Source organism: Rhizobium sp. AN6A (assembly GCF_900215635.1).
GTDB classification, from domain to species: domain Bacteria; phylum Pseudomonadota; class Alphaproteobacteria; order Rhizobiales; family Rhizobiaceae; genus Agrobacterium; species Agrobacterium tumefaciens.
Window position 1 is genome coordinate 1,853,146 of the sequence record NZ_OCNC01000003.1, and the last position, 41,758, is coordinate 1,894,903.

Annotated in this window: 35 protein-coding genes and 1 pseudogene (1 of these 36 cut by a window edge); 13 read left to right on the forward strand and 23 right to left on the reverse strand. The window is 57.6% G+C overall.

Translation table 11 applies throughout. From position 1 onward, the window contains the following. The 4 genes from CRO62_RS12385 to CRO62_RS12400 form a co-directional block, all read right to left on the reverse strand. Positions 1-551, reverse strand: partial view of a DUF4910 domain-containing protein gene (locus tag CRO62_RS12385; RefSeq protein ID WP_097100342.1) — the 5' portion only. 793 nt of this gene lie to the left of the window's left edge; only the first 551 of its 1,344 coding nucleotides appear in the window; it begins with the start codon at positions 549-551; its stop codon lies beyond the left edge, outside the window. Between the two features lie 13 nt (positions 552-564). Beyond that, positions 565-1,635 (reverse strand): NAD-dependent epimerase/dehydratase family protein, encoded by a 1,071-nt coding sequence (locus CRO62_RS12390; protein WP_097100343.1) that lies wholly within the window; start codon positions 1,633-1,635, stop codon positions 565-567. A gap of 117 nt (positions 1,636-1,752) precedes the next feature. Beyond that, the gene (locus CRO62_RS12395) at positions 1,753-3,156 is read right to left on the reverse strand and encodes a glutamate-1-semialdehyde 2,1-aminomutase (RefSeq protein ID WP_097100344.1); all 1,404 of its coding nucleotides are present in this window, start codon (positions 3,154-3,156) and stop codon (positions 1,753-1,755) included. Positions 3,157-3,370: 214 nt separating this feature from the next. Further along, a complete protein-coding gene (locus CRO62_RS12400) occupies positions 3,371-4,099 on the reverse strand; it encodes a LuxR C-terminal-related transcriptional regulator (protein WP_003517620.1) in 729 nt (242 codons plus the stop codon). Positions 4,100-4,885: 786 nt separating this feature from the next. Between CRO62_RS12400 and CRO62_RS12405 the strand changes: the two genes are divergently transcribed. Further along, entirely contained in the window at positions 4,886-9,169 is a 4,284-nt protein-coding gene (locus CRO62_RS12405; RefSeq protein WP_097100345.1) for a CheR family methyltransferase, read from the forward strand. A 33-nt stretch (positions 9,170-9,202) separates the two neighbouring features. Here the strand turns inward: CRO62_RS12405 and CRO62_RS12410 are convergent, their stop codons facing one another. The 4 genes and pseudogenes from CRO62_RS12410 to CRO62_RS12420 form a co-directional block, all read right to left on the reverse strand. Further along, positions 9,203-10,162, reverse strand: a complete 960-nt coding sequence (locus tag CRO62_RS12410; RefSeq protein WP_097100346.1) for a glycosyltransferase family 2 protein — start codon at positions 10,160-10,162, stop codon at positions 9,203-9,205. Beyond that, a complete protein-coding gene (locus CRO62_RS12415) occupies positions 10,159-11,187 on the reverse strand; it encodes an oligosaccharide flippase family protein (protein ID WP_323455488.1) in 1,029 nt (342 codons plus the stop codon). The genes CRO62_RS12410 and CRO62_RS12415 overlap by 4 nt, the downstream gene beginning before the upstream one ends. A gap of 28 nt (positions 11,188-11,215) precedes the next feature. Further along, positions 11,216-11,671: pseudogene (locus CRO62_RS27645) on the reverse strand (oligosaccharide flippase family protein); the annotation flags it as partial. A gap of 222 nt (positions 11,672-11,893) precedes the next feature. Continuing rightward, positions 11,894-13,126, reverse strand: a complete 1,233-nt coding sequence (locus CRO62_RS12420) for a polysaccharide pyruvyl transferase family protein (RefSeq protein WP_097100347.1) — start codon at positions 13,124-13,126, stop codon at positions 11,894-11,896. A gap of 270 nt (positions 13,127-13,396) precedes the next feature. On the opposite strand from CRO62_RS12420, the gene CRO62_RS12425 reads away from it, so the two are divergent. The 6 genes from CRO62_RS12425 (at position 13,397) to CRO62_RS12450 (ending at position 19,914) form a co-directional block, all read left to right on the forward strand. Further along, on the forward strand, positions 13,397-14,596 hold the full coding sequence (locus CRO62_RS12425) for a glycosyltransferase family 4 protein (RefSeq protein ID WP_097100348.1): 1,200 nt from the start codon (positions 13,397-13,399) through the stop codon (positions 14,594-14,596). 63 nt (positions 14,597-14,659) lie between these two features. Continuing rightward, a complete protein-coding gene (locus CRO62_RS12430; RefSeq protein WP_323455489.1) occupies positions 14,660-15,919 on the forward strand; it encodes a DUF4038 domain-containing protein in 1,260 nt (419 codons plus the stop codon). 254 nt (positions 15,920-16,173) lie between these two features. Further along, positions 16,174-17,319 carry an MraY family glycosyltransferase gene (locus CRO62_RS12435; RefSeq protein WP_097100349.1) on the forward strand — a complete coding sequence of 382 codons (1,146 nt, stop codon included), beginning with the start codon at positions 16,174-16,176 and terminating at the stop codon, positions 17,317-17,319. Positions 17,320-17,461: 142 nt separating this feature from the next. Beyond that, positions 17,462-18,028, forward strand: a complete 567-nt coding sequence (locus tag CRO62_RS12440; RefSeq protein WP_323455490.1) for a YdcF family protein — start codon at positions 17,462-17,464, stop codon at positions 18,026-18,028. Beyond that, the gene (locus CRO62_RS12445; RefSeq protein ID WP_179784505.1) at positions 18,025-19,302 is read left to right on the forward strand and encodes a hypothetical protein; all 1,278 of its coding nucleotides are present in this window, start codon (positions 18,025-18,027) and stop codon (positions 19,300-19,302) included. The genes CRO62_RS12440 and CRO62_RS12445 overlap by 4 nt, the downstream gene beginning before the upstream one ends. A gap of 3 nt (positions 19,303-19,305) precedes the next feature. Beyond that, positions 19,306-19,914 (forward strand): acetyltransferase, encoded by a 609-nt coding sequence (locus CRO62_RS12450; RefSeq protein ID WP_003517601.1) that lies wholly within the window; start codon positions 19,306-19,308, stop codon positions 19,912-19,914. Here CRO62_RS12450 and CRO62_RS12455 read toward each other — a convergent pair. Genes CRO62_RS12455 through CRO62_RS12465 form a run of 3 tightly spaced genes read right to left on the reverse strand, consistent with a single transcriptional unit; the run spans position 19,878 to position 23,583 of the window. Beyond that, positions 19,878-21,053, reverse strand: coding sequence for a glycosyltransferase (locus CRO62_RS12455; RefSeq protein ID WP_097100351.1), 1,176 nt, complete (start codon positions 21,051-21,053; stop codon positions 19,878-19,880). The two genes, CRO62_RS12450 and CRO62_RS12455, sit on opposite strands and share 37 nt — an antisense overlap. Beyond that, on the reverse strand, positions 21,050-22,333 hold the full coding sequence (locus tag CRO62_RS12460; RefSeq protein WP_097100352.1) for a glycosyltransferase family 4 protein: 1,284 nt from the start codon (positions 22,331-22,333) through the stop codon (positions 21,050-21,052). Before CRO62_RS12460 ends, CRO62_RS12455 begins: the two co-directional genes overlap by 4 nt. After that, on the reverse strand, positions 22,330-23,583 hold the full coding sequence (locus CRO62_RS12465) for a glycosyltransferase family 4 protein (RefSeq protein WP_097100353.1): 1,254 nt from the start codon (positions 23,581-23,583) through the stop codon (positions 22,330-22,332). The genes CRO62_RS12460 and CRO62_RS12465 overlap by 4 nt, the downstream gene beginning before the upstream one ends. A gap of 192 nt (positions 23,584-23,775) precedes the next feature. Between CRO62_RS12465 and CRO62_RS27650 the strand changes: the two genes are divergently transcribed. The 3 genes from CRO62_RS27650 (at position 23,776) to CRO62_RS12475 (ending at position 25,072) form a co-directional block, all read left to right on the forward strand. Further along, the gene (locus CRO62_RS27650) at positions 23,776-23,907 is read left to right on the forward strand and encodes a hypothetical protein (protein ID WP_323455491.1); all 132 of its coding nucleotides are present in this window, start codon (positions 23,776-23,778) and stop codon (positions 23,905-23,907) included. A 315-nt stretch (positions 23,908-24,222) separates the two neighbouring features. Next, on the forward strand, positions 24,223-24,699 hold the full coding sequence (locus CRO62_RS12470; RefSeq protein ID WP_097100491.1) for an Hsp20 family protein: 477 nt from the start codon (positions 24,223-24,225) through the stop codon (positions 24,697-24,699). Positions 24,700-24,772: 73 nt separating this feature from the next. Further along, a complete protein-coding gene (locus CRO62_RS12475) occupies positions 24,773-25,072 on the forward strand; it encodes a DUF982 domain-containing protein (protein ID WP_097100354.1) in 300 nt (99 codons plus the stop codon). A gap of 156 nt (positions 25,073-25,228) precedes the next feature. Here the strand turns inward: CRO62_RS12475 and CRO62_RS12480 are convergent, their stop codons facing one another. Next, positions 25,229-25,747: an Lrp/AsnC family transcriptional regulator gene (locus CRO62_RS12480; protein ID WP_097100355.1), complete on the reverse strand. Its 519-nt coding sequence runs from the start codon at positions 25,745-25,747 to the stop codon at positions 25,229-25,231. A 160-nt stretch (positions 25,748-25,907) separates the two neighbouring features. Between CRO62_RS12480 and CRO62_RS12485 the strand changes: the two genes are divergently transcribed. Together CRO62_RS12485 and CRO62_RS12490 are read left to right on the forward strand one after the other, a co-directional pair. Beyond that, positions 25,908-26,474 carry a hypothetical protein gene (locus tag CRO62_RS12485; protein ID WP_025596087.1) on the forward strand — a complete coding sequence of 189 codons (567 nt, stop codon included), beginning with the start codon at positions 25,908-25,910 and terminating at the stop codon, positions 26,472-26,474. Then, positions 26,461-26,868 carry a PPC domain-containing DNA-binding protein gene (locus CRO62_RS12490; RefSeq protein ID WP_179784506.1) on the forward strand — a complete coding sequence of 136 codons (408 nt, stop codon included), beginning with the start codon at positions 26,461-26,463 and terminating at the stop codon, positions 26,866-26,868. The genes CRO62_RS12485 and CRO62_RS12490 overlap by 14 nt, the downstream gene beginning before the upstream one ends. Before the next feature lie 38 nt (positions 26,869-26,906). Here CRO62_RS12490 and CRO62_RS12495 read toward each other — a convergent pair whose 3' ends face one another. From CRO62_RS12495 to CRO62_RS12530, 8 genes are all read right to left on the reverse strand, one after another. Beyond that, on the reverse strand, positions 26,907-27,800 hold the full coding sequence (locus CRO62_RS12495; protein ID WP_097100357.1) for a DUF296 domain-containing protein: 894 nt from the start codon (positions 27,798-27,800) through the stop codon (positions 26,907-26,909). Continuing rightward, complete coding sequence (locus CRO62_RS12500) at positions 27,797-28,576, reverse strand: SDR family NAD(P)-dependent oxidoreductase (protein WP_097100358.1); 780 nt, start codon at positions 28,574-28,576, stop codon at positions 27,797-27,799. Before CRO62_RS12500 ends, CRO62_RS12495 begins: the two co-directional genes overlap by 4 nt. A gap of 39 nt (positions 28,577-28,615) precedes the next feature. Beyond that, complete coding sequence (locus tag CRO62_RS12505) at positions 28,616-30,256, reverse strand: acyl-CoA synthetase (protein ID WP_097100359.1); 1,641 nt, start codon at positions 30,254-30,256, stop codon at positions 28,616-28,618. Next, on the reverse strand, positions 30,253-31,422 hold the full coding sequence (locus CRO62_RS12510; RefSeq protein ID WP_097100360.1) for an acetyl-CoA acetyltransferase: 1,170 nt from the start codon (positions 31,420-31,422) through the stop codon (positions 30,253-30,255). The genes CRO62_RS12505 and CRO62_RS12510 overlap by 4 nt, the downstream gene beginning before the upstream one ends. Next, on the reverse strand, positions 31,419-32,279 hold the full coding sequence (locus CRO62_RS12515) for an IclR family transcriptional regulator (RefSeq protein ID WP_097100361.1): 861 nt from the start codon (positions 32,277-32,279) through the stop codon (positions 31,419-31,421). The genes CRO62_RS12510 and CRO62_RS12515 overlap by 4 nt, the downstream gene beginning before the upstream one ends. A 1-nt stretch (position 32,280) precedes the next feature. Then, positions 32,281-33,084: an SDR family NAD(P)-dependent oxidoreductase gene (locus tag CRO62_RS12520; RefSeq protein ID WP_179784507.1), complete on the reverse strand. Its 804-nt coding sequence runs from the start codon at positions 33,082-33,084 to the stop codon at positions 32,281-32,283. A 76-nt stretch (positions 33,085-33,160) separates the two neighbouring features. Then, a complete protein-coding gene (locus CRO62_RS12525; RefSeq protein ID WP_003517515.1) occupies positions 33,161-34,171 on the reverse strand; it encodes a TRAP transporter substrate-binding protein in 1,011 nt (336 codons plus the stop codon). Positions 34,172-34,236: 65 nt separating this feature from the next. Beyond that, entirely contained in the window at positions 34,237-36,114 is a 1,878-nt protein-coding gene (locus tag CRO62_RS12530; RefSeq protein WP_097100363.1) for a TRAP transporter large permease subunit, read from the reverse strand. A gap of 628 nt (positions 36,115-36,742) precedes the next feature. On the opposite strand from CRO62_RS12530, the gene CRO62_RS12535 reads away from it, so the two are divergent. Then, positions 36,743-37,831 (forward strand): hypothetical protein, encoded by a 1,089-nt coding sequence (locus CRO62_RS12535; protein ID WP_097100364.1) that lies wholly within the window; start codon positions 36,743-36,745, stop codon positions 37,829-37,831. Between the two features lie 416 nt (positions 37,832-38,247). On the opposite strand, the gene CRO62_RS12540 is transcribed toward CRO62_RS12535, so the two are convergent. From CRO62_RS12540 to CRO62_RS27045, 3 genes are all read right to left on the reverse strand, one after another. Next, positions 38,248-39,456 carry an MFS transporter gene (locus CRO62_RS12540; protein ID WP_097100365.1) on the reverse strand — a complete coding sequence of 403 codons (1,209 nt, stop codon included), beginning with the start codon at positions 39,454-39,456 and terminating at the stop codon, positions 38,248-38,250. Between the two features lie 431 nt (positions 39,457-39,887). Next, positions 39,888-41,183: a hypothetical protein gene (locus CRO62_RS12550; RefSeq protein WP_143539386.1), complete on the reverse strand. Its 1,296-nt coding sequence runs from the start codon at positions 41,181-41,183 to the stop codon at positions 39,888-39,890. Positions 41,184-41,241: 58 nt separating this feature from the next. Beyond that, on the reverse strand, positions 41,242-41,758 hold a 517-nt coding region (locus CRO62_RS27045), incomplete at its 5' end, for a hypothetical protein (protein WP_210201856.1).

The window sequence follows — 41,758 nt, forward strand, 5'->3', positions numbered from 1 at the left end:
GTGCTTTGTCCGATATGCAGATATTCGCCGTAATACAGATTGCCTGACGCCTTTTCGGTGTCGATGACGACTTCATAGTCGCCTTCCTCTAGCTTGAGGAATTCATGATGCGACATGCAAAAGCCCCAGGCATCCGTGTAATAGGCTGTTTTGTAAGGAATGAGATCGGGTTGTGCCGGCAAGGTGTAGATATGCGCTTGCAGTTCGGCCAGCGGCATCATGCGACGTTGAGGGATGCTGTAGCTCATGAGATGCAGGTTCGACATTCGAAAATCGATCACCTTGCGTCCCGCCGCGTTCTTCACATAGGCGTCCCGGACGTTCCATTCCTGGGGCACCGTCCAGTCGAAAACCCGCGTCCCGCTTGGGACGGCGCGCTGCTCGATATCGATATAGTCTTTAAGGATATCGATGGTGTCGCGCACGCCTTTGCCGGTGATGCTGCGGCAGATCGGAAAGAGGCGGGAAGCCAGATCATGAATAGTCTGGCCGATACCTGCCTCTCTCCATGCATTGCCTGTCAGCTTTGCACCAGGCTCGATCTTGCCCATCCGGGCCTCCTGTTTAAACCGATGCCGCGATATCGGCGTTCTGGCGCGGCGCGGTCATGGGGCGGCGCAGGTTGATGTCGATATCCTTGTCGCCGATCAGCTTCTGGAGTTGGCCGATCCGCTGATAGTGCGGTCCCTCGAATTCGGCCATTGTCAGGCCGGCGCTCTTGTAGGCCCGGTAGAGTTGCTCGGCACCTGCGGCCGCCGTCCATGTCGGTTTGAACGCCGGAAGCGCACGGGCGATCTTGCCAAAGTCGACGCGGTAGGAACGGGTATCGGGGCTTGCATCGCTCGCATATTGCAGCCGGCATCCGGGCACCGTGAGAGCGACGATTTCGGCAATCTCCCGGATCTGATAGTTGTGCGCATCCTGTCCGACGTTGAAAGCCTGATTGTGTATGGCATCGGTCGGCGCTTCGAGCGCAGCCAGAAAGGCGCGCGAAATATCCTCGATGTGAACGATTGGGCGCCATGGCGATCCGTCGGATTTCAGGAGGATCAGTCCTTCCGTCACCGCCCAAGCGGTCAGGTTGTTGAGTACGATATCGAAACGCAGCATGGGCGAAAGGCCATATGCTGTTGCCGGACGCATATAGACCGGTGAGAAGCCGGGGCTCGCGAGGCTTGCAATCTCCCGCTCCGCCAAGACCTTCGACGTGCCGTAGGCCGATACCGGTTTCAGCTCGGCCGTCTCGTTGACCAGTCCTTCGCCAGCGGCGCCGTAGTTGCTGCACGACGAGGCGAAGATGAAACGCTTGACGCCTGCCTGCTTTGCGGCTCGCGCTGCCCGAACGCTGCCGCGGTAATTGATCTCATAGGTAATTTCCGGATTGAGATTGCTCAGCGGATCGTTGGACAGCGCCGCAAGATGAATGACAGCGTCGAAACCTTCCATATCCGAAGGCTGGATATCGCGGATGTCCTTGCATACGCCGGGGACCTGCGGCAAAGGTCCGCCTGGAACATAAGCGCAGCGATGGTAGAATTCAGTGTCATAACCGTGTACTTCGTGACCCGCCTTGCGCAGGATGGGTACCATGACGGAGCCGATGTATCCGCGATGCCCGGTGACTAGAACGTGCATGAAATTTCCCCTCAAAATCTATTTTCGATCGCAACGAGCGTATCTTTTCAGGCTAGATCGATGCACCGCGCAAAGCGGCTGTATCGATAATGCGAACGGTCTAGGTGCCCCGGCCGGTTAAGGCTTTCGGATGCTTTCCGATAATTCGGGCATGTCGGCCATGACCAACCCATGGCTGGCCTGATGCTGCGCGTTGCCGTTGAAACGCCGGAAGACGACATCGGATGGGCGTCCTGTCAGGAATTTGTCGACGCCGTATTCCAGCGCTTTACGGTAGACGACGAGCGCTCCATCGATGGCGTCGAGCGTTTTGGCTATATCCTCGTCCTCATGCGTGTAGCTTACAACGAGAGACGGTGCGAGAAGGCCGCGACGGATGGTTTCCTGCAGAAACAGCGAGCGAAAAGCCTGAGACGGCTTTCCGGTCTGGTCCAGCGTGAAGTAGCTGAGGCAGGCAGAATGGCCCTGGATGCCGAAGTAGGAATCGAGCCCGTGCGCAATTGCGATCTGGCTGATGGCGGCGCGCAGCGAATTTCCCTGTCGGACCAGATGTGGGACCACGGGTTCCTGCGTGTAAACCTTCATGGTTGCGATGGCCGCCGCCATCGCATGCGTTTCCGCGCCATGCGTCGTCGAAAGCAGGAAGACGCGGGGGGCATCGATTTGATCGATACCGCCTCGTTCCATGAACTCACGCTTGCCGGCAAGTGCGGAAATCGAAAAGCCATTGCCCAGCGCTTTGCCGAAACAGGATAGATCGGGGACGATATCGTATGTCTTCTGCGCTCCACCAGCATCCCAGCGGAAGCCGGTGATCATTTCGTCGAGAATAAAAAGCGCGCCGTTTTCGTGGCAAAGATTCTGGAGTTTGTGAAGAAACTGGTCCCGAGGCGGATCACCGCGCGACGGCTCCAGAATGAAGGCGGCTATGCGGCCTGGAAAGCGGTCAAACAGACTGCGCGCACTCGCCAGATCATTATAGCTGAAGCCAAGGACCAGATTCTGGATCGCCTGAGGAATGCCCGCATTCATCTCCGTTGTTCCGATGAACCAGTCGTCGGTGGAGAAAAAGGGGTGGTCGCTGCAGCGCGCGATCAGGTCACGGCCGGTAACAGCCCGTGCAAGTCGTATCGCGGCGGATGTCGCATCGGAACCGTTCTTGCAGAATTTGACCATTTCGGCCGTCTGGATCGTATCGAGAAAGGTCGATGCGCAATCCACCTCGATCTTTGACGGGCGCGTGAAATTGCAGCCGCGGTATAGTTCCGCACGCGCCGCCTCTACGATGTCGGCATAGGCATGGCCAAGGCCGACAGCCCTGTTGCCCATGCCGTACTCGATATATTCATTTCCATCGACATCCCAGACATGACAGCCATATCCCCTTTCAATGAAGCCGGGAGACAGGACAGGGTACTGGTCGTCACCCTTTGCATAGGTATGTGCGCCGCCCGGTATGATGTTGCGGGAGCGCAGGCGCAGTCGATCCGAGTTTTCGAAATTTTCGACGAAAGTTTGCATAGCGAAATCCCGGGTCCATATGTCCAATGACCAGAGATTACCGTATCCGGCTCGGTGGCCGTTACCCCGTCTTTATGCTTGGAATGCTAGCCGAAAGGCTTAGAGGAGATGTACAACCTTCTTGTCATAATCGCTCCGATGCGTTTGCATCGTGCGGGGCCCGACACCCGCAGGCAATTATGAATTTACAACAGGTTCACTGCACGACACATGACTAGTTTTTGAAGAGATCGGATATTTTAAAGATCACTTCCGTTCTGTTTTTGGCGTCGACTTTCTTCATGATATTGCGAATATGTACCTTTACGGTGCTTTCACGAAGATTGAGTTCATAAGCGATGATCTTGTTTGGCTTGCCTTGCGTCAAGGCGTTGATGACATCGACCTCACGTTGGGTGAACATGGCCGTGCGCTGACGTTCCTTGTCTTCCGCAACCACGAGCAACTGCCTGAGATCGCTCAGATTTTCAGCTGATACGAAAGCGCCGCCCGCCAATGCAAGTGAGATGGCGCCCACGCACACCGCCAGTCCTATCGACGAGGAGATGTATCCACGAACTCCCGCGTCGAACGCCCTCATGACCTGACGCAGATCGCGGTTTTCCGCAAGAATGACGACCGGCAGATAAGGGAAGTCGGCAATGAATTCCCGCAACTCATGAAGGGATACGTCATCGCAAAAATCGCTGCGACCGACGTTGACCAGGATGCCGCTATGCTGGCCGTTTGGAGCATGTCTCCAGTCGTCGAGTGATGAAAACAACTCGACTTCCATATCAAGGCCGTATGCGATCAGGCTCTGAGCCAGACACTCACGGTCGAGCGCGCGGTCGTCGATGATCGCCAGCTTTCTAACCGAAGTTTCCATAGGTTTCGAATGCGCAACCACATGGAAATTTGATGAGAATTGGCTATGTCCGTTGTTGGGAACTGATGTCAGCATGTTATGTCCTATCCGCGCTAAAGAGTGCTTTGCGGATCTGTCTGGCTTGGCAGAGACGCAACCGAAGAGTTTCTTTCTAAGATTCGGCACAACGGACGTTTGAGGTAATGCAACCCGGAACGCCGTCATCAATCAGAACTTCGGAAGCGACTCTATTGCGGTCTGGATTTTTCGGAATTTAAAATCGGCCAGAAATCAACAGACGTGGCACTACCCGAATTTCGACTCCAGCATCCTACAATGGAGTATCGCAACTGGAAAAGGTTCGGAAATTACTCACTTTTGATTGAGATTTCGATGTGGCGTTCAATCTGGCATGATGTGGGCAGACAACCAGACACGCCAGAACTGTTGAAATATAATTCTTTCAGGCCATCATCATGTTTTGCGTGACACCACTAACTATAATGGATGAATTATAATCGCGGCCGGATTGATTTATCATCCTCCATTCGTGCTTTTGTTTGCGATGTCAGCAACTTATGCGTGTTAATCGCATTTTGAAATTGCACCTCACGACAATCGGACGCGCTGCACCCCGCATGTGACGGGGCTTGGTGACTATGTATCCCTGACGAATGATCTCAAGGCCTTGATGGCTGCTTTCAAGACTTGTTGACCCACAACGCCTGACGCTTCGTAAGGGTCGATCTCTATTTGGAATGCGCGTCAATTTTAACGAGAGTGAATATGGCGGAACGCGGCGCGGATAGTAACAAGGTTCCTTCTACTTTCGAGGTAGACACCGGTCCGATGTCCGGATCACAGGAAGCAAGTCCTGTTAGGATGTTCCCGATTGTCGGCGTTGGAGCTTCATCGGGAGGACTGAATGCGTTCAGAGCCCTGCTCAAAGCGTTGCCTGAAAAAACCGGCTGTGCGTTTCTTCTCGTTCAGCATCTTGACCGGTCGCATGAAAGCATGCTCGCAGAACTTCTGGCGAGCGAAACGAATATGGTCGTAACGGAGGCTGTCAACCTTGCCTTGATAGAGCCCGAGCACGTCTACGTCATTCCACCAAAATTCCTGATGTCGGTTGACGGAGGAAGGATATATCTGTCGCCCCGGCGGGAACTGCATGAGGCACCTCTGCCGTTTGATTTTCTCCTGGGTTCTATGGCCAAGGAATTTGGACCGTGGGCGATAGCAGCTGTCCTGTCCGGCACGGGGTCAGATGGCTCATCCGGCGTCCAGCAGATCAGGGATTTCAAGGGACTTGTTCTGGTCCAGGAGCCTCAAGAGGCACAGTTTGGCGGCATGCCCGAAAGTGTTATTTCGCTGGGCATTGGCGCTACGGTTTTACCGGTCGAAAAGATGCCTGCGGCCATCGCCAAACATATTGCGCTGTTGTCGCGGCTTCGAGCCGATCACTCGATGGTGCGCCAAATGCCCCAGCTGGGCCGGATCATCGAGATATTGAGGGTTTCCACAGCGAATGATTTTTCGGCCTATAAACATGGAACGCTGCAGCGCCGTGTCGAAAAACGCATTGCGGTTCTCGGTATCGAGATCGAGGAGATTGACCGATATCTTGAGATGCTCGAAAACAGCGAAGAAGAGCGGCAAAATCTCGTCAGGGATCTTCTGATCAACGTCACCAGCTTCTTCCGCGACGGGAAGGTGTTCGACTTTCTACGCGATACCATTATTCCGGATATTCTCCACGCAAAAGCGGCTCACGGGGCAGTGCGGGTCTGGGTCGCTGGATGCAGCACGGGGGAAGAAGCATATTCTCTGGCTATTCTCTTCCTCGAGCTCATTCAGTCCATGGGCCTTCGTCTCCAGTTTCAGATGTTTGCCTCGGACGCCGATGGCGAGGCGGTCGCAATTGCCAGAGACGGACATTATTCACATGAGGCGACCAAATCGCTGCCGACGGACTTGCTGGAAAAATATTTCGTAAGGGATGACAACGGATACACCGTGACGGCGCAACTGCGTGGGGCGGTGGTATTCACCGTGCAGAATGTCCTGAGCGACCCACCGTTCTCACGGATCGATCTGATTTCATGCCGCAACTTGTTGATTTACCTTGAAGCGGACGCCCAAGCCAAGGTTTTGTCGCTTTTCAGGTTCGCCTTGCGGGAGAACGGCATTTTACTGGTCGGAAAATCCGAAACCGTTGGCGGAATGGATGACCGTTTCAAGCTGATTTCGGAAACCGAACGGGTATATCGGCGTATCGGGCCGCCGGTTTTCGGTGATCTTAATTTCGGCGTGGCTCCGGGTGGAAATGTCAGAATTCCCTCTTCGCTAGGAAAGGTGACTTCAGCTTCGAGGCACAGTGCGCTTGCCGACGCGGTTGCCCAGGTTCTGCTGGGTAGCTACGTGCCCGCCGCGATCCTCGTCAATCGAAAGTATGAATATCTTTACTCCATCGGCCCGACAGCAAGGTTCCTGCGGATCGCTTCAGGCCCGGCATCGCATGATCTGTTCGCCATGACACCGAAGGCGATCCATAATAAGATCAGGTCTGCGATCCACCGTGCGACCCGGGATCAGAAGCCATTCGTAGCCAAGAATGCAAAACTCGACAGCAACGGCGCGCATATCGAGTTCAGCATTCACGTCGAACCGCTGTTCAGTCAGGGTGAAGAGCTGTTCCTCATATGTTTCGTGGAAGATGCTGCGCAGGCCAACAGGGTTGTCCGATCGCAGAAATCATCGACGACAGATGCGTCGCCCATTACCGAGCTGGAATTCGAACTGGAGGAGACACGGGCGGAATTGCAGGGCGCCATACGCAATCTGGAAATTGCCAGCGAAGAACAGAAGCAGATCACCGCCGAAGCACTGTCTCTGAATGAAGAGTATCAGTCGACGAATGAGGAACTCGTTACTTCGAAAGAGGAGCTGCAATCCCTCAATGAAGAGCTGACAGCCCTCAACAATCAATTGCACGAAGCACTGGAGCGTCAGCGTGCAGTTTCCAACGATCTGCAAAACGTCTTGTACAGCACCGATGTCCCGACGCTCTTTCTGGACGCCAGTCTTCGTATACGGTTTTTCACACCAGCCACCCGGTCAGTATTCAAGATTATATCGTCCGATGTCGGCCGCCCCCTCTCGGACCTTAGCGGCTTTGACGGCGACATTACGCTTCAAGCCGATGCGATGGCGACCCTCCAGGACGGCAATACGATCGACAGGGAGATAGGAGGACCTGACGGCCGCTGGTATGTCCGCCGCGTCAAACCCTATCGCGGCGAGAGCGGGACCGTCGACGGGGTCGTTATCACATTCATCGATATGAGCGCCCAGAAACAGGTTGCGGAAAGCAGGGAGGCTGCAAAGAAATCCGCCGAGCGGGCGACTGAGGCAAAGTCGCAGTTCCTGTCTGCGGCAAGCCACGATCTGCGTCAGCCGCTGCAAACCTTGAAGCTGTTGCAGGGGCTTTTGGAAAAGAGCGTGGGCGAAGGCCAGGCGCGCACTTTCGTTCAGAGGATGGAGGAGACGCTGTCGTCGATGTTGGGAATACTCAACTCCGTTCTCGACATCAACCAGATCGAAGCGGGTATGGTGGAACCTCAGATCGTGAGCTTTGCAATAGGCGATCTTCTGGGAAGGCTCTTCAAGGAATTTTACTACCCCGCTCAGGCCGCCGGGCTGCAACTCCATGTCGTGCCGTCCAGCCTTGCCGTTCGCACCGATCCGCGTCTGTTCGAGCAGATCGTTCGCAACCTTCTGTCCAATGCGCTGAAATATACGACGAGCGGCAAAATTCTGGTCGGTTGTCGCCGGCGCGGTACGAAGGTTCGCTTCGAAGTGTGGGACACTGGCATCGGCATTCCCGAAAACCATATCGAGGATGTTTTTCAGGAATACCTCCAGCTCGATGCGCCTGCTGGAACGGAAGACCGTGGTTTGGGGCTGGGATTGTCGATCGTCAAGCGGCTCAGCGAGCTTCTCGAACTAAGGGTAGTAGTGCAGTCACGACTGCATAAAGGTTCGGCATTCATGATCGAGATCGATCACGCACCGGCAGGTGAGCCGCTTGTACCACTTCCTGCGCCAGTGGATGACCATTCGAACCAAGCGGCTGCCCTTTCGTGGGCGTCGGTTCTGATCATAGAAGACGAAAACGGCATGCGTGATCTGCTCAAGATGGGACTTGAGCAGACTGGATATGTGGTGGCTGCGACCTCTACGGCTGCTGAGGCACTCGCGATTGTTCGAGGATTGCAGTTCACGCCCGACGTCATTCTCGCAGACTACAATCTCCCTACCGGCGGGAATGGCATAGCTGCGATTGGAGATATCCGGCAAGCACTCCGCCGAAATGTTCCGGCGCTCATTCTCACAGGCGATATTTCAAGCAAGGCCCTGAGGGCTTTTGCACAGCACGAAATTCCGTATCTGCACAAGCCGGCGAAACTCAAGGACGTCGTGCAGGTCGTCGAGACCCTGGTTGTTCGCCAAACCGACGAGAGGGTAGTGCACATAAGCGAACCCGAATACATGAGGCCGATGACGGGTCGGCTCATCGAAGTCATCGACGACCAACAGGACATCAGGGACAATTTGCGCGCTCTTTTCGAAGGAGAAGGCTGGACGGTTGCAACCTATGTATCGGCAGAAGAGTATCTTGCAGATTACCAGCCGGAAAGATCAGGTTGTCTGCTTGTCGATGCGTATCTGCCGGGCATGGTCGGCATGGAGTTGCTGCGTTTGCTGAAAGAAAAACATCATCGGTTTCCGGTGATTGTGATCACGGGTCGCAGCGATGTCCGTATGGCAATCAATGCGATGCGATATGGAGCGGCCGATTTCATCGAGAAGCCGTTTTCTTACCAGGAAATATATCGGAGCGTGCAATCGGCCCTCGAGCGATCGCGTGATGCAAACGAGCGCGAAGAGCGGCGTGAAACGGCTCGTGCCACGCTGGCAACGCTTACTCGCAAGCAACGCCAGATCCTTGACCGGATTGTTCAGGGGCAGGCCAACAAGGTTATTGCAGCCGATTTGAAGCTTAGTCAGCGCACTGTCGAGAACCATCGCGCATCAATCATGCGCCGAACGAAATCCGCTTCGTTGCCGGCGCTGTTGCGGCTTGTCCTGAATGCCGAAGAATAGGCCGTCATCATCGAAAATTTGGCCGGTCGATCACTATCGGCGGGCGATAGCTGCGCGAATGCGATGCAACGCATCAGGTCGGCGCACAAGATAACTCACCGGTGGCAGAAACGCTGAAGCGGGTCTCAGGCGGAAAGCCTGTGCGAGAAGGGCACCCGCGCCGGGCCGGCGCCGGACCAGATTGGAAAGCGCGCACCAATAGGCGCGGTCGCTCAGGCTCGCGCGACCGCGCCTTAGCAGTGTTTGGGCATCGGCAAGCAAAGCCCCTTCATTGCCAAAGAAGCTTTCGAGCGCGGCTTCGATTTCGGTATTCCAGGCAAGCACGTTATCAAGGATGGCGGATTGGTTCGCACCGTGGATACGGGTGAAATTCTGCACGGTATCAAGTTCGACGATATCGCCCAGTACCGCGAGCCGCATCCACATCTCGACATCGTCGGTATGGCGCAGTGCTGGCCGATAATGACCGGCATGTTGTTGAATGTGCGTCCTGGTAACGGCGAGTGGGCCCGGCACCGGGCTGCGTCCCGTCGCGCAGATTCTGGCGATGAAGTCCATGCCGCGATGAAGGTGCATGCCATCGGCATCGCTGCGAAATCCTGATGGTATATCGGCATCGTCACGGAAGAAGGCGGTGCGGCCGAACACCATATTCGCGCCGGGGTGATTGTCGAGCGCCTCCATTGCGCGCGCGAGTGCTCCAGGCGACAGGACATCGTCGGCGCAGATGATGGCGAAATAGTCCGCCCGAGCCCAATCGATGCCTTCGTTGAAAGACGCGTGACCGCCGAGGTTCCTTGGGCGCAGGCTCGTTTCGATACGGGGATTTGCTGCCGCGAGAGACCGGGCGATCGCGACACTGTCGTCTGTGGAAGCGTTGTCTATGATGAGGATACGCATGTCCGGGATGTTCTGGCCAAGGACGCTTTCTACGCATCCCTCCAGAAAGCGACCGTAATTGTAGTTGGGGATGACGATATCGATGGTGCTCATGGTTCCACCGCTGCGGGAACGACGGTGTCGGGAATGGAAGCCGATGCAGGAGGTTTTCCGACCCTGCGCAGACGCCCGGCAAAAGCATCGAGCGTCGAACGTATTTCGCTGACGAGTGGATGACGCAGAAGAAACAGGCAAACGGCCCAGCCTGTCACCGAAAGGAGGACGGCGCCGCCAGCCTGGGCGAGGGAGTAATCGAAGCGGAATCCCATCCAGGCAGATATGGCGAGCGGCCCCACAATCGCGGCAAGGGTCACGGCGGCACTCGGCCCGATGGCTGCGAACAGTTCGGGTAATTTGAAGTGCGCATGGCGTCTGACGAGATAGAAGGCGACGAGCATCTGGAAGGGCAGCGTGACGAACTGGCTCAGCGCTACCGCGGTGAGGCCAAAGAAGCTGGCAGAGCAGAGCACAATTGCCGAGACGCTGCGGCAGACGAAATTGCCCAGGAAAGCCTCGCGGTTGGCGTTGAGAGCGATCAGCAGCGGCGTTGTCAAAACCATGGGAAACCAGAAGATCGACGCAAGCGCGAGAATCCGGGTGATCGGAACGGCGGCGAGCCACTGGTCTCCAAGTGCAAGGCGCACGATGGGATCGGCGAGAATGGCCACCATGATCAGCGACGGCCAATACAGCACGGTGATGTAACTGAGGGCGCGCAGGTAGGACCTGCGGACGTCTCCACCTTCGCGAACTTCGGCGGCGAGCGCCGGGAAGGCGAAGGAAAAGATTGCCGAGAGGAAAATGCGATCGGGAATGGAGCAAACGGTATTGGCGCGATTGTAGATCGCGACCGCTGTCGGTGTCATGGCAAAGCCGAGCACCAGTTGCGGCAGGGACTCGTATAATTTGTCAACGATGGTTGCAGCGCCCCTGTAACGGCCGAATTCGGCCATGCGGCGCCACGACTTGAGCGAAAGGCGTGCTGTACGCTGGGCCGGATCGGCATAGGCTGCAAGGGCGCTGGCAACGCTGTTGCCGACGAGCAGGCCCGAGCGCGAAGCTGACGAAGCCCCATCCATTGCTGGCAGCGAAGATCGTCACGGCAGCCATAGCCACGAGGCCGATGGTTCGGACGCGTGCGATGGTGCCGAATGCCAGCCGGCGACGCAGCATGGAAAATGCCGGCATGCCCAGGCTTTCGGCCATGACGGCGGCAATTGCGAGGATAAGATAATGCTGGAGACCGGGCTGGTGGTAGAAAATCGCCAGATAGGGTCCGCATAGATAGAGAACGATCCCGAGAATGCCGCTGACGAGGAGCAAGAGTGTAAGCGACGTGTTGATGTCATCGCGTTCAACGACATCGAGCTGAATGAGGAAATCGGAAGAAACGAATTCGCGAAAGGCGAATATCACCGATGTCACCCCGTAGCCGATGACGGCAAAGCCAACTTCCGCCGGCGACAATAGTCTCGATACGATCGCGATCAGAGCGAGATTGATCGCAATTCCGAGGTGCTGTTCCAGCATGGCCATGAAAAAGGCGCGGCGGACTTTGTGCATCGAGGGCTCCGACAGCGTCGCCGATAATCGACGGTAGCGTCAAATCTAGAGTGGGGACTTGGATCTTGGAAATCTGACCGTTGGGATGGCAGCCGGATCCGTAGGTGTAGGCCGTTTGGAGAATGTCCGTTGAAGGGCGTGCGACATTGTGCGGACTACTCCCGTCGAGTGGTGAAGAGCCTCGGTATTACGTCGAAAGCATTAGGCTGCGGGACACCTTTGCTAAGGCGTAACGCTCTGCGGCGTTGCGACGGCATCAGTTGAGAGAAATTCCCGGCCGAGTAGCGCCTCTTGCTCGGAAAGCTGGCGCTTGAAGCGATCATTGGCGTGGTCGATCCGCTGTCTTACCGCCCCGGCTCCAGCGAGTATCTCCTTCACCAGCTCGATAACTTCCTCGACTTCGAACGTGTCGATGTGTCGGGCAAATTTTTCCTGGTCGAAATCGTTCATCAGATCATCGAACTTTCTGGCATAACCTATTGATATCGTCGGATTTCCTAGTTTCAGGGAGCAGACAACTCCATGATATCTCGACACCACCGCAAGGTCGATTACTGCCATCTGCTGCATGATATCGCGCAGCGTTGCGGCCGAGCTGATGTCGATCTGCGCCAACTCGTCCTCGGAGAGCATGTCCGTCAGCAGAAACATCAGATCCGCGCAGGCGACCCTGTCCGTAATGTCTCCCATCAGAAGGGTGATGCGATGGCCTTCACCGATCAACCAGCTCACGAGCCGTGAGAGCTTGTGGATGTAGGTCTTGTAAATCCTGGCGGCCTCGGGGTCGTTGTGACGCCAGCCGCGATAGTCCATGACGCCGACGCCTATTCTCATTACGCCGTCGGCGGACCTCTGCCGGTGGGGCACAGGAGCAGGAAGATCAAAAGCGATATCGGGGTAGCGGTGGTCTCGCGACACGTCGACACCGATCATTTTCATGTAGTTGAGCGAGAAATCGTCCCGGTAGGATCGATAGGAGGCCATCTGTGCGGCAGAGCGCAGGAACCAGCGGCTGAGACGGCTTTTCATCGGGCCGGCGCCGATGCTGACGAAGGCGATCCGTGTGTTGCGAAGGCGTGCAACGAGACACCAGCAAAACACGACAAAGGGCCAGCCGAACCACTTTTCCTGAAAATCATCGAGGATGCCGGTCCCCGGTATGATCATCAGATCAGCCTTGTCGAAACTAAAGAGGGAACTGACCAATAGCATCAGCCGTGAAGGCACCTTGCCGAGTAGCTTGTCCAGTTGCCTCATCCACGCGTTTGTCAGGGGAGCCCCCCCAACACCCATCGCACGAATATTGAACTTCGCACTTACGACTGTCGGACTTGCACAGATACACAACAGATCGGCATCGGGCCTCATCCTGCGCAGATAAAGGAGCATGGCTTCCAGCGATCCGTCATTGCCCGAATTGCCAGAGCCAAATTGTCCAAGGAGAGTGATCCTCATTTATTTTCCAATCGCAGCCCGGCGCCGACACGCTCGATATGGCATTGATATCCGCTGGAGCAGTTCGACCCCACACCGACCTTCGGGTTGCGTCTTACGCCAAACGAATAGTCTGACTGAGGCAAACCGCTCAAAGGAAGATACAGCTAAGCCTAAGATGCAACTGACTGTCATCCCGTGGCTTTTTAGTATGTCGCCTTAGCAGCCACTCGAACCATCCGCCGTCGATCCGTTGCGGCATGGTTGTGGATGCAAGAGCGAGAGTGTCCCATGAAGCTTGCCTATTTTGTCCTTCCCCATATCGGCGGCACCTATTCCGTCTTCAAACATCTTCGCAAAGGTCTCGCCGCCTATGGGATAGACGTTCGATGGCTCGGCGTGTGCAAGGAAACATACGGGCTGCCTTTCGATCTCCAGGGTGAGAAGGCTTTCGGTCAATTGCTGCGGATGCCCGTCAATCTCAGCGACCGCGAATGTGCAGCACAAATGGCGGCCGCCATCGAAGACGGCGGGTTCGACGGTGTGATCGTCAATGTTCTTGGCGATCAGTTGCAGACAAATATCGCGCGCTATCTGCCAGAAGGTATCCTGCGTATTCTCGTCGTTCATAATATCTCGCCTGGAACATACGCTGCCGCGCGCTCGATCCGGGACTATGCCCATGTTACGATCGGCGTATCGGAGCGGTGCCGCGCCGATCTGGTCGCGCGCAACGGCTTTTCGAAGGATCGCACCTACGCAATCCCGAATGCGGTGGACAGCGATGCGTTCCGGAGCCAGGCGGTTCGGCGCGTCAACCGGGGGCCGGAACTCAAGGTTCTCTTCGTCGGCCGCATTGAAGATGCATCGAAAGGCGTGATGTGGCTGCGGGAGATACTGGATGCCTCGCCCGAGGCGGTGCGCCTGACGATCGTCGGAGATGGGCCGGATATGGGCAAGCTCAGGAAAAGGCTAGACGGCCATGGTGATCGCGTCAGTTACGCAGGATCCGTTCAGCTTTCAGACATACCGGTCATCATGGCCAGTCACGATGTTCTCATCATGCCGTCCCGCTTCGAGGGGCTTGGCATGACGATGATCGAGGCAATGGCCGGCGGCTGCGTCCCGGTCGTGTCTCATATCCGTGGCGTGACGGACACGATTGTCGAGCCGGGTCGAAACGGCTTTCTGTTCCCGATCGGCAATTATACGGCAGCGGCCAATGCGATCGCGCGCTTGCATGCCGATCGCGACCTTCTCGAGCGGATGTCGATCGCGGGAAAGGAAATGGTCCTGAACCGCTTCAGCATCGAACGGATGGCCGCACGCTATAACGAAGTCATTACCATGACACTGAACGATCGTCCTGGCCTGTCAACGGTGCTCAGGATGGAGGACTGGTCTATTCCCGCCGGTTTGAGGCCGGGCCTTCGAACCTATCTGCCGTTGCCCTTGAAAAACTGGCTTCGCGTCGTTCGTGAACGGCTCTGAAGCGATGTTCGGCGATCAGCGGCGACTTGGACATCTGTGCGGCGTCTTTTTTTTTGGCTATGCATGTTTTCGACCTGCAACGCACAGGATACCGTTTTTCCGCTGCAGACGTCGCAGGACGGGCGTTATCTTGAAGACAGCAAGGGTCTGCCGTTCCTGATTGTCGGCGACAGTGCGTGGTCGCTCATTGGCGACACCTCTATTCCCGATGCGGAATTTTACCTGGAAACCCGAAAGCGGCAGGGCTTCAACACCGTGCTTGTATCGTTGATCGAGCATCAGTTCTCCCGCAAGGCACCAGCGAACTTCTACGACGAGAAACCTTTCGCAGGCGATGCCTTCGAGCAACCGAACGAGGCCTATTTCGACAGGGCAGAAGCCGTCATAAAGGCAGCCGCAAGTCGCAACCTGCTGGTGCTTCTCTGTCCGGCCTATAGCGGCGCACGCGGTGGCCCCGAAGGATGGTATCAGGAAATGGTCGCGGCCGGGCCAGAAAAGCTGCGGGCTTATGGACGCTATCTCGGGCAGCGTTTTGCGAAGTACCCCAACATCATCTGGGTGCAGGGCGGGGATTACGATCCGCCCGATCGCAATCTGGTCATGGCTGTTGCAATGGGGATCGCTGAAACTGATCCTTCGGCATTGCAGACCGTGCATGGCAATCCCGATACCGTGACGAGCGATTTTTGGCGGGACGCTTCCTGGCTCGATATCGATTCAGTTTATACTTACAGCAATGTCGCGGCGGCGGTGCTGGATCGTTACCGATCTGGACCAAGACGCCCTTTTTTCCTCATCGAAGGCGCATATGAAGGCGAGAACGATGTGAAGGAGCGTCAGGTTCGTCTTATTGCCTATGGTGCGCTGCTTTCAGGAGCGAGCGGTCAGCTCTTCGGCAACAATCCGGTCTGGCATTTTTCCGCCGTCGGGCTTTATGAAGCGAAGGACAGCTGGCAAGGTTCGCTGAACAGCCGTGGTGCTCAAAGCATCACCCATCTGGCCTCGCTTTTCAGACAACTGGCATGGTGGAAGCTCGTACCCGATCAGGGCAGCTTGCTGAAAAGCGATGCGGGCGCATTCGCGGCGCGCGACAGGGAAGGGTCTTTCGCCGTGATCTATCTCGACACTCCTTCCGTTGCGATCGATCTCGACAGTTTGGCGGCAGGCGAGAAAACCCTTCGCTGGTATGATCCCTCGAATGGAATTTACATCGAACCGATCGAGCGTCTTGGCCGCAGCGGCCTTCGCAACGTGACGGTGCCGGCATCGGCGAATGCTTTCGGCTTTCAGGACTGGATCGCCGTTCTCTCCACACAGGAATGATCACTTGTAAGATGCCGCTCGCTGCCGAGTCGTTCATTTGTGGTCGCTCGCCGTCAAGGTCTCAAACCTAGCTCTTTCGATAGTCGATCCGGTTCGGGGGTAGGGAGGGTAGACGTTAATTTCGACACCCTCTCCCTTTGGTGGATTTCACACGCCTTTTGCCCGCATACCCCTCAGGGCCGGTGTTTTTTAGGATCGTCTGGAGGCGAGTATCGTTGCAAATGCGCCGCCAAGCTTCAGTGTGGGGATCAGACATGTCGGGGATACTCTTCAACACCATTGCCACTTTCATTCTGTGCGTATCCCTCATCGTCGTTCTCAGGCGCCTGACCATTGTGTTTCAGCTTGTGGATCGCCCCGATTCAATTCGCAAACGCCACACGGGAGCCGTTCCTCTTTGCGGTGGCATCGCAATCTTTGCCGCTTTCGCTGTTTCCGCATTCGTCGGTGGGTGGAGCGAGGCTCTCGGCATGAACTTCTGGCTCGGGCTGGCGGTCATTCTACTAATGGGCGTTGTCGATGATCGCCGGCCGCTACCCGCAGCAGGACGCCTTCTCATGCAACTGGCAATGGCGATCGCTCTCGTAGGCGGCGCCGATATCGGCTCTCTCTCCATCGGCGTGCTGTTCACGCAGCATTCCGAGCTGTTCCTGCCGCTATTTTTCGTCATCGGAGTTCTCTTCGTGACCGGGCTGGTGAATTCGTGGAACATGCTCGATGGCGTCGACGGGCTTGCAGGTGGCACTGCGGGTGTCGCGTTGATCTGGCTGATGATCGTGGCGATCTTCGCAGGTGTCGGCGACATCATCGCGCCGCTTCAGGCACTCTGCGTGTGCCTCTGCGCTTTTTTGGTCTTCAACATGCGCGGTCCATGGCGTGCAAGGGCGAGCATATTCCTCGGCGATGCGGGCAGTACCGCACTGGGTGCTACGATTGCCTATGTGATCGTCCTGTTGGCGACCACAAGCAGTGCCGTATCCTTTCCGGCATTGCTCTGGATCGTGATCCTGCCGATCACCGATACGCTCAGCCTGATTGTCCGTCGTATCATGCACGGTCGCAGTCCAATGTCGGCCGATCGCTGGCACTTTCATCATCTACTGCTGGACTATGGTTTCACGCCGGCGGCGGCAACGAACACGCTGGTCGTCATTTCCTTCATTTGCGGCGGCATCGGTTTTGCCGGGATAAAAGCAGGTGTTCCGGCGGAAATGATGGCCGCCGGCCTTCTCGTGCCGATTGCCCTTCACACCGCGTTCGTCCTTACCGCGACGGGCTACCTCTCGAAAACATGGCTTAACAGGGGTAATTTCGATCTCTACCGCGAGGTGGTGCGTCTACCGGTCGCCGCCAGCGCCGCACCGGAGCCAAGAGCCATTCAATCGGCGAATGAAGAGTAATCGCATCATGAAAGCGCCGTGGCCCGGACCGCGAATTCCCTCGACACCGGTTTCGAAAGGACGGCTTTCGCGTTCGCGCATTTCCCGGAACATCAGAAATGCTCCGCCATTGAAACGGAACGCGATTTTACTGGGCTTGATGATGCTGAGTGCAATCGGGCTCTACGGACTTGCCCTCGTTTCAGCGGGGTCGCTCCTTGTCGTGGAGGACCCGCCTGCGCAAGCCGACGTCATCGTTGTTCTGGGCGGTGACGGTCCTCCTCGAGCTGCCCAGGCCGCAAAACTATGGCAAGAGGGAAGGGCGCCGCTCGTTCTGGTGACTGGTTATGGGGATTGCGACTTCATCCGCGACATGCTGGTGCGGTTGGGGGTGGATTCCGGAGCCGTCTCAACGGAATGTCTTTCGCTCAGCACCTGGGAAAACGCGACATTCGCACAGCCTATACTGACTGGAATGGGGGCAAAAAGCGCCATTCTGGTCACAAGCTGGTTTCATTCACGGCGCGCAGTAAAGCGCTTCCGGTTTGTGATGCCTCAAGTCCAGTGGATTTCCCTTCCTGCGCAACGAACCGTGTCGCTGTGGCGGCTTGCCATCGACGGCGATGGGGTGCAGGTGTTCAAGGAGTACGCCAAGGCGCTGTTCTACGACATCAGAAGCAGTTTCGTGCGGGATATGCCGCCGGTTCAGGCGGGGCTTGCTTCATCATGAACACGCTTCTGGTTTTTTGCCTCTTCGGTGGTGTTATCCTGCTCATCTGTTGGGGAATGATGCGTCGGGAGCGAATTTACGAGTTCCCGTTTCTGACGGGCGTCATCACGTTCAGTTTCATCTTGCCGCAGGTTCCCGGACTGGCGTCTGAACGGTTCCTGCCGGAAGGCGCGTTTGCCAGAGCCGCGCTTTTCATGATGCTTTGCCTTTTCATGTGCTGGTGGGGATGGAAAAGAACGGCAAAACCCTTTGCATTCTTCCGTATCGATTTCGATGAAACACGTCTGCTGATCGTCGCGGCCGTTCTGTCGCTTGCCGGTGCCTATTTCTATTTCAAGCTTAGCCGTCTGCCGGGAGAGTTGACCATTGCGGTACAGATGACCGGTGTTCCGGTCATGTACATCTTCTTCTCACGGCTGTTGAGCTATGGGCTGGCCATTGCCGTGCTTTGCCTTGCACGGCGATTCTCCTGGCTGGCGCTGGCCGTCCTTGCGTTCGATCTCGTCTTTTACCTGGATCGCATCGTGATAACGGGAAAGCGCGCCGAAGCGGTGGAACTCATCATGATGTTCGCGCTGGCATGGTGGTTTTACAAGGGATGGGCGATCCCGCGCATCTTCGTGATCATTGCGCTTTTCCTCGGCACACTGTCGATGAACAGCATGGGCGACTACCGCGCCATCACCAAGGCCAACGACGCTCCCGTGTGGGATGACATCAAGAGGATAGATGTCATCGGCAATCTTGAGAAAGTGTTCCGGGACGGCGGCGACGAGATGCGCAACGCGATCATGCGGATCGACAACACCGCAAACACCTTGCAATTCGACTACGGCAAGTTCCACTGGAACAGGCTGGTGTTCAACTTCGTGCCCGCGCAACTCGTGGGCGTGGAGGTCAAGCAATCCTTCATGTTGCCGGTGCCGGTTCAATCGCGCGACTACAATCCTGTCCTCGGCACGACCGAGACCGGAATGGCGGATGCGTTCGGGTCCTTCTGGTATCTGGGAGCGTTCAAATTTTTCCTGCTCGCCTATCTGGTGCGCCGGATCTGGGTGACCGCAAACACGGGCGAGTTCGCTGCGCAATTCACCTATCTGTTGTCGATCATACCGTCCATGCACGCCATCTCGCATCAGACAGACTGGGTTCTCATGGTCTGGGTGCATATGCTGATGTTTGCAGCGCCGGCGCTGGCATTTGCCGTCATACCCGCGCGCGTGCAGCAGCGTCGGTACGCGATACCATCCTTGACGTCTCAAGCCGGAGGATAGGCCATGCGCTCACGATACGACGACCCTGCCTTCCAGCATGCAACGACGCCCCTGCCGCGCTTCGGAGGTCCGACCTTTGCACTGCATTTGCGGCTGAAACGACTGGTCTGGATGATCGTCTGGCGGTTTCTTGCCTCCTGGACGCCGCCGCCGATGCGCCGCTGGCGCAATTTTCTCCTGCGCAGTTTCGGCGCGCGCCTGCATGCCACGGCAATGGTGCATTCCAAGGCGATCGTGTGGTGGCCGGGGCACCTCGTCATGGAGCGTCATTCATCTCTCGGACCTGGGGTGATCTGCTACAACGTCGACATGATCACCATCGGCCAATATGCCTCTGTCTCGCAACGTGCCCATCTGTGCACCGGGTCGCATGACGTTCAGGATAGCGCGTTTCCCCTCGTGACGCGGCCGGTGGTGATCGAGGAGGACGCCTGGGTGGCGGCGGAAGCCTTCGTCGGTCCCGGTGTCGTCGTCGGCAAGGGGGCTGTGCTCGGCGCGCGAGCCGTCACCGCGAAGTCATTGGAGCCCTGGACGATCTATGTCGGCAATCCGGCAAGGCCAGTCGGCTCGCGTCGTCAGGAAGCCGCGGCCTCCAACGCGCTCAGCCGATAACCCTCCAGGGTGGCATGGGCGATGGCCGGCCAGGTGAATTTCTCCAGCACAAGTCGGCGACCGTTTTCACCCATCGTTCTCGCTTTGGCGGGGTTGCTGAGCACGCTTGCCAGGCCCTTGGCAACCTCGGCCGCGTCAACCGCGACGATAACCCCGGCATCTGCAGATCCGACTTCGGGAAAGTGACACTGGTCGGTGATCACCACAGGCGTGCCGCAGGCGAGCGCTTCGGTGATCGCCATGCTGAAACCCTCCTGTCGGCTTGGCAGGCAGAAACAGTCGGCATCGACCATGGCTTCGAGCTTTGCTTCGCCGTAAATGGCCCCGACCATAAAGACGCGGTGCCGGATGTTCAGTTTTTTGACCAGGTGCATAAAGTGGCCCTCTGCTCCACCGGGTGGACCTGCGACGACGAGATCAACGTCGACATAGGTGTCAGAGATAGCCGCAAAGGCCGAGGCGAGAATGTCGACACCTTTTTTGATGTGCAGGCGTGACAGGAACAGAATGTAACGCCTGCCGTGCGCCAGGGCGATTTTCTGCTTGAAATGTCCCCGGGCCGGCAGGGGATCGAATTCCTCGGCAAAAACACCGTTCGGTATGATCAGATTTCGTGCCTGGAAATTCAGCGGCTCGACAGCTGCCATTTCATCGACGTTCAACAGGTGCAGGAACGCAGCCTCGTTCAGCATCTTCCGGTAGCACAGCATCAGGGCGATCTTCTTTTTCCACGATCTCTGGCCGAGACTCCAATGGTCCAGCATGCCGGCCGGGCAGATGCAGTAGGGTACGCCAGCGCCACGGGCGAGCTTGGAAGCATAGAGCAGGAAAGGCTCCCATACGCCGTGAATATGCATGAAGGAGGCATCTTTCAGCAAGGCTTTCAGCATGCGCCGGCCCCTGAAGCAAAACAATGTTTCCAGCCTCCCGGCCGGCGGCAGGAGATGCCAGTGGATACTCTCGAAATGCGGTATGCTGCGACCGATTTCCTTGACCTGTGCTTCGATCGCGGCGTCGCCGTAGCTGACGATATTCACATCGAGGCCGAGGCCGGCCTGTGCAGCGGCAAGGCGCATGGCAACGGCCTGCAAGCCGCCATGCTTGGGATCGATCGAAGCGATGACGTGGATGATCTTCATATCTCTTTGTTCCCCAGGTATCGCGCGTCGTCCGCGAGGCAAAGACCCGCGGACCCGGACAGATGCGGCCCCGACAGGGCGGCAAGAAGCCGCTCGCCGTAAGACTCCACGGTATGTTCGGCTGCGCGCAGGAGTGCATTGGCAGACATGATCCGCCTCAACTCGGGATTGTTGGCAAGCGCACGCACCGCGATCGCGATAGCTTCCGGATCGCAGACGGGAACGATGAAACCTTCGATGCCATCGCGAACGACGCTGCCGGTGTTTTCGGTGGTTATAACCGGCAGGCCCGCTGCCAGAGCTTCATAGACGGCGGTCGCGGAGCCTTCGCAGAGCGACGGCAGCAGGAAGACATCCGCCCACCGAAACTCCTCGACGATCTGCGAGCGCGGAACGATCCCTCTCAGCTCGACCCATTGCGAAATCTGCTGCTTGACATCATCGGGTACGCGAACGCGACCTGCCATCCGGAAGCGGGCGGCGCCGTCCATCAATCTGGCAGCTTCCACGACATAGGGCGATCCCTTGCGCAGCCCGACTTCGCCCACGGTCAGGACCCTGATTGGCCCCGGCATGCGTGCCGGTCTGTCGATGGCAGCCGTGGAATTGACCCCATAGGGAACGACGACACACCGGTCTTCCGGGCCACCGCATGCGACGACGTGCTTGCGGACAAATTCCGACGGGCAGACGATGACATCTGCAAGGCGCCACTCCGCTTTCTCCCTATCGGCAAACAGACGCGCATGCGGATTATCCCGCACCGGGCCGGCCCATGCGGGAAACCGCATCATCTCCTGGTCCAGAAGCGTTTCGACGACATCGCGTGGCGCGATCATCTGCTCGACTGCGGTCCAAAGGCCCTGCTGTTTTGCCGCCCGCATCTGTTCGAGGGCGTCGCCGCTGAAGGCGTAGAGACCAGCTGCGCCATGGAAGCCGCGCCGGGCCACCATTTCGGAGAAAATCGACCCGGCCCAGATCGCGTGAGAGGTTTCCTCCACAACGTCTTTCGTTCGCATGTGGCGCAGCACGGAACGGAGGCCAAAGCTGGAAAACACCGTCGTCAGCGCTGTCGGCACGCCTTTTGGCAGCCGACCGGCCAGCCGTTTGACAGGTGCGGGATAAAGGTTTGCCGGAAACGAATTGACGATCCGGGGCCAACCTTTCGTGGCGCATATATCGGTGTAAAAATGCGCAAGGCGGCCAGCGGATGCAAATATTCTCGGTACGGCATAATGCATGCGGGCGCCGAGCTGGCTGACGACGACTTTGTCTTTCATGACGAGATACCTTGAGCGATAGGGGGCCTGGAAGGCTCGACAGTCTGCAGCCCGGCGATCAGCACCGCCCAGGCATCTGCCGCCTTTTCTCGGGAATAGTCGGCACAAAGCAGCCGCCGTGCCGCATCCCCCATTGCTGTCGTGGTATCCGGGGCATCGCAGAGCTTTTCGATGGTGCTGGAGAGCTTATCGATCTCTCCGATTTCAACGTTGCTGCCGCATCCCTTGGCTCTGAGAACGCGCGGCACCTCTCCATCAGGGTCGCCAACGAAGATCGTCGGCCTCCCGGCCGCCAGGATGCCATAGAATTTGCTTGGAATGATGCAGTGTTCCAGTTCCGGCAGCAGCGAGACCAGATGCACATCAGCAACGCTCAGGCTTTCAGCAAGTTTCTCAACGGGCTGCAGCGGCTTGAAGATGACGTTTTGAAGACCGAGATCCTGCACGACAGTCTTCACAGCCGCGTGCTGGTGTCCGCCGCCAATGAGAAGGAACCGGATATCCTGCCGGTGCTCGAGACGTTTCGCCGCTGCCAGCATAGTGCCGAACTCATGCGCCCGCCCGAAGTTTCCTGAATAGCCGACGACAAACACATCCTGCAGTCCCCACGCCTTCCGCAGGCTGTTATCCTGGGGCAAGACAGGATAGATTTCCTCCCCATCCGACCAGTGATGCAGGACGCTGACGCGATCCTTTGCAAGCCCTTGTGTGAAGAGGAATTCCGCCATCTTGTCGGTAGGGCAGACAACCATGCCGGGGGATCGCAGAGACCAGTTGCGCGCCTGCGTCAGCCATGGCGCAAGCCACCGTGCACGTTTCCTGAAAAATCCAAGCTCGATTGCGGTCTCCGGAAAAAGATCCATGATCCAGTTCACCATGAGTGCGCCCTTGAGGCGGATCGCGATGCTGCTCATGACGGAGAGGAGCGGAGGATCGGTGCAGACAACGACCGTGTCCGTCGCCCGAACGTTGCGCAGAAGCCAGGCGAATGCCAGCACCTGAAAAAGAAGATAATCAATGCTCCGGCGCATGAGGCTGTGGCGGCCGAAGCGGCCGCTTGCGAGCCGTCGGATCTGTACACCCCGAACCGTTTCGGTTGCGGGCAACACGCTGCAGGGATGATTGTGTATTTCGCGACTTGCAACAACAGTCACAGTCATTCCGCGCTGCGCCATTGAGATGGCCAGCGACGATATCATCCGGCTTGTTGCCGACTGGTCGGGGAAACCGTATCTGTTCAGGAAGATCATCCTCACGCTTTTTTCTCCCGCCAAACGTCCGGTCTGAAGAAGCATTCTTGGCGACGTGAAAACAGGCGACAAGCTGGTCGTAAGGACTAGTGGGCTCACGATACGGAGTGGCCAATACTCCGAAGTTGGCGCCGTACTATCCTTTTGGTAGCTGAAACGCAGATGACGCCCTTATGGGTTATGGAATCCATGATGCCCCGGGCCAATCAATGGCAGGGACGGGCCGATGTGGATCGCGAGCTGACTGCGCGCCGTCCCGAGGCGCAGCCGCACGCGACGCTGTGTGGCCTCGAACCGAAGTCCTGTCTCAAGATATGGATGTAACACCGAGTCCGACCGAGCTCCCCGCCGATGTCCAGGAGAGCGGCGCCTCAATGGCGGTTCCAGGTTGTGCCCAGGCTCCGGCAGAAATCCTCCTTCCCGGGCCGAATATCGGCGTGGCTGGAGGCGTTTGATCGCGCGGTACCCGAGCCATATTTAATGCGGGTGCGAAAGCAAAATTCGTTCGCTTCGCCTCTTGATTTTGAAAACACGAAAAACCAAATCGTCAGCCGCCAGTCGCTGATGACAGGACTGGCCGTGCTGGAAGCGCCGCTTTTGGCGCTTTGGTACCCATGTTGCTTCAAGGAGGATATGGTTATGGCAACATCTTACGACTATGCACCGTTGTACCGATCGAGCATCGGATTCGACCGGGTTTTCAATCTTCTCGAAAACGCCCAGCGCACCCGCTCGATCAGTGACTGGCCGCCCTATGATATTATCAGGACGGGTGAAGACAGCTATCAGATTTCTATTGCGGTGGCTGGCTTTACACGGGACGAGATCGACATCACTTTCCAGTCCAATCTCCTGACCGTGACAGGCAAGAGACAGGAGACACCCGCGGAGGGCTACCTGCACCGCGGCATTGCGGCCCGTCCGTTCGAGCATCGGTTCGAACTCGCCGATCATGTCAGCGTGAGCGGCGCCGAACTGAAAAACGGTCTCCTTTCGATCGATCTCGTCCGCGAAATCCCGGAGGCCCTGAAGCCCAGGAAAATCGACATCCAGACCGATGCGGTTCTGGTGCCGACAGTTGCCCCGGGGCAGATAGAAGCACAGAAGGCGGCTTGATTTACATTGTTGGATGAACAGGGGCGCCGTCGCGATGGCGCCCACCAATATCCGGGATGGGAAGGAGAAAGCAATGAAACCCGATATGTTCAGACAGCCTGTTTTCATTCTTGTCGGTCTCGGCTTTCCAGCGGAGGTTCGAAACGTGCTGGAGGCCTACCGACATCTTTCCGAGTGGCCCGCAACAAACCGAGATAGCGCACATTCCATTGCGCTTAAGGCATGTGCTGCCGCGTTGCGCGGCGAGATTGAAGCGGAGACCGCCCGCAGTTTGTTCGTGGCCTTTGCCGAAAGACACGATCTGCTTGCACCGGAAGATGGTGCCATCGCCGCGTCTCGTCTTTCGCGCGACAGAGATCCGCATGTGAATTGAGATAGGACGGATGATGAATGTGTAGCGGCAAGTTGCACGCTGTGCGGGGGCTCTGCGTCCTTTACAACGCAGCGGAGGGCGGCTGGCATCGGAGGGCTTGTTGAAGGCGTGCGTAGAGGCGCTACGCTCAGGCACGCCATTCGCAATCCGCTGCCGCTATCTTGCCGGGGCGCGGCCGGTGCCGGTCGCTTCCATTGATGGAGGTTCGGGATCGGGTACGACTGATAATGTGTGTTTGAGACATTTAAGTGCGAAACAGGATCGGGAGTGGCGTACACCCTCGATCTTGTAGAGCTTCCGGCGCAGAAACTGCTCGTAGCCTGCGGTTCCCGCCACGGCCACCTTGATGAGGTAATCATATTCACCTGTTGTCAGATAGGCTTCCAGCACCTCCGGAAGAGCGGCCATCGCTTCTCCGAAGCGTTCCAGAACCTCGTCGTCGTGGCGGTCCAGCATCACCTCGATGATAACAGTTTCGGTCAGTCCGAGCTTGGCCTGATCGAGAATGGCGGTGTAGCCGCGAATGACGCCTTCGTCTTCCAGTCGCTTGACCCGCTGCCAGCAGGGACTGGGCGACAGCCCCACCTTTTCCGAAAGCTCCGCATTGCTCAACCTGCCGTTCTCCAGCAGGGTGCGCAATATCTTGCGGTCAATTCTGTCCAGCGGTTTCGTCATCCCGGTCTCCCCACAATATGTTGCAAAAGATCTGCCGTCACTGCGGCAGCCTGCGAAAGAAATGTTTTCCGACGGGCGGTTTGGCGGTGGCATTCGAAAGCACCTTCCGCTGATTTTTAAGTACCGTACTGCAAGGTACAGGCAGCAGGGAGGAGCAGGCGTGGCACCCGTAGAACAGCATCATTTTCCAAGGCCGAGAACGTTGATCCATCCCGGCATTTCCTCGCCGGTGCGCATCAATAGCCTGCACTCGCCATCCGCGCGCCACGTGCGGCTGTTCATTGCGGCGGGCCGCAGTCTTTATGATGGAATCGTGCAGCCGCTTTTTGAAAACGGCATCGAGAATGCCTCGCTCACCATTCTTGGCGGCTATTTCGACATATTGTCCTATTGCGTCGCCCCGCCCGACCCTTCCGGCAAGGCGGTCATTGCCTATACGAAACCCATCGACGCCGGTGCGGCCTGGCTTGTCTTCGGCAACGCTACGCTCGGGCGCAGCATGAAGGGCGAGCCGATCGTCCATTGCCATGCCGCCATGCGCACCGCGGCAGGTGTGGTCAAGGGCGGCCATCTGCTGACTGAATCCTGTATTGTTGGCGAGAGCGGCGTTTCCGCCCTGGTGACGTCACTCGATAGTTTCGTGCTGCAGCAGTCCTTCGACCCCGAAACCAACATTCCCCTTCTTCAACCCAGGAACCGTACGGAGCGCGCCGATGAACACGCATAACACTGTAGAAACCGGATCCATGGGGCGTGTGGCCTATGCCCGCATCGCACCCAATGAAGACCTCGTTCTCGGTGTCGAAAAACTGTGCCTTGCCGAAGGTTTTCGACATGCCTTTGTGCGCGGTGCACTTGGTAGTCTTGTTGATGCCTGCCTCGGCACCCGCAACGGCGCGTTCTTGCAGATACGCGGTCCCGCCGTGGAAATCGTCTCCATCGCCGGCGAAGTGCGTGCCCAGCCCGACGGCTCGCTGCGCGCCTCGCTGACCGGTGTCGTCGCCGATACCGAAGGTTCGGTTTATGGCGGTCCCTTCATCGCCGGAGCTAACCCGGTTTGCATGACTTTTGAAGTGACGCTGGAAGAGTGGTTGCCTGCGGAAAAGCCGCAGGCGGCGTGAGTTGTAGTAAGGCGGGCCGGTGAGTTGCTCAGCGCAACTCATGCGGCGCGCCCCTGTCTTTCGGTCAGAAGTAGCTCGAAAGTAACGCAGACCGGGTTTTTGCCGCGTACCAGCCGCCCGCCGCTGATATGTGTGGTGAGGTCCACCATCGCGATATCGAGCATTGCTTGTCGGTCTCCCGACGCGGCCGTGCCGATACGGCCCTTATTTATGAGGATTTCGCTCGCGTAGGCGTTGAGGCTTGTTCCGTCTTCATAATCCGCACCGACCAGGCTGCCAATTCCATTGACTTCGGCTTCTCGCATTCCAAACTCGGCAGAGGCCTCTTCGAGTGCCGTGCATATATCGGTATTGGGGCGCACTGTGCATAAAAGTGCCCGAAGACCCGAACCCTTCTGGCGGCGCTGCTGCGCGATGGGTGTGAAAAGCGGGAAATTGGTTTCCTCATCCTTTTGCACATCGAGGATCGCTCCATCCAGCGCCAGAGCTTCAAGCGGTGTTTCTACAGCAAATTCGGTCTCGAAAGGCAGCAGATGCCCCATGGAGACAACGCCGTCGGCACTCTTCCATGAACCATGGCAATGCAGAAACGGCGCGTTATCGCGTCGGCCCATATGCAGGCCGGCATCGATGATTGTGCCACCCGGCATGGAAAAGGTTTCGCTATACCATGCGGCATGTGCGTCATCCGGTGCGGCCGCCGGCATGACATAATGCAGCCGTTTCATCGGTACGTTCTTCAGTCTGACGTAACCGCCTTCGAACCCCAACTCCGCAAAGGCATCGGCAATCGCTTGGTTGGCGCTTACGCCGGGCCGGACCGTCAGAGTAACAGGATAGGCGTGGCAGCCGACGGCGCGAAAGCGTTCAGGCGTTATCGGTCCGGGATGGACGATGTGGCGGGGAAGCTCTTGCGTGCCTGTCTCCGTCATACCGCAAGCCCCGCGGTAATGAAGCCCCCATCCACGGCGAGTACCTGTCCGTTGATGTAGCTTGCGTCGTCTGACACGAGGAAAGCCACGGCAGAGGCGATCTCGTCCGTCCTGCCATAGCGATGCATGGGAACACGGCTATGCCATTGGTCGCGAACATTTTCGGTATGAACCGCCTGGGTGAGGGGGGTATCGACCGGACCGGGAGCAATTGCATTGACACGAATGCCTGATTGCCCCAGTTCGTTTGCCATCACCATCGTCAAAAGATTGACGCCGCCTTTCGAAGCGCCATAGGCGCTGCGACCACGATTTCCACACATGCCGGAAACAGAGCTGATATTCACGATCGAGCCGGCAAGATCGCGCTCCAGCCAGTAACGCGCGGCAGTGCGCGCTACCGCGAAGCTGCCGACGAGATTGACATCAACGATACGGCGAAATTCTTCGACGCTTGTGTCGACGGACAGCTTGTCGATACCGATGCCGGCGCTGTTGACGACGGCCACCAGATCAACCGCATGATCGGAATCTCCCGCGGTCAGGGCGGCGAAAGCCACCTCTATCGATGCCTCGTCCGCAACGTTGCAGACGATGCCGCGCGACAGATCGATACCGAGCTTTTCGCAGGCTATATCCAGCGCCTCGCGCTTGAGATCCAGCAACCATGGCTGCCAGCCGCGCGCCATCAGGAGCTGCGCAGTGGAAAAGCCGATGCCGGATGCACCGCCGGTGATCGCGACAGCCCCTTTTGTCCCTGTCGTCTCTTGTGTCATACCGTCTCCTCCCGGTTGAATGTCTCGCCTGTCAGCCTGTCAGCCTGTCCGCTTTTCTTCGAAAACCGGCATCTGACCGCGTTTTTCCAGTTCCTCGCGGATCATTTTCTTGGTGATCTTGCCATAGGCGGATTTCGGCATGGCATCCCAGAACACCACTGATTTCGGCAGCTTGTAGCGAGCCATCTTGCCTTCCAGATAGGCCTTCAGATCGATGGCGGCGATATCCGCGCCCTCGCGGGCCACGCAAACGGCCACACCGACCTCGCCCCACACCGCGTCCGGCACACCCAGAACCGCAGTCTCGCTGATGTCAGGATGCATGAGGATTTTTTCCTCGATTTCGCGCGGGTAGATGTTCGAGCCGCCGGAAATATACATGTCGGAGGCGCGCCCGGTGATGTAGAGGAAGCCGTTCTCATCGCGGTGACCAAGGTCGCCAGTGCGGAACCAGCCATTGCGGAAGGCTTTGGCATTGGCCTCGGGATTATCGTAGTAGCCGGCGAAAACGGCGGGACCGATTACACAAATTTCGCCGGTTTCGCCTGCGCCAACCTCCTCGCCAGCATCGTTCTGGATCTGCACTTCCATGCCGGTGCGGTCGAAGCCGCAGGTGCCGATGCGCGTTTCCGGACCGTCCTCGGCGTTATGAAAAGAAGGCGGCAGCACGGTGATATTCCCGGTGACTTCACCCAGGCCGAAATATTGCACCAGCACCGAGCCGAGCTTTGCAAGCGCGCGCTTCTGGTCCGCGCGATACATCGGCGCGCCGGCATAGATGACATAGCGCAAGGAGGAGTGATCGAAACGATCCACAGAGGGGTCTTCGACGAGCATTTTAAGGATGGTCGGTACAGTGAAGGCGTTGGTGATACGCCATTTTTCGATCAGCGCCCATACGGCGGGCACATCGAGCTTTTCCGCCGCCGGCAGCACGGTTTTCGCGCCATGCGCCACCTGCACCAGCTGGTGAATGCCCGCACCGTGTGAAAGCGGGGCAACGACGATGGAGGCGTCGTCCGGTCCGGTGCCGGGCATCAGATCGCAGAGATGGTTGGTGATGACGAACGCCATCTGGCCATGGGTAAGCACTGCAGCCTTGGGCCGGCCGGTGGTGCCCGAGGTGAAGAAGAACCAACACGGGTCATCCCGATCCACTGCCTGGCTTTTGACTTTGTGCCCCATATGACGGGCCACGATGGCATCGTAATCCTCACCGAACTCAGCCGTACCGATGGCGATGCTGAAATCGATAGTGCTTGCCTCATGGCTGGCTTTTGCATGATCGGGAAAAGCACTGGCGCAAATCATGCCGCGTGCGCCGCTTGCCTTCGCCAGATAGGCAACTTCATCGGGCGATTGACGGTAGTTGGTCGGCACCCACACAGCACCCACGCGGAAGCATGCGAACATGGATTCGAACATCTGGTTGTTGTTGGAGGACTGCACCAGAATGCGGTCCCCCTTTCTGACGCCGAATTCAGTCTCCAGCGCATGGGCCATGGCGTCGACGCGGGCTTCCATTTGAGCCCAGCTCCAAGTCTTTTCACCCCAGACGAAACCGATATGGTCCGGGTTGCGGCGTGCCGCCTGCGTCAGGAAATGCGAGAGGTTCATCACCCGCGTGGTGGAGGGCGCAACCCCGCCCGCGGGATTCTGCACGGCACTTTGCGTCGTCATTTCACACGCTCCATGATCGAGACGTAATTGGCAACCGCCGTGCCACCCATGTTGAACACGCCAGCCAGCGAGGCATTGGGAATTTGCATGTCGCCTGCCTCGCCCATCAATTGCATCGCCGCCATGACATGCATGGAAACGCCGGTCGCTCCGACGGGATGACCTTTCGATTTCAATCCACCCGATGGGTTGATTGGCAGGCGTCCGGTCTTCAGCGCCGTTCCATCCTGGACAACGCGATATCCTTCACCGGGCTTCGCAAGCCCCATGGCCTCATATTCGATAAGTTCGGCAATGGTGAAGCAGTCGTGCGTTTCAACGAAAGAGAGGTCGTCGAGCGTTGCGCCGGCAAGTTCCAGCGAGCCGGCCCAGGCGCGGCGCGCGCCTTCGAAGGCCAACGGATCGCGACGACTCAATGCCATGATGTCGTTGACATGCTTGCGGCCTCGGAAACCGATGGCGCGGTTGAGTGTGGCTGCCGTTTCCTCGTCGGCCAAAATGATCGCGGCAGCGCCATCGGAAATCAGCGAGCAGTCGGTGCGGCGCAGCGGGCCCGCGACGTAGGGGTTCTTGTCCGAAACCGTATTGCAGAAATCGAAGCCGAAATCCTTGCGCATATGGGCATAGGGATTGACCGCGCCATTGGCGTGGTTCTTTGCGGCAATCATCGCCAGCTCTTCCGAGCGGTCGCCATAACGTTGAAAATATGCCTGTGCGATGCGGCCGAACTGGCCGGCAAACCCGCCGGGAATATTGGCCTCCTCCGCACGGTAACAGGCGGAGAGCAGGATTTCGCCCACCTCTGCGGTGGGCAGCGCCGTCATTTTTTCGGCGCCGACAACCAGCGCGACGCGGCCGCGCCCGGCCTCGATGAAATCCATGGCGCTATAGAGGGCGGCCGATCCTGTTGAGCAGGCATTTTCGAAACGCACCGCCGGCGTATAGGCGAGGCGCTCATCGCCCATCGCTACCAGGGCACCCTGAAAATCCTGTTTCGAGAAGCCATTGTTCATTACGCCGACGAAAATGCCGTCGATATCGCCGACATCGACGCCCGCATGGTCTATGGCCGGTGCCACGACCGAAGCCATCAGTTGCTCGGTATTTTCAAGGGCCGACTTGCCGAAAGGCGAATGCGCCCAGCCGACGATCTGCGCTTTGCTCATTTGCTCGTTTTCCTCGTTTGCCGTTTCGTGTCGCCTTCGCCGCGCGTGCGGGCGCGGCTGGCCATCATTTCTGCGATGCGTGTCTCGATGCGGGTTACTTCCTCGCGCAGCAGCGCTGCCAGTTCGGGCTGGCGCTCCGGCCGCATGCGGCTGTCCACAGCGGCAATGCTCAACGCTCCCGCTACCGCGCCATCAGGCGCGCGGATGGCAACGCCAATACCCCAGGAATTAGAAAGGATCAGGCCGGGGTTTAGCGAATAGCCATTGGCTCTCGTCAACTCGACATCACGGCGCAGGCCCTCAAGCGTGATGCCGGGATAATTAGCGGCAATCAGCCCGCTATTGGCCGCAATGATACTTTCCACCTCGGCGTCCGGCAGCGCCGCCAGCATGGCGAGCGAACCCGCGCCAATACCCAAGGGGTGTTCGAAACCGGCCTGAAGCGCATGGGTGCGCACCGGCCAGGTGCCTTCTTCGCGGTAAAGGCACAGGGAAAATGTATCACGGCGCACGGAAAGGAAGCTCGAATCCTCCGAGCGGCGGGAAATGCGCGTCAGGCCGTCCTGCGCCATCTGAAGAAGGCCAAACCGGCGCGATGACAGGCTGCCCAGCACATAGGTTTCTTCGCCGAGGTAATAACGCCGCGTTTCCTCATCCTGCTCCACAAGGCCGGCACGGATCAGAGCCAGCAGCAGGCGGCGGGCCGTGGGTTTGTTCAGTCCGCTTTCTGTCACGATGACCGAAAGCGCCACGCCGCGTTCCGCGTGCCTCCCGACCATGGAGAGCAGCGCCAGAGCCCGGTCCACCGCGCGCGCGCCCGTCAGATCTTTTTCAACCGGGATCGTTGTTGTTGCCATCTCAGGAAAACGCCCCCACCGCACAGCTTTGCCCGCCATCGACCGGCAAACAGACGCCGGTGACGAACTTAGCCTCATCAGATGCGAGAAAAACGGCGGCTCGGGCAATATCGAAGGCATCGCCCATGCGACCCACCGGGACAGCCGCATTGCGCGCCGCCACCATCTCGTCGACAGACGCATACTGATTGCTGATCTGCTTGTAGATCAGTGGGGTGTCGATCATTCCCGGAAGAATGCAATTGGCACGAATGCCCTGCCGGGCATATTGCATGGCCAGCGCCACAGTCGCCTGATTTACAGCTGCCTTCATGGCGTAATAGGCAAAATAGGGATAGCCGGTCCAGCGAATGGAGGCGAGCGACGAGATATTGACAATGGCCCCGCCGCCCTGCGCCAACATCACCGGCAACACAGCCTTGGAGGTGCGATAAACGGAGCCGATATTGAGATCGACCGAGGCGCGAAAGCTTTCCTCATCCAGCTCAACCGGCCCGCCCATATGGGTCACGCCGACATTATTGTGCAGAATATCGATGCCACCAAAGGCCTCGCAGGCACGGGCAACGGTGGCCGATACGGACTGTAGTTCTGTGACATCGGCGGCAACCGCAATCGCCTCCCAACCTTCACCGCGAATGATCTCAGCCGTCTCCTGAGCTGCGTCAGCGGAGAGATCGACACAGGCTACGCGCGCGCCTTCGCGGGCAAATTGCACGGCCGCAGCCTTGCCGTTGCCAAAACCCGGCCCCGATGATCCTGCGCCAAACACAAGCGCGCGTTTTCCCGTCAGGCGACCTGTCAAAGCAGTCTCCATTCCAATCGTCAGACATAGTCGGGTTGGCCCCGCTACGGGCGGGGCCAGTTATTCAACGGACCGGTCAGGTCAGGCTTGCACCAACGGCCTTTTCAAGAATGGCCCAGGCTTCATCGCCGTATTTGCCTTTCCACTCTGAATAGAAGCCTGCCTCTTTCAGCGCGGCGCGGAAGAGTGTCGCATCCGTGTCGTTGAAGGTCATGCCCTTGGAAATCAGATCTTCCTTGACCGAGGCATTGAGCTTCGCCACATCGGCGCGTTCATCTTTGCCGGACTGGTTGAGGTTTTTGGCGACGATGGCGCGCAGGTCATCCGGCAAACGCTCCCAGGCGCGTTTGTTGGCGAGGAACCAGAACCCGTCCCACATGTGATTGGTGACCGAGCAGAATTTCTGCACTTCGAACAGCTTTGCGGTGGAAATGATCGCCAGCGGATTTTCCTGGCCATCGACCACACCGGTCTGCAGTGCAGTATAGACCTCGGCGAAATTGATCGAGGCAGGGGCCGACTTGAATGCCTTGAACATAGAGGTCCAGAGCGGGCTCACTGGCACGCGGATCTTGAAGCTTTCGAGATCGGCCGGCGTGGCGATGGGTTTGGACGCGCTGGTGATCTGGCGGAAGCCGTTATCCCAGATGGTGTCCATGGCAACGAGATTCTGCTTGGCAATTTCGCCGCGGACATATTTACCGAGATCGCCATCCATGGCCGCCCATACGGACTCGTAGTTCGGGAAGGCGAAACCGATGCCGCTGATGGATGCGTTCGGTACCAGCGTCGACAGGATCAGTGGCGAAAGCGTGAAGAATTCAACGCCTCCAGAGCGCACCTGGCTCAAAACGTCTGTGTCGGCACCCAGCTGGCTGCTGGGGAAGATGCTGATATTGACCTGCCCATCGGTCTCCTTGGCGATACGCTCGGCGGCCTCCTTGGCGCGAATGTTCATCGGGTGCGCCGCAGGCAGATTGTTGGCATATTTATAATTGTATTGGGCAGCGCGGGCGCGCGACACGAAGGCGGTGGCCAGTACGGCGGAACCGGCGCCGGCGAGTATGGTACGTCTGTTGATATTCATTGCTTTCTCCTCCCAAAATAAAGCAGGTATCATTCATCGGCGTGGCGGGCGGACCCGCCACGGTCTCAGAGCAGAATGGTCGAAAATCCGGGGATTGCTGCAATCAGCAGCAGGCCGATGATCATGGCTGCGAGATAGGGCCAGATGGCACCCATGGCTTCGTCCGGCGACACGTTGCCGATCTTGCAGGCGATGTAAAAGCCGATACCGATGGGCGGCGCCATCAGGCCGATATTCATGGCGACCACCACGACCATCGAATAATGGATGTCATTGATGCCAAGCGTGCGGGCGATCGGGAACATGATCGGCGCGAGCAGAACGATTGCTGGCAGTCCTTCCAGGACGCAACCCAGGATCATGAAAATCAGGATCGACACGACCATGTAGGTCATCCAGCCGCCCGGAAGATCGGTAATCATCGCGGTCAGCTGGAAAGCAAAGCCGCTCTGCGTCAGCCCCCAGGCCATGGCCGATGCACAGCCGAGGATCAGCAGGATCGCCCCTGAAAGGGCTGCCGTCTCGACCAGCATCGAATAAAGCTTCCTGAGGCTGATGCCGCCATAAAGCACTGCGCCGACGATCATGGCGTAGAGCACGGCAATAGTGGATACTTCGGTTGCCGTGGCGACACCGCCGCCCACCAAGCTGCGGATGAGGAAGGGCAGAACGAGCGCCGGTGCGGCAATCAGGGCTGCCTTGCCGACCTGCGGCCATGGAGTGCGCTTTGCGCCTTCCATGTTTTCATCCCGCGCCTTCCAGCGGGCCAGAACGGCCAGCACCAGAAGCAGTACCATTGCAATCATGAATCCGGAGGTGAAGAGGCCGGCAATAGACACACCTGCCGCCGAACCCAGAACGATCAGCACGATTGAGGGCGGAACCGTATCGGCCATGGCGGCGCCGGTGGCCAGAAGCGCGATCATTTCCTTGGGTTTGTGGCCACGGCGCTTCATTTCCGGAAACAGCGCCGGTGCGACGGTTGCCATATCAGAAACCTTGGAGCCGGAAATGCCGGAGACAAGAAACAGCGAACCGAGCAGAACATAGGACATGCCCGCGCGAATGTGGCCGAACATCGAGGACAGAAGCTCGACAATCGCCTTACCCATGCCGGTAGCATCGAGCACGCAGCCCAGCAGCACGAAGACTGGCACTGACAGCAGAATGATGCCGGACATGCCCTCATCCATGCGCCCGATCATCACAATGGTCGGAACCCAGGTGGTGAAGGTCAGATAGGCGAGGGTTCCAAGGCCGAAGCAGAAGGCAATCGGAACGCCCAGCACCAGAAATACCGCAACGAACAGGCCGAGGAAGATCGCCAGATTAAAATTGCCGAGGGATTCCAGCATCGGCGATGCCAGATAGAGCAGGCTGGAGGCAACCGCGACCGTTAAAAGGGCCGCAATGATATCGCGCAGATTTTCTCGTCGGAAGAGATTGTTGAGCACCAAAAGCAGCATAAGACAGGCGCCGACCGGCAGCGCCGCAGCGCGAAACGACATCGGGATATTCAGCGCCGCCGACGTAACCACCCACTCCTCGATGGCGTATTCCATGGCGGGCTTGATAATTGCTGCAAGAAATGTCGCCACCAGCACCAGTGCCAGGGAATTGATGTAGCCCAGAACCCGTTCCGGGAACATGTTGAGAAACAGCGTGAGGCGCAGGTGTTCACTGCGATCGATGGCGATTGCCGCGCCCAGCATGGCAAACCACAGAAAGCACAAGGACGCCGTTTCATCGATCCAGACAATCGGCAGATGCAGGGCATAACGCGACGTCACACCCAGCAGAAGCAGGCCAATCATCATCGCCAGCAGCACCGCCGCCACTGCCTCGATAGGGCGCATGAACCACGAGCCTGTTACCGGTCCGGTGTGCAAAAGTTCGCCATCGAGTACAAATACGTCGTCATTCGCGTTTGCGGTCATGGTCATCGGGGCCTCCTCTCCCACAGAACAACCTTCGCAACAAGGTGTCGGCAAAACAGGATGTCCGTGCCACGACCGCGACATCAGATAGCTGTTGTTGCCAGACTGGCCAGACCCCTCCAAAGGTCTGAATGTATCGGGATATTGCCTCCACAATATGGACCGTTACAAAACCGTGTATCCGGGATACACAGGATATTTCACGAAATCAACAGTAAATAGACGGATTTATGCAGTTAATTTGTGCGCCTTTAAGGTCCATATAGTGGATCATACTTGATAAGACCTCCATTTCTCGTGATCGCCTTGCAGCACGGCACCTCATTCAAAGGCCAGCCAATGCAAATCGTGCCGGCCGATCAGGGCAGGTCGCCATACACCCGGAAAGCGTGCGTCGCGCTACGGAGAGCCGACATTTTGTAAAATCGTCCTGCGTCAATGACTGGTTGTGAAACTTTTTGGAGCGCGGCGAGTTTGGTGAAGGAGCAATCAGCTCGCATGTCTCACTGCATATAATCACCGCTACGCGGAGGATTGATCGTCCATTCGGAGGAGATCGCATGAATTCCATCATCTATCTAGTCGGCCTCGTCGTCGTTGTCCTGTTTATTCTCTCATTGCTGGGGTTACGCTGATGGTTGATCCAATTGGTATCGAGACGAATCCAAACCGCAGCTATGTCGACTGGCCCGCAATTTTTGCCGGCGCGGTCATCTCCTCGGGAGCCATGGCTATCCTCACCGCATTTGCAGGCGGCCTAGGCCTGAGTTCAATTTCAGCGGACGATGGTGGCGACATCAGTACAGTCTGGCTCATTATCACCGGGCTCTTTGTCATCGTCTCCATGGTCGGCTCCTATATGCTGGGTGGCTATATTGCCGGCCGGATGCGTCGGCCCGCCGGCGCTGCCGATAAGAACGAACTGACCGTTCGCGACGGTGTGAATGGCCTGGTGGTGTGGGGCCTCGGAACGGTTGTTTCCGCGTTCCTCGCCCTTGGCGTACTGTCCGGTGGAGCCAAAGCTGTCGGCAGTGTGGCACAAACTGCCGTGGAGGCAACCGGCTCAGCCGTGGGAGGCGCAGTGCAGGGCGCAGGCCAGCTGGCTGGCGGTATCATCTCCGGCGCTGGCAGTGCTGCAGGCGGCCTCGCACAGGGTGCTGGTCAGGCGGCGGCGCCAAGCATAGAGCAGATGCTGCCTCAAGGCTTGAAGACCAATCCGATCGACTACTTCACCGATACGCTTCTGAGAACCGATGCTCCCACCACTCCTGTCCCGGCTGATCAAGGCGCCGGCGACTATCAGCGGCAGATCAGCGGCATTCTCGGTAATCTTCTCGCAACCGGCCAGATTTCCGATGCTGACAAAACCTGGCTCACCAACCAGATTGCAGCCCGTACAAGCATCAGCCAGGCCGATGCGCAGACACGGGTAAACGAGACGGTTGAGCGCGTGCAGGCAGTCAGAGCCGAAGCCCAGAAAAAGGTGGATGAAGCTCAGAAGCAGGTCGAGGCCGTGAAGGCGGAAGCGCAGAAGGCTTTGGAAGACGCCAAGAACAAGGCTGCCGATGCCGCTGAAAAAGCGCGTATCGCGGGCATTCTGACAGCGTTCCTGCTGGCGGCTTCTGCACTCGTTTCCGCTGCTGCCGCTTATATCGGCGCAGTGCACGGCGGCCGACACAGAGACGAAGGCCGCATCTGGGGTGGGCTCGCCTACCGGAAGTAACCAGTGCGCGTGAAAAGAGCGAGCCTCTGCGGCAGTAGTGGCTCTCTCGTTAATAACAAACTCGTTTGCATCGAAGACTACGGAAGTGGCTTGATCTCCAACGAGATCAGGCCATTTCTGTCAACCACGATGGGGTCCCACATCCTGCTGCCGAAAACCGGGATGTCAGCGATGCAAAAGCGCCGCGCCGGGTTGAGATGTGATCTGTAGGCCCCGCCGCTCTGCCGCATGAAGCCGTAGACCAAGCAAGACCTCCGCCGGTGCCGCCCCACTGGGCGCGAACGGCTAAATAGGGCTCAAACGTCCTGTCCAGCGCGACAGACCGCAACGAAAATCTGCTCTTCCATGAAACGTCCTGACTGATCCGGAAGATCAGGCAGGATTTTTGCTGAACGTATCCGGCACGAAGGCAAGGATCACTCAGGGCGCTGCAGCAAGGCCAGAGCGACCGTGGATGCAGCCAGTATCGCGGTCAGAGCCAGCGGCGCAGTAGCACCGTAGGAATCGACGATATAGCCGCCGAAAACCGCACCGATACTGATGGCCACCTGAAAGGAAACGACCATCAGGCTGCCTGCCGCCTCCAGCGCGTCGGGTGCGCCGCGGGAAAGGTTGGTCGGCAGCACCACAGGCGCCATGCCGAAGGCAAGGCCCCAAAGGGCGACGAGAGCAAATGCGGCACCGGTATGAACACCCCAGATAACGAGGGAAATCGTCGCAAATGCCATCAGGGCGGCAGTAACGATGAGTGCGAGGCGGATACTGGTGTCAGCCATCCGGCCCCCCAGCACATTGCCGAGTACGGAAGCGACGCCAAAGCCGAGCAGGGCAAGGGCAATCGGCGTGGTGTCAAGCAGCGTCACCTGTTCGAGGAAGGGACGCACATAGACCGAGCCAGCAAAATGCCCTGTCATCAGCAACAGGATTGCCAGCATCCCCAGTTGAACGCTGCGCCGCCGCGTCAGCCGGAAAACATCGGAAAGACTGTTGCTCGTACTTGCCGGCAGCGATGGCAGGCTGAGTATCTGCAACAGCATGGCAATCACGGCAAGCCCCGCCGTCATCGACATGGCAATGCGCCATCCCACCCAGTCACTGATCAAGGCGCCCATTGAAGGGGCAGCGATGGTGGCGAGCGAAACGCCGAGGGTGACGATAGCCATGCCGCGCCCGGTAGAATTCGCGCCAACGAGCCGCGCCACTACCGCAACCGAAAGCGCCCAGAAACCGCTGAGCGCGATCCCCAGTCCGGCCCGGCCCACCAACAATAGCCAGAAATCGGCAGCAAATGACGCTAGAATGTTGGAGCCGATAGCCAGCGCACTAAGACCGACAAGCACGGTCTTGCGGTTCAGTTTGCCGATGAGAACATTGCTCAGCAGCGCAGTCACGGCGCCAACGGAAGCGGTCGCCGTCACAACCTGTCCGGCTGTACCCTCGGTAATGCCGAGATCGCGCGCCATGGGCGTCAACAATCCCGCTGGCAGAAACTCGGCCGATACCAGCGCAAAACTGGTGGCCGCCATCGAAAGAACCGCAAACCAGGTTGCGGCGGTCCATGCGGGTTCCTCTGCGGCCTCCAGGCCAATCGTTGACCCATCAAATTCTGATGTCGTGTCCGTCATGGTGTCTCTCCTTGAGTTGGGAGAGTTTTAGACGAATTTTTTCGGATGATATGTATCTAAAAATCCGAATTTCATACCTATTCCTCCGAAATTTGTGCGTTGCACAATTTCCGTTGACGCGTGTACGCAACTTTTGAGTAGGGACGACGAAGGACTTTACGAATAGCTGGCGGCAGACTGAGAGCCTGCCGGTCACAATGCCCACTGAAGCCTTCACTCCGTCTGCATTATCGAACGCTGACTGTGGGATTGCGATCAATGCCTTGATCGGATCATGAAGAGCTATATCGGCGACAAGCAGGCCCGCCCCGATGGTGGATACAATATTCGGTCATCGGCAAGGGCAACGCTGTGATTGGCATGGCCGGAACAGGCGATCGCAAGGATATCCGTAAATGCTGTGGAAGCTGAGCGCTTCACAAGGTAGTTGTTCAGATCGACTTGGCGGTACCCGTTCTGATTAGATCCGCCTTTATCTCAAAACGTTTCTTTTCACCGGATTTTGGGATAAAACTAGCTTGTATTGATGACGGCACCGGAATGTAAATTCGGTCTCTTAACATGATCGTGCATGTTCGATGGGAGCCGCCGCCAGCGCTCTCACTTACAAAGTCTATTGTCTGCATATCGTAGTAAACCCCAAACTCCCCTGAGTGGTGGATGAAGATAAACAGCGCCTTTTGTCCGCCCCAAACAACTGAGGTGGAATGCGGTTGTGTGAAGAAATCACCGAATTCGGTGAATGCTCTTGGAGCAAGCGCGATAAAGCATCTGTAGCCGCGCAGGTCTGGCTCAGAGGGATCAATGGTTATCAGCTTAGCAGGTGAGCCAATTTCAGTACGTAGTATCGAGGGTTCGGCAATCCATTGGGTTTGATGGTTGGTCGGGTCCTGAACGGCTCTCTCGTTCTCGATGAGATCCGGTACGACATCGCTGACTGGCGATGCCGCCTCCACGATCTGCACGCTTGTTTGCGCCGCGAACTTCGATTTGTCGATCAATGTTTCAAGAGTAATCTTTCCTTCGTTATAGTCTTTCATAATCGAAGGCAGTTCATCGAGTTCATCGCTATCGTACTCGAATGTTTCCCTCTTTCTGCGCATCGCTTCGATAAACGCTTCCGCTCCTTGACGAGTGCTGCTTGGAACAATGTGAGAGATATGCGGGAATATAACGTTCCTTGCGAAGTCCTTTGCCAAGCTTCGGAATGCGTCAAGATGTGTCTCGTACACTTGAAGGAGCGTGATTACCGCTTGGGCTACGGAATTGAGGATAATTAGCGTCTTCCCACTTCTTTTGCTGTGGTCCACCATCACAACCACACCATGGGAAATCTCTCCAAACGCCACCTCGACGTCGATGAAAAAATCCTCGGAGATTATCGACACAAGCCGGTAGGAGACGGCCCATTTGCTCGTACTGAGGTCCATGCCCTCCTGCAAATTAGTAACGGTAGGCCTGTCAGGTATTGCCTCGATCGCTGGGTATCGTCGTAGATATCCCTCCTGGCATTGCCGCCGCGGATTGTTTCGCGCCAAGATGGCCAGGAATGAGTCTTCTGAGGAGAATGTTTTGATGACGGTTGGATCGCTGCCACCATATAAGCGAACAGTGCGCTTGCTGGATAATGAAACCGCGTCCTTCAAAGATACATCGTCTTGCTCCGAAACTTCTATGGCTAAGTTGCCCGCGAGGTCGTAGCGCCCATTGGAGCAGATCCATTGCATGAATGGGGTACTCTGATTGCATTGCTCGGTGTTTGACAGTCGCTCCGAAGCGAAGTTGTCAATTTCCGTCATCATCGATTGGAGCAATTGTACACCGTCCGACGTGAGTGCCTCGCGACCCGCGGTAGGCTGCAAGACTTGCATGTCGATCACGCCGCCGAACGCGTAAATCGAGCTTATCGGAGCCATCGCTAGACCAAAACCGCTCCGGGCTGTTTGGATAGCCCCGTCGCTGCTGCGCAGTGCCAAATGCCCCTTCAGCGGTTTGCTCGTTCCAAATCAGGTCGGTTAAGACTAGGCGCATGATGGCGTTACCCGAGATTGCGATATCGCCCGTCGCTTGGAGGTTGGGGCCGATGCGCACCGCTTTCAGCCGCTCGTGATAGTTGGTCGGAATGGCGGGCACGGCCTGTTCCAGCGGCACCTGACTCACCAGTTCCTCGTTGACGAAGATCGGAACATCAACAAGCCGGACGAACTCCCGCAGGTACTGTTTCGCTTCCGCCAAATTTATGGATCCCGGCGAGATAAGCTCAGCCGTAATGAGTGTGCCCGGTTGCCCGATAACTTCGAGA

Coding starts and splice junctions, on each gene's coding strand:
- CRO62_RS12505 (WP_097100359.1), bottom strand. CDS start 30,256: ATGACGACGCAAAGTGCCGTGCAGAATCCCGCGGGCGGGGTTGCGCCC.
- CRO62_RS12390 (WP_097100343.1), bottom strand. CDS start 1,635: ATGCACGTTCTAGTCACCGGGCATCGCGGATACATCGGCTCCGTCATG.
- CRO62_RS12475 (WP_097100354.1), top strand. CDS start 24,773: ATGAAACCCGATATGTTCAGACAGCCTGTTTTCATTCTTGTCGGTCTC.
- CRO62_RS12550 (WP_143539386.1), bottom strand. CDS start 41,183: ATGCAATGGATCTGCTCCAATGGGCGCTACGACCTCGCGGGCAACTTA.
- CRO62_RS12510 (WP_097100360.1), bottom strand. CDS start 31,422: ATGAGCAAAGCGCAGATCGTCGGCTGGGCGCATTCGCCTTTCGGCAAG.
- CRO62_RS12500 (WP_097100358.1), bottom strand. CDS start 28,576: ATGACACAAGAGACGACAGGGACAAAAGGGGCTGTCGCGATCACCGGC.
- CRO62_RS12415 (WP_323455488.1), bottom strand. CDS start 11,187: ATGGATGGGGCTTCGTCAGCTTCGCGCTCGGGCCTGCTCGTCGGCAAC.
- CRO62_RS12395 (WP_097100344.1), bottom strand. CDS start 3,156: ATGCAAACTTTCGTCGAAAATTTCGAAAACTCGGATCGACTGCGCCTG.
- CRO62_RS12490 (WP_179784506.1), top strand. CDS start 26,461: ATGAACACGCATAACACTGTAGAAACCGGATCCATGGGGCGTGTGGCC.
- CRO62_RS12450 (WP_003517601.1), top strand. CDS start 19,306: ATGCGCTCACGATACGACGACCCTGCCTTCCAGCATGCAACGACGCCC.
- CRO62_RS12540 (WP_097100365.1), bottom strand. CDS start 39,456: ATGACGGACACGACATCAGAATTTGATGGGTCAACGATTGGCCTGGAG.
- CRO62_RS12405 (WP_097100345.1), top strand. CDS start 4,886: ATGTTCCCGATTGTCGGCGTTGGAGCTTCATCGGGAGGACTGAATGCG.
- CRO62_RS12425 (WP_097100348.1), top strand. CDS start 13,397: ATGAAGCTTGCCTATTTTGTCCTTCCCCATATCGGCGGCACCTATTCC.
- CRO62_RS12435 (WP_097100349.1), top strand. CDS start 16,174: ATGTCGGGGATACTCTTCAACACCATTGCCACTTTCATTCTGTGCGTA.
- CRO62_RS12495 (WP_097100357.1), bottom strand. CDS start 27,800: ATGACGGAGACAGGCACGCAAGAGCTTCCCCGCCACATCGTCCATCCC.
- CRO62_RS12525 (WP_003517515.1), bottom strand. CDS start 34,171: ATGAATATCAACAGACGTACCATACTCGCCGGCGCCGGTTCCGCCGTA.
- CRO62_RS12535 (WP_097100364.1), top strand. CDS start 36,743: ATGGTTGATCCAATTGGTATCGAGACGAATCCAAACCGCAGCTATGTC.
- CRO62_RS12515 (WP_097100361.1), bottom strand. CDS start 32,279: ATGGCAACAACAACGATCCCGGTTGAAAAAGATCTGACGGGCGCGCGC.
- CRO62_RS12445 (WP_179784505.1), top strand. CDS start 18,025: ATGAACACGCTTCTGGTTTTTTGCCTCTTCGGTGGTGTTATCCTGCTC.
- CRO62_RS12465 (WP_097100353.1), bottom strand. CDS start 23,583: ATGATCTTCCTGAACAGATACGGTTTCCCCGACCAGTCGGCAACAAGC.
- CRO62_RS12455 (WP_097100351.1), bottom strand. CDS start 21,053: ATGAAGATCATCCACGTCATCGCTTCGATCGATCCCAAGCATGGCGGC.
- CRO62_RS12440 (WP_323455490.1), top strand. CDS start 17,462: ATGCTGAGTGCAATCGGGCTCTACGGACTTGCCCTCGTTTCAGCGGGG.
- CRO62_RS12410 (WP_097100346.1), bottom strand. CDS start 10,162: ATGAGCACCATCGATATCGTCATCCCCAACTACAATTACGGTCGCTTT.
- CRO62_RS12430 (WP_323455489.1), top strand. CDS start 14,660: ATGTTTTCGACCTGCAACGCACAGGATACCGTTTTTCCGCTGCAGACG.
- CRO62_RS12530 (WP_097100363.1), bottom strand. CDS start 36,114: ATGACCATGACCGCAAACGCGAATGACGACGTATTTGTACTCGATGGC.
- CRO62_RS12400 (WP_003517620.1), bottom strand. CDS start 4,099: ATGCTGACATCAGTTCCCAACAACGGACATAGCCAATTCTCATCAAAT.
- CRO62_RS12480 (WP_097100355.1), bottom strand. CDS start 25,747: ATGACGAAACCGCTGGACAGAATTGACCGCAAGATATTGCGCACCCTG.
- CRO62_RS12470 (WP_097100491.1), top strand. CDS start 24,223: ATGGCAACATCTTACGACTATGCACCGTTGTACCGATCGAGCATCGGA.
- CRO62_RS12420 (WP_097100347.1), bottom strand. CDS start 13,126: ATGAGGATCACTCTCCTTGGACAATTTGGCTCTGGCAATTCGGGCAAT.
- CRO62_RS27650 (WP_323455491.1), top strand. CDS start 23,776: ATGCCCCGGGCCAATCAATGGCAGGGACGGGCCGATGTGGATCGCGAG.
- CRO62_RS12460 (WP_097100352.1), bottom strand. CDS start 22,333: ATGAAAGACAAAGTCGTCGTCAGCCAGCTCGGCGCCCGCATGCATTAT.